The organism is Bradyrhizobium sp. SZCCHNS3016, assembly GCF_032484535.1.
Classification (GTDB): Bacteria; Pseudomonadota; Alphaproteobacteria; order Rhizobiales; family Xanthobacteraceae; genus Bradyrhizobium.
This window is the reverse complement of sequence record NZ_JAUETE010000002.1, coordinates 433417-488888: the sequence shown is the minus strand read 5'-3', so window position 1 is coordinate 488888 and position 55472 is coordinate 433417. Positions and strand designations below refer to the sequence as shown.

General features: G+C 65.2%; 59 protein-coding genes (2 of these 59 only partly in view). 48 read left to right on the top strand and 11 right to left on the bottom strand.

Translation table 11 applies throughout. From position 1 onward, the window contains the following. From rpoC to QW881_RS06510, 3 genes are all read left to right on the top strand, one after another. Positions 1 to 3632: the 3' portion of a DNA-directed RNA polymerase subunit beta' gene (rpoC, locus tag QW881_RS06520; RefSeq protein WP_315737593.1), read on the top strand. The gene continues 568 nt to the left of window position 1, outside the view; the window shows 3632 of its 4200 coding nt (coding positions 569-4200); its start codon lies beyond the left edge, outside the window; its stop codon occupies positions 3630 to 3632. 338 nt (positions 3633 to 3970) lie between these two features. Beyond that, the gene (locus QW881_RS06515) at positions 3971 to 6034 is read left to right on the top strand and encodes an FAD-dependent oxidoreductase (RefSeq protein WP_315754202.1); all 2064 of its coding nucleotides are present in this window, start codon (positions 3971 to 3973) and stop codon (positions 6032 to 6034) included. Between the two features lie 240 nt (positions 6035 to 6274). After that, on the top strand, positions 6275 to 8335 hold the full coding sequence (locus QW881_RS06510; protein WP_315754203.1) for an ABC transporter ATP-binding protein: 2061 nt from the start codon (positions 6275 to 6277) through the stop codon (positions 8333 to 8335). On the opposite strand, the gene QW881_RS06505 is transcribed toward QW881_RS06510, so the two are convergent. After that, positions 8275 to 9495 carry an NAD(P)/FAD-dependent oxidoreductase gene (locus QW881_RS06505; RefSeq protein ID WP_315754205.1) on the bottom strand — a complete coding sequence of 407 codons (1221 nt, stop codon included), beginning with the start codon at positions 9493 to 9495 and terminating at the stop codon, positions 8275 to 8277. The genes QW881_RS06510 and QW881_RS06505 overlap by 61 nt on opposite strands. A gap of 647 nt (positions 9496 to 10142) precedes the next feature. Here QW881_RS06505 and rpsL point away from each other — a divergent pair. The 34 genes from rpsL (at position 10143) to QW881_RS06335 (ending at position 31950) form a co-directional block, all read left to right on the top strand. Then, entirely contained in the window at positions 10143 to 10514 is a 372-nt protein-coding gene (rpsL, locus tag QW881_RS06500; protein WP_006611834.1) for a 30S ribosomal protein S12, read from the top strand. 30 nt (positions 10515 to 10544) lie between these two features. Then, on the top strand, positions 10545 to 11015 hold the full coding sequence (gene rpsG / locus QW881_RS06495; protein WP_006611835.1) for a 30S ribosomal protein S7: 471 nt from the start codon (positions 10545 to 10547) through the stop codon (positions 11013 to 11015). A gap of 33 nt (positions 11016 to 11048) precedes the next feature. After that, positions 11049 to 13121 (top strand): elongation factor G, encoded by a 2073-nt coding sequence (gene fusA / locus QW881_RS06490; protein WP_315737597.1) that lies wholly within the window; start codon positions 11049 to 11051, stop codon positions 13119 to 13121. Between the two features lie 39 nt (positions 13122 to 13160). Beyond that, positions 13161 to 14351 (top strand): elongation factor Tu, encoded by a 1191-nt coding sequence (tuf, locus tag QW881_RS06485; RefSeq protein WP_006611837.1) that lies wholly within the window; start codon positions 13161 to 13163, stop codon positions 14349 to 14351. 91 nt (positions 14352 to 14442) lie between these two features. Then, a complete protein-coding gene (rpsJ, locus tag QW881_RS06480; protein ID WP_002712302.1) occupies positions 14443 to 14751 on the top strand; it encodes a 30S ribosomal protein S10 in 309 nt (102 codons plus the stop codon). 58 nt (positions 14752 to 14809) lie between these two features. Beyond that, positions 14810 to 15529 (top strand): 50S ribosomal protein L3, encoded by a 720-nt coding sequence (gene rplC, locus QW881_RS06475; protein ID WP_006611838.1) that lies wholly within the window; start codon positions 14810 to 14812, stop codon positions 15527 to 15529. Continuing rightward, positions 15530 to 16150, top strand: a complete 621-nt coding sequence (rplD, locus tag QW881_RS06470) for a 50S ribosomal protein L4 (protein ID WP_315737598.1) — start codon at positions 15530 to 15532, stop codon at positions 16148 to 16150. Beyond that, positions 16147 to 16446 carry a 50S ribosomal protein L23 gene (locus tag QW881_RS06465; protein WP_315737599.1) on the top strand — a complete coding sequence of 100 codons (300 nt, stop codon included), beginning with the start codon at positions 16147 to 16149 and terminating at the stop codon, positions 16444 to 16446. The genes rplD and QW881_RS06465 overlap by 4 nt, the downstream gene beginning before the upstream one ends. A gap of 12 nt (positions 16447 to 16458) precedes the next feature. After that, positions 16459 to 17292: a 50S ribosomal protein L2 gene (gene rplB / locus QW881_RS06460; protein WP_008963464.1), complete on the top strand. Its 834-nt coding sequence runs from the start codon at positions 16459 to 16461 to the stop codon at positions 17290 to 17292. 12 nt (positions 17293 to 17304) lie between these two features. After that, on the top strand, positions 17305 to 17583 hold the full coding sequence (gene rpsS / locus QW881_RS06455; RefSeq protein WP_006611842.1) for a 30S ribosomal protein S19: 279 nt from the start codon (positions 17305 to 17307) through the stop codon (positions 17581 to 17583). 10 nt (positions 17584 to 17593) lie between these two features. Next, on the top strand, positions 17594 to 17974 hold the full coding sequence (rplV, locus tag QW881_RS06450) for a 50S ribosomal protein L22 (protein WP_315714562.1): 381 nt from the start codon (positions 17594 to 17596) through the stop codon (positions 17972 to 17974). 21 nt (positions 17975 to 17995) lie between these two features. Continuing rightward, positions 17996 to 18706, top strand: a complete 711-nt coding sequence (gene rpsC / locus QW881_RS06445; protein WP_012045041.1) for a 30S ribosomal protein S3 — start codon at positions 17996 to 17998, stop codon at positions 18704 to 18706. Positions 18707 to 18746: 40 nt separating this feature from the next. Continuing rightward, positions 18747 to 19160 carry a 50S ribosomal protein L16 gene (gene rplP / locus QW881_RS06440; RefSeq protein ID WP_315737600.1) on the top strand — a complete coding sequence of 138 codons (414 nt, stop codon included), beginning with the start codon at positions 18747 to 18749 and terminating at the stop codon, positions 19158 to 19160. A 5-nt stretch (positions 19161 to 19165) separates the two neighbouring features. After that, positions 19166 to 19372: a 50S ribosomal protein L29 gene (rpmC, locus tag QW881_RS06435; protein WP_006611846.1), complete on the top strand. Its 207-nt coding sequence runs from the start codon at positions 19166 to 19168 to the stop codon at positions 19370 to 19372. 10 nt (positions 19373 to 19382) lie between these two features. Beyond that, positions 19383 to 19631, top strand: a complete 249-nt coding sequence (gene rpsQ / locus QW881_RS06430; RefSeq protein ID WP_315754209.1) for a 30S ribosomal protein S17 — start codon at positions 19383 to 19385, stop codon at positions 19629 to 19631. A 99-nt stretch (positions 19632 to 19730) separates the two neighbouring features. Continuing rightward, positions 19731 to 20099 (top strand): 50S ribosomal protein L14, encoded by a 369-nt coding sequence (gene rplN / locus QW881_RS06425; protein ID WP_006611848.1) that lies wholly within the window; start codon positions 19731 to 19733, stop codon positions 20097 to 20099. After that, complete coding sequence (gene rplX, locus QW881_RS06420) at positions 20099 to 20413, top strand: 50S ribosomal protein L24 (RefSeq protein ID WP_315737601.1); 315 nt, start codon at positions 20099 to 20101, stop codon at positions 20411 to 20413. The genes rplN and rplX overlap by 1 nt, the downstream gene beginning before the upstream one ends. Next, a complete protein-coding gene (rplE, locus tag QW881_RS06415; RefSeq protein ID WP_315737602.1) occupies positions 20406 to 20963 on the top strand; it encodes a 50S ribosomal protein L5 in 558 nt (185 codons plus the stop codon). Before rplX ends, rplE begins: the two co-directional genes overlap by 8 nt. A gap of 43 nt (positions 20964 to 21006) precedes the next feature. Beyond that, entirely contained in the window at positions 21007 to 21312 is a 306-nt protein-coding gene (gene rpsN, locus QW881_RS06410; RefSeq protein WP_315737603.1) for a 30S ribosomal protein S14, read from the top strand. Between the two features lie 13 nt (positions 21313 to 21325). Continuing rightward, a complete protein-coding gene (gene rpsH / locus QW881_RS06405) occupies positions 21326 to 21724 on the top strand; it encodes a 30S ribosomal protein S8 (protein ID WP_315714559.1) in 399 nt (132 codons plus the stop codon). Between the two features lie 13 nt (positions 21725 to 21737). Then, a complete protein-coding gene (gene rplF / locus QW881_RS06400; protein ID WP_172108074.1) occupies positions 21738 to 22271 on the top strand; it encodes a 50S ribosomal protein L6 in 534 nt (177 codons plus the stop codon). Positions 22272 to 22282: 11 nt separating this feature from the next. Continuing rightward, the gene (rplR, locus tag QW881_RS06395) at positions 22283 to 22645 is read left to right on the top strand and encodes a 50S ribosomal protein L18 (RefSeq protein ID WP_006611854.1); all 363 of its coding nucleotides are present in this window, start codon (positions 22283 to 22285) and stop codon (positions 22643 to 22645) included. A gap of 48 nt (positions 22646 to 22693) precedes the next feature. Next, positions 22694 to 23266, top strand: a complete 573-nt coding sequence (gene rpsE / locus QW881_RS06390) for a 30S ribosomal protein S5 (RefSeq protein ID WP_006611855.1) — start codon at positions 22694 to 22696, stop codon at positions 23264 to 23266. Between the two features lie 45 nt (positions 23267 to 23311). Then, a complete protein-coding gene (gene rpmD, locus QW881_RS06385; protein WP_006611856.1) occupies positions 23312 to 23503 on the top strand; it encodes a 50S ribosomal protein L30 in 192 nt (63 codons plus the stop codon). 11 nt (positions 23504 to 23514) lie between these two features. Further along, positions 23515 to 24000: a 50S ribosomal protein L15 gene (gene rplO / locus QW881_RS06380; protein ID WP_315737604.1), complete on the top strand. Its 486-nt coding sequence runs from the start codon at positions 23515 to 23517 to the stop codon at positions 23998 to 24000. Positions 24001 to 24156: 156 nt separating this feature from the next. Continuing rightward, entirely contained in the window at positions 24157 to 25491 is a 1335-nt protein-coding gene (secY, locus tag QW881_RS06375) for a preprotein translocase subunit SecY (RefSeq protein WP_315714557.1), read from the top strand. 85 nt (positions 25492 to 25576) lie between these two features. Further along, positions 25577 to 26458 carry an adenylate kinase gene (locus QW881_RS06370; RefSeq protein WP_316158610.1) on the top strand — a complete coding sequence of 294 codons (882 nt, stop codon included), beginning with the start codon at positions 25577 to 25579 and terminating at the stop codon, positions 26456 to 26458. A gap of 196 nt (positions 26459 to 26654) precedes the next feature. Continuing rightward, positions 26655 to 27023, top strand: a complete 369-nt coding sequence (gene rpsM / locus QW881_RS06365; RefSeq protein WP_006611860.1) for a 30S ribosomal protein S13 — start codon at positions 26655 to 26657, stop codon at positions 27021 to 27023. Positions 27024 to 27151: 128 nt separating this feature from the next. Then, entirely contained in the window at positions 27152 to 27541 is a 390-nt protein-coding gene (gene rpsK / locus QW881_RS06360; protein ID WP_012045029.1) for a 30S ribosomal protein S11, read from the top strand. Positions 27542 to 27653: 112 nt separating this feature from the next. After that, entirely contained in the window at positions 27654 to 28685 is a 1032-nt protein-coding gene (locus QW881_RS06355) for a DNA-directed RNA polymerase subunit alpha (RefSeq protein WP_315714554.1), read from the top strand. 133 nt (positions 28686 to 28818) lie between these two features. Then, a complete protein-coding gene (rplQ, locus tag QW881_RS06350; RefSeq protein ID WP_315754213.1) occupies positions 28819 to 29232 on the top strand; it encodes a 50S ribosomal protein L17 in 414 nt (137 codons plus the stop codon). 259 nt (positions 29233 to 29491) lie between these two features. Then, positions 29492 to 30286, top strand: coding sequence for an SDR family oxidoreductase (locus QW881_RS06345; protein WP_315737607.1), 795 nt, complete (start codon positions 29492 to 29494; stop codon positions 30284 to 30286). Between the two features lie 8 nt (positions 30287 to 30294). Further along, positions 30295 to 30591 (top strand): DUF1330 domain-containing protein, encoded by a 297-nt coding sequence (locus tag QW881_RS06340; protein ID WP_316158612.1) that lies wholly within the window; start codon positions 30295 to 30297, stop codon positions 30589 to 30591. A gap of 21 nt (positions 30592 to 30612) precedes the next feature. Beyond that, on the top strand, positions 30613 to 31950 hold the full coding sequence (locus tag QW881_RS06335; RefSeq protein WP_315754219.1) for a chloride channel protein: 1338 nt from the start codon (positions 30613 to 30615) through the stop codon (positions 31948 to 31950). 143 nt (positions 31951 to 32093) lie between these two features. Here the strand turns inward: QW881_RS06335 and QW881_RS06330 are convergent, their stop codons facing one another. Next, positions 32094 to 33557, bottom strand: coding sequence for a hypothetical protein (locus QW881_RS06330; protein ID WP_316158613.1), 1464 nt, complete (start codon positions 33555 to 33557; stop codon positions 32094 to 32096). A gap of 364 nt (positions 33558 to 33921) precedes the next feature. Between QW881_RS06330 and QW881_RS06325 the strand changes: the two genes are divergently transcribed. Further along, positions 33922 to 34218: a hypothetical protein gene (locus tag QW881_RS06325; RefSeq protein WP_315754221.1), complete on the top strand. Its 297-nt coding sequence runs from the start codon at positions 33922 to 33924 to the stop codon at positions 34216 to 34218. 78 nt (positions 34219 to 34296) lie between these two features. Here the strand turns inward: QW881_RS06325 and chrA are convergent, their stop codons facing one another. Together chrA and QW881_RS06315 are read right to left on the bottom strand one after the other, a co-directional pair. Beyond that, positions 34297 to 35526, bottom strand: a complete 1230-nt coding sequence (chrA, locus tag QW881_RS06320) for a chromate efflux transporter (protein WP_410052039.1) — start codon at positions 35524 to 35526, stop codon at positions 34297 to 34299. 217 nt (positions 35527 to 35743) lie between these two features. After that, positions 35744 to 36760, bottom strand: coding sequence for a zinc-binding alcohol dehydrogenase family protein (locus QW881_RS06315; RefSeq protein ID WP_316158614.1), 1017 nt, complete (start codon positions 36758 to 36760; stop codon positions 35744 to 35746). A 116-nt stretch (positions 36761 to 36876) separates the two neighbouring features. Here QW881_RS06315 and QW881_RS06310 point away from each other — a divergent pair, with 116 nt between their 5' ends. The 4 genes from QW881_RS06310 (at position 36877) to QW881_RS06295 (ending at position 41627) form a co-directional block, all read left to right on the top strand. Next, a complete protein-coding gene (locus tag QW881_RS06310; protein WP_316158615.1) occupies positions 36877 to 37254 on the top strand; it encodes a helix-turn-helix domain-containing protein in 378 nt (125 codons plus the stop codon). A gap of 59 nt (positions 37255 to 37313) precedes the next feature. Next, the gene (locus QW881_RS06305; protein ID WP_315754229.1) at positions 37314 to 38708 is read left to right on the top strand and encodes a DegQ family serine endoprotease; all 1395 of its coding nucleotides are present in this window, start codon (positions 37314 to 37316) and stop codon (positions 38706 to 38708) included. Next, positions 38705 to 40039, top strand: a complete 1335-nt coding sequence (locus QW881_RS06300; RefSeq protein WP_315754231.1) for a replication-associated recombination protein A — start codon at positions 38705 to 38707, stop codon at positions 40037 to 40039. Before QW881_RS06305 ends, QW881_RS06300 begins: the two co-directional genes overlap by 4 nt. Before the next feature lie 493 nt (positions 40040 to 40532). Beyond that, positions 40533 to 41627: a hypothetical protein gene (locus tag QW881_RS06295; RefSeq protein WP_315754233.1), complete on the top strand. Its 1095-nt coding sequence runs from the start codon at positions 40533 to 40535 to the stop codon at positions 41625 to 41627. A gap of 133 nt (positions 41628 to 41760) precedes the next feature. Here the strand turns inward: QW881_RS06295 and QW881_RS06290 are convergent, their stop codons facing one another. Beyond that, on the bottom strand, positions 41761 to 42708 hold the full coding sequence (locus tag QW881_RS06290) for an alpha/beta hydrolase (RefSeq protein WP_315754235.1): 948 nt from the start codon (positions 42706 to 42708) through the stop codon (positions 41761 to 41763). Between the two features lie 106 nt (positions 42709 to 42814). Between QW881_RS06290 and QW881_RS06285 the strand changes: the two genes are divergently transcribed. Beyond that, the gene (locus QW881_RS06285) at positions 42815 to 44203 is read left to right on the top strand and encodes an RluA family pseudouridine synthase (RefSeq protein WP_315754237.1); all 1389 of its coding nucleotides are present in this window, start codon (positions 42815 to 42817) and stop codon (positions 44201 to 44203) included. A gap of 102 nt (positions 44204 to 44305) precedes the next feature. On the opposite strand, the gene QW881_RS06280 is transcribed toward QW881_RS06285, so the two are convergent. Then, the gene (locus tag QW881_RS06280) at positions 44306 to 44746 is read right to left on the bottom strand and encodes a hypothetical protein (protein ID WP_315754239.1); all 441 of its coding nucleotides are present in this window, start codon (positions 44744 to 44746) and stop codon (positions 44306 to 44308) included. An 89-nt stretch (positions 44747 to 44835) separates the two neighbouring features. Here QW881_RS06280 and QW881_RS06275 point away from each other — a divergent pair, with 89 nt between their 5' ends. The 4 genes from QW881_RS06275 (at position 44836) to blaOXA (ending at position 48506) form a co-directional block, all read left to right on the top strand. Continuing rightward, on the top strand, positions 44836 to 45618 hold the full coding sequence (locus QW881_RS06275) for an ATP12 family chaperone protein (protein ID WP_315754241.1): 783 nt from the start codon (positions 44836 to 44838) through the stop codon (positions 45616 to 45618). A gap of 62 nt (positions 45619 to 45680) precedes the next feature. Further along, on the top strand, positions 45681 to 47330 hold the full coding sequence (locus tag QW881_RS06270) for a flagellar hook-length control protein FliK (protein ID WP_315754243.1): 1650 nt from the start codon (positions 45681 to 45683) through the stop codon (positions 47328 to 47330). Beyond that, complete coding sequence (locus QW881_RS06265) at positions 47327 to 47608, top strand: EscU/YscU/HrcU family type III secretion system export apparatus switch protein (protein ID WP_315714536.1); 282 nt, start codon at positions 47327 to 47329, stop codon at positions 47606 to 47608. The genes QW881_RS06270 and QW881_RS06265 overlap by 4 nt, the downstream gene beginning before the upstream one ends. Positions 47609 to 47687: 79 nt before the next feature. After that, positions 47688 to 48506, top strand: coding sequence for an OXA-1091 family oxacillin-hydrolyzing class D beta-lactamase (gene blaOXA, locus QW881_RS06260; RefSeq protein WP_315754245.1), 819 nt, complete (start codon positions 47688 to 47690; stop codon positions 48504 to 48506). Between the two features lie 290 nt (positions 48507 to 48796). On the opposite strand, the gene QW881_RS06255 is transcribed toward blaOXA, so the two are convergent. The 5 genes from QW881_RS06255 to QW881_RS06235 all read right to left on the bottom strand — a co-directional run bounded on the left by QW881_RS06255 (position 48797) and on the right by QW881_RS06235 (position 54392). After that, positions 48797 to 49282 carry a hypothetical protein gene (locus QW881_RS06255; protein WP_315754247.1) on the bottom strand — a complete coding sequence of 162 codons (486 nt, stop codon included), beginning with the start codon at positions 49280 to 49282 and terminating at the stop codon, positions 48797 to 48799. 100 nt (positions 49283 to 49382) lie between these two features. Beyond that, positions 49383 to 50405, bottom strand: a complete 1023-nt coding sequence (locus QW881_RS06250; RefSeq protein WP_316158620.1) for a dienelactone hydrolase family protein — start codon at positions 50403 to 50405, stop codon at positions 49383 to 49385. A gap of 211 nt (positions 50406 to 50616) precedes the next feature. Then, a complete protein-coding gene (locus QW881_RS06245; RefSeq protein ID WP_315754251.1) occupies positions 50617 to 51456 on the bottom strand; it encodes a DUF3883 domain-containing protein in 840 nt (279 codons plus the stop codon). Between the two features lie 854 nt (positions 51457 to 52310). After that, a complete protein-coding gene (locus QW881_RS06240) occupies positions 52311 to 53912 on the bottom strand; it encodes an alkaline phosphatase D family protein (RefSeq protein ID WP_315754253.1) in 1602 nt (533 codons plus the stop codon). 42 nt (positions 53913 to 53954) lie between these two features. Next, positions 53955 to 54392 carry a DUF4260 domain-containing protein gene (locus QW881_RS06235; protein ID WP_409998098.1) on the bottom strand — a complete coding sequence of 146 codons (438 nt, stop codon included), beginning with the start codon at positions 54390 to 54392 and terminating at the stop codon, positions 53955 to 53957. A gap of 125 nt (positions 54393 to 54517) precedes the next feature. Between QW881_RS06235 and QW881_RS06230 the strand changes: the two genes are divergently transcribed. Beyond that, positions 54518 to 55472, top strand: partial view of an acyl-CoA carboxylase subunit beta gene (locus tag QW881_RS06230; protein ID WP_315754255.1) — the 5' portion only. It continues 578 nt past the right edge of the window; only the first 955 of its 1533 coding nucleotides appear in the window; the start codon lies at positions 54518 to 54520; its stop codon lies off the right edge, out of view.

Sequence of the window (55472 nt, the reverse complement as noted above, 5' to 3'; positions counted from 1 at the left end):
TGCTGCGCGGCCTCGAGCTGGAGAAGCTCGAGCAGACGCTGCGTGCGGAGATGCAGGAGACCGACTCCGACATCAAGCACAAGAAGCTCGCGAAGCGTCTGAAGATCGTCGAGGCCTTCCGCCACTCCGGCAACAAGCCGGAATGGATGATCATGACCGTGGTGCCGGTGATCCCGCCGGACCTGCGGCCGCTGGTCCCGCTCGACGGCGGCCGCTTCGCGACCTCCGACCTCAACGACCTCTACCGTCGCGTCATCAACCGCAACAACCGTTTGAAGCGGCTGATGGAGCTGCGCGCGCCCGACATCATCATCCGCAACGAGAAGCGCATGCTTCAGGAAGCGGTGGATGCGCTGTTCGACAACGGCCGCCGCGGCCGCGTCATCACCGGCGCCAACAAGCGTCCGTTGAAGTCGCTCGCCGACATGCTCAAGGGCAAGCAGGGCCGCTTCCGTCAGAACCTGCTCGGCAAGCGCGTCGACTATTCCGGTCGCTCGGTCATCGTGGTCGGTCCGGAGCTGCGCCTGCACCAGTGCGGCCTGCCGAAGAAGATGGCGCTCGAGCTGTTCAAGCCGTTCATCTATTCGCGGCTCGATGCCAAGGGCCTGTCGACGACGGTCAAGCAGGCCAAGAAGCTGGTCGAGAAGGAGCGCCCCGAGGTCTGGGACATCCTGGACGAGGTCATCCGCGAGCATCCGGTGCTGTTGAACCGCGCGCCGACGCTGCATCGCCTCGGCATCCAGGCGTTCGAGCCGGTGCTGATCGAGGGCAAGGCGATCCAGCTGCACCCGCTGGTCTGCTCCGCGTTCAACGCCGACTTCGACGGCGACCAGATGGCCGTCCACGTTCCGCTGTCGCTCGAGGCGCAGCTGGAAGCGCGCGTCCTGATGATGTCGACCAACAACATCCTGCATCCGGCCAATGGTCAGCCGATCATCGTGCCGTCGCAGGACATCGTGCTCGGTCTCTACTACGTCTCGATCATGCGCGAAGGCATGCCCGGCCAGGGCATGGCGTTCGGCAACATGGCCGAGCTCGAGCATGCGCTGCACGCCAAGGCCATCCATCTCCACAGCAAGATCAAGTATCGCTGGGAGGGCATGGACGAGACCGGCAAGGTCGCCAAGCGCTGGATCGAAACCACCGCGGGCCGCGTCATGCTCGGCAATCTCTTGCCGAAGCATCCGCGCGTCACGTTCGAGGTCATCAACAAGCTGATGACCAAGCGCGAAATCTCGGGCGTGATCGATCAGGTCTATCGTCACTGCGGCCAGAAGGAGACGGTGATCTTCTGCGACCGCATCATGGCGCTCGGCTTCTACAACGCCTTCAAGGCGGGCATCTCGTTCGGCAAGGACGACATGGTCGTGCCAGCGGGCAAGTGGAAGATCGTCGACACCACCCGTACGCTGGCGAAGGATTTCGAGCAGCAGTACAATGACGGTCTGATCACCCACGGCGAGAAGTACAACAAGGTCGTCGACGCCTGGTCGAAGGCCAGCGAAGAGATCGCCAAGGAGATGATGAAGGAGATCTCCGTCACCAAGAAGACGGCGACGGGGGCGGATGCCGACATCAACTCGATCTACATGATGTCGCATTCCGGCGCGCGTGGTTCGCCGGCCCAGATGCGTCAGCTCGCCGGCATGCGCGGCCTGATGGCCAAGCCGTCGGGTGAGATCATCGAGACGCCGATCATCTCGAACTTCAAGGAAGGTCTGTCGGTTCTCGAGTACTTCAACTCGACCCACGGCGCCCGCAAGGGCCTCGCGGACACCGCGTTGAAGACCGCGAACTCGGGCTACCTGACCCGTCGTCTGGTCGACGTCGCGCAGGACTGCATCATCACGCAGGACGATTGCGGCACCCATCTTGGCATCAAGATGCGCGCCATCGTCGATGCCGGCACGGTCGTGGCTTCGCTCGGCTCGCGCATCCTGGGCCGCGTGCCCTGCGATGACGTGCGTGATCCCGCGACCAACGCCGTGCTGGTCAAGGCCGGCACGCTGATGGAGGAGAGCCACATCGACGCCATCCAGCAGGCTGGCGTGCAGGAGGTGAAGATCCGCTCTGCGCTGACGTGCGAGCTTGTCAACGGCATCTGCAAGATGTGCTACGGCCGCGATCTGGCGCGCGGCACGCCGGTCAATCATGGCGAGGCTGTCGGCGTCATCGCCGCGCAGTCGATCGGTGAGCCCGGCACCCAGCTGACGATGCGCACCTTCCACATCGGTGGCGCGGCGCAGCTGAACGAGCAGTCCTTCGTGGAATCGAACTTCGAAGGCAAGGTGGTCATCAGGAACAAGTCGATCGCTCGCAACAGCGAGGGTCACCTGATCGCGATGGTCCGCAACATGGTCGTGACGATCGTCGACCCCGACGGCACCGAGCGTGCGACGCACCGTATCCAGTATGGCTCGCGCATGCACGTCGACGACGGCGACATGATTAAGCGCGGCCAGCGCATCGCCGAGTGGGATCCTTATACCCGCCCGATCCTCACGGAAGCGGAGGGCACGATCGGGTTCGAGGATCTGACCGAAGGTCTGTCGATCTCGGAAACGCTCGACGAATCCACCGGTATTGCCAAGCGCGTGGTCATCGACTGGCGTGGAACGCGCGGTGGCGCGGATCTGCGTCCGGCGATCGTGATCAAGGGCAAGGACGGCAAGGTGCTCAAGCTCGCCCGCGGCGGCGATGCCCGCTACATGCTGTCGGTCGACGCGATTCTTTCTGTCGACGTCGGTGCGACGGTGAAGCCAGGCGACATCCTGGCGCGTATCTCGACCGAAAGCGCCAAGACGCGCGACATCACCGGCGGTCTGCCGCGGGTGGCGGAGCTGTTCGAAGCGCGCAAGCCGAAGGATGCCGCGATCATCGCTGAGATCGCCGGCACCATCCGGTTCGGTCGCGACTACAAGAACAAGCGTCGCATCTCGATCGAGCCCGTCGACAAGACCGAGGAGCCGCGCGAGTACCTGATTCCGAAGGGCAAGCACATCCATCTGCAGGATGGCGACATCGTCGAGAAGGGCGACTTCATTGTTGAAGGCAACCCCGCGCCGCACGACATCCTGGCGATCAAGGGCATCGAGGAGCTCGCGGCCTATCTGGTCAACGAGATCCAGGAGGTCTACCGGCTGCAGGGCGTGCTCATCAACGACAAGCACATCGAGGTGATTGTCCGTCAGATGCTGCAGAAGGTGGAGATCGCCGACCAGGGCGACACCGACATGATCTCGGGCGAACAGGTCGACAAGATCGAGTTCGACCTGCTCAACGCGAAAGCCGTGGAGGAGGCGAAGAAGCCGGCCACAGGCACTCCGGTTCTGCTCGGCATCACCAAGGCGAGCCTGCAGACCCGGTCGTTCTTCTCGGCGGCCTCATTCCAGGAGACCACCCGCGTCCTCACCGAGGCGGCGGTCAACGGCAAGATCGATCCGCTCGAGGGCCTCAAGGAGAACGTCATCGTCGGTCGTCTGATCCCGGCTGGCACCGGCGCCTCGATGGCCCGCATCCGCGAAGTCGCCTTGAAGCGCGACAAGCTGATTCTCGACGAGCGCGAGAAGCAGGCGGCGATCGTGCCGGCGCAGCCCGAGCCTCAGCCGCTCGCTCTGCCGCCGGCAGAGTAAACGGACGATTGCGGCAGACCCTGACGGTGTTGGGGTCTGCCGTGCGTTCATCACGCGTAGAAAAGGCCGGCGGTTGCCGGCCTTTTTTTGACATTTTCTTCTCCTGTTGCCGCGCTGCTGCCCCGTTGTTCATCTTCCCTTCAGGGACAGAGGCGCTTTTGGAAGCATCAGATCCGCTGAGCTGATTTCCGTCGACTCCCGTGGCGATGCGCCGATTTGCTCCGGCGCAAATCTTTTGCGGGCCGGGTACGCTATGGCCGATCGAGCCCCGAGGGTGGCAGGACCCCTGATATGGACGACCGGCAACGTCGCTGACAGCCGGAGATGGCGGAACTTCGATGCTTGACCTTGCGATTGTTGGTGGCGGTCCGGGTGGACTGATGAGCGCCTGGTACCTGAGGCGCAAACTCGGCGATCTCTGCAAGGTGACGATCTTCGAGGCATCCGACCGGCTCGGCGGCAAGATCGTGACGCGCAAGTTCGATACCGCACCGGCGATGTATGAGGCTGGTGTCGCAGAAATCTACGACTACTCGATGACCGGCCCTGATCCGCTGCGCGAGCTGATCCAGCATTTCGGTCTGCAGACGATTCCGATGGATGCGCTGCAGGTCCAGCTCGACGGCGAGCTGCTCGACGACGTGCCCGGGCTGCGCCGCAAGTACGGCCCGAAGACGGCCGCTGCCGTCGAGGCGTTCCGCAAGCGTTGTACGGAGGTGATGTCGCCGGTCGAATATTACGAAGGCGTCGGCGCCCACGATAACGAGCACCCCTGGGCCTACAAGACCTGCGAAGAGCTGCTCGACGAGGAGGTCGAGGATCCCACGGCCAAGCGCTTCTTCAAGGTGATGTCGCGCTCCGACCTCGCGACCGAGGCCCACAACACCAACGGCCTCAATGCGCTCAAGAACTTCGTGATGGATATCGACGACTATATCGGCCTGTACTCGATCCAGAACGGCAACGAGCAGCTGATCGAGTGCCTTCGCTCGGAGGTCGATGCCGACATCCAGCTCAATCATCGCGTGCTCCGCATCGGCAAGACCGAGCAGGGCCGCTACCGGCTCAACATGATGAACGGCAAGGGGCCGGAGACGCGCGAGTTCGATCTCGTGCTGGTGTGTCTGCCGCATTCCTGGCTGTCGACGGTCGGCTGGGACGGCGAGAAGCTGCGCCAGTCCATGGTCAAGCACATCGCCTATTTCGATCGTCCCGCGCATTATCTGCGCGTCTCGATCCTGTTCGACGAGCCGTTCTGGGGCGAGAAGATCCCTGGCTCCTGGTTCATGTCGGAAGCGTTCGGCGGCTGCTGCATCTACAACGAGGGCTCGCGCCACGACGTCGGCAAGCACGGCGTGCTGAACTGGCTGATCGCGGGCTCGGATGCGCTCGCCTTCGCCAACCTGTCGGACCAGGAGCTGATCGATGCCGCCCTGAAGTCGCTCCCGGCGGCGCTCGGCGATGCGCGCGCGCACTTCATGGAAGGCAAGATCCATCGCTGGCTGTCGTCGGTCAACGCGCTGCCCGGCGGTCTGCCGGTGCGCGACGTCATGACCAATCACCGGCCTGAGCCGAAAGAGCACCCCGGTATCGTCGTGGTCGGAGACTACCTGTTCGACTCGACCTTGAACGGGCTGCTCGATTCCTCGGATGCGGCCACCGACATCATCCTGACCGAGATGATGCGGCTGCGCCGCGCCCGCTCGCAGGCCGAGATGCCGCTATCGGACAAGATCGACCGCGACTATTTCGACAATTATCGCGGGCAGGGGCCGTACAGCGAAGCGTGGTCGCAGTTCACCGATCCGGACTATCTGACCAGCCTTATCAAGATCGTCTGGAACCGGGCCGGCAAGGGCAAGGGCTACAAGCTCCTGGTCGCCGGCTCCGCGAGCGGCGAGTTGGTGGGTGCGCTCCGCGAGCGCGGCATCGATGCCTGGGGCATAGAGAACAACCGCTACATCCACGGCAAGACGCCGAAGGCGCTGAAGAAGTACAACAAGCTCGGCTCGATCACCGACATGCCGTTCAAAACCGGTGAGTTCGATTTCGTGTTCGAGACCAGCCTCTGCCACCTCGGTGACAAGCAGGTTGCGCGCGCGATCCGCGAGCTCAACCGCGTCGTCAAGACCGGCCTCGTGTTCGGCTCGATCACCTCGGACATGGCCCCGGCGCTGGTCGACCGCTACGACCTGCTGCGTGGGGTCAAGAAGCTCGGCACCTGGTGGGAGTGGTCGGAGCTGTTCTTCGGCAACGGGTTTGATCTGGCCATGCACCGCCGCGATTGCACCGACGAGGTGTGGGCTGCGACGCTCGCGGCCAACAAGGGGCCCGGTCAGTGGTACGCCGACGCCGACAGCCTGCGCTATTCGTTCTTCGACAAGGTCGAGGACGAGGACTAGGCTTGCGGCACAGCCGCCGTCATTTCGAGCCAAGGTCGCGGGCGTTGAACCCGGCATCTCGATGCTGTCTTGCGTCCGCGGCGCTTGTGACTGTGCTGGTTGCGTGACAGGGCCGCGTCTTGGTCGCGGCCGCTGCGGCACCGTGTCGCGAGAATGCTGGCGGCCGGCGGACACAGGTGTTAAAGCCGAGCCGCTTTAATCCGTTACGGTCATGCTGGCCGTGCAGGATCGGTTCGTTGAATGGCGCCCAAATCTTCACCGCCGCGAAATCAGACGTCCGCAACGGCAGCTGATCCTGCCGATGATTTGGACAAGCGGGGGCCGGCGGCGGCCGTGCCTGCCGTTCCAAAACCCGGAACAGCGAAGACGTCGGCGACCGAGAAGGCTGATGTCATCGAGGACGATGACGAGGAGGACGGCGAAGAGGCCGGCCTCGACCTCGACGATGATGACGACGACGAGGATCTCGTTGTCTACACGGCCCGCGAGGCCGCCGGTGCGCTTGCGACCATCTACGGCTTCGTCTCGCCGCTGCTCGCCAGATACAAGAAGATGCTGGCTTTCGTGTCGATCGGCGTCCTGATCGAGACGCTGTTCAACGTCATCATGCCGCTCAGCCTCAAGTTCCTGATCGACGATGCGCTCGGCGAGGAGGATTTCGAGGCGCTCTATCGCATCCTCGGCGTCCTGGCCGTTGCGGGCATCTTCACCTCGATCGTTGCCGTGCTCTACGAGCGCTGGGATGCGCGTCTGGCGGCCTGCGTCATCTCGGATGTCCGCACCCGTCTGTTCGACCACGTGCAGAACCTGCCGGCCGCCTATTTCCAGCGCACCAAGCGCGGCGAGATCCTGTCGCGCTTCTCGGTCGACATGTCGGCGTTCGAGAACGTCGTGAAGAGTTTCGCCAACAGCGCTGTGCTGCCGTTCCTCGAGCTGATTGCGGGCATCATTCTGATGCTGTTCCTGAACTGGCAGCTCGCTGCGATCGCGCTGCTGGTGTTTCCGATCACCCTGATCGGCCCGCGCATCCTGACGCCGAAGGCGGTTCAGGCCAATTACGAGCAGAAGCTGAACGAGGCGTCGCTGCTCGGCGTGATCCAGGAGAACATCGCGGCGCAAGCCGTCATCAAGGCCTTCAGCCTGCACCGCAAGGTATTCGGCTGGTTCAGCTTCCGCAACGACGCGGCGCGGCGCAAGATGGCGGATGCGATGTTCCTGTCGACCATGGTCGAGCGCACCGTCACGATCTCCGTGCTGCTGCTGCATCTCGTCGTGCTCGCCCTCGGCGCCTATCTCGCCACCAAGGGCCAGATCACGATCGGCACCTTCGTCACCTTCGAGAGCGCGTTCTGGGAGGTGTCCTACAACATCGCCCATGTCATGCACTTCGTGCCGGTGTCGATCTCCTCGGCGGCCGCAATCCGGCACATGCAGGAGCTGCTGGACGAGCCGACCCGCGGCGCCGACCGGCCGGGCGCGCCGGATCTGCCCCGCATCAGCCACGACATCACCTTCGAGCGCGTGACCTTCCAGTACGAGGGCAGCCAGACGCCGGTGCTCGACAATCTCAGCCTCAAGCTCGACGTCGGCAAGCGGATCGCGATCGTCGGTCCGTCGGGCTCGGGCAAGAGCACGCTGCTCAACCTGATCCTGCGACTCTACGTGCCCAACGAAGGCCGCGTCACCATCGACGGCGTCGACATCCGCAGGGTCACGCGCGATTCGCTGCGCGGCAGCATGGCCGTGGTGTTCCAGGAGAACATGCTGTTCAACATGTCGCTGCGGGAGAACATCCGGCTCGGCAAGGAGGGCGCCACCGACGCCGAGGTGGAGGAGGCGGCCAAGAAGGCCGAGATCCACCGCTACATCATGAGCCTGCCGCAGAAATACGACACGCTCGTCGGCGAGCGCGGCGACACGCTGTCCGGCGGCCAGCGCCAGCGCATCGCAATCGCCCGCGCCATCATCCGCAATCCCTCCGTGCTGCTGCTCGACGAGGCGACCTCGGCGCTCGACCAGACCACGGAAGCCGCAATCAACCGCACCCTGCTCAAGGTCGCCAAGGGCCGCACCATGATCTGGTCTACCCACCGCCTGACCTCGGTGGTCGAGATGGACGAGATCATCGTCATCTCCGGCGGCCGCGCCATCGAGCGCGGCAGCCACGCCGAGCTCTTGGTCAAGAACGGTGTCTATCGCAAGCTGTGGGACGACCAGGGCCACCAGCCGAGCCGGGCCGATCAGGCCGACGACGACAGCGATGAAGACGACGATGAGGATGATGACGACGACGAGGAATAAGCGTTGAGCGGCGCAATGGTCTTCGTCAGCCGCTGCCGCGTGCCGCGGCCGAGCGAGACTGCAAAGCGTGCCCAGCGCTGCGCCAGCCAATAGGGTCCGGTGCCGGTCGAGACCTCGCGGAAGCGCCAGGCCTTCTCGAGCGACCACGCATCGCAGGCCATCTTGACAGGGTCCGCATAGAAGGCCGCGATCTTGGCCTCGCCCATGCCGTAAGTCGCCAGCCAGCGCGGAATGTGGACGTTGCAGAGGCGCTCGACATCGGTGAACACCTTGTCGGAGCCGGTGCCGGTGACGGGGCAAGTGGTGCAGAAGGCGTCGCCGACGAGCACCACGCCCGGCATGCGGTACCCGCTGTTGATGGCGAGATCGGCGGGCCGGACCTTCACCTCGCCGCTCACGGCGTACCCGCCGGTGATCCGCCGCAGGCCGGGCAGGGCGGCCGTCAGCGTTTCGACCGGGGCGCGCCGGATCGCCCGCAGCCAGGGATCATCTACCTCGCGATAGGCGAACAGGTTCGCCCGCATGCGCTCGCCGATCGGGAACAGGGTGATGTAGGGCACCCGGGCGCCGGCCCGCTCCTGGAAGTAGGTCATGGCCGGGAACGGGAAGGCGGCGCGGCCGACCGGCGTCAGGTCGAAGCCGATCGAGACGGAATGGGCAGGGCTGGTGATCTTGCGGGTGATTCCCAGCATGTGCCGCAGCCCAACGTTCAGCCCGTTGGCGAGCACGACGAGGCGGGCCGAGATCGTCTGCCCGTTGGACAGCACGACCGACTGGCGATCCTCGCCTGGCGTGATCGCCACGGCCTTGGCGACGATTCGCGTCACAGGGCCACGGATCTCGTCACGCACGGCCGTCACCAGCGTATCGTACAGGATGCCATATTGCTGGACTGGCGCCCGTTCGAGCACGTAGCCGAATCGGGCGATCCAGTTCTCCGGGGCCAGGGTGGCTTGGGTTAACACCTTGTCGGCGATCCCGGTGCGACGGAACCGGTCGATCTGCCCGGCACCGGAGATCTTCTCGATTCGAAAGTCGGCCGGGTAGATCGCATGGGGATCGACCAGAATCGCCGGGATGCCCGCACGCCCGAGCATGGCGGCCGTGATCGCGCCGGCCAAGCCGCCGCCAATGATCGCAATATCGGTATATTCTGTCACCGGGCGCCTCGTCTTGGCGCCATCCTTGTCGGCCAAAGCCGAAAAAAGCCTTATCTTCAATGTCTCTGGATATGTCCCGGGTCGGAGAGGTGACTGCGCAGGCGCGGGCAGGGCTCTGCGGTCTACAGATACCTTAGGACGCTGGGGCACCGTCGGAGCGGAAACTGCAGCGGCCAGAAGCGCTTCTTTGAGCGTCCTGCGGCGTCGTTTTGCTTGACTTGGATATTTACCGCTTATAAAAGGCCGGCACTCAACGACAGGCGGTGAGCTTCGCCAGCGTCGGTACGGATCACCCAGACCACCCAGAACAGGGTGGGACGGGCACCACCCTCGACGAATGCCGCTCAAACGCTGTCGATCATAGCTAGGCAATGCCAAAACGATATTAGATCTCTCGAGCTCGTTCTCCTGAGACCAATTTCGGATGCATGACCTCGGTAGGCCGCCCGCCAGCGCAAGCTGACTGGTGGTGATCGCGGTCCTCTGTGGCGTCAAGCGCTTTCCGTTCAGCGATGAACGGTTGGCGCGATTTCGTTTTGCGTGGGTTTTGATCGCGCGAACGGCCCGGTGAGGCGGGGAACCTCGAACAGAATTTGCGGAAGCCGGTCGCGGTCTCCGTGCGAACGTTGAGAAGGGTGAAGGCCAAGATGCCGACGATCAACCAGCTGATCGCAAATCCGCGCGAAGTGCAGAAGTCGCGCAAGAAGGTGCCGGCGCTGCAGCAGTCGCCGCAGAAGCGTGGCGTTTGCACGCGCGTCTACACCACGACCCCGAAGAAGCCGAACTCGGCGCTTCGTAAGGTCGCCAAGGTGCGCCTGACCAACGGCTTCGAGGTGATCGGCTACATCCCGGGTGAAGGCCATAACCTGCAGGAGCACTCGGTGGTCATGATCCGCGGCGGTCGCGTCAAGGACTTGCCGGGCGTGCGCTACCACATCCTCCGCGGCGTGCTGGATACCCAGGGCGTCAAGAACCGTAAGCAGCGCCGTTCGAAGTATGGCGCGAAGCGTCCGAAGTAAGACGTTCGAGAGAAGCGGGAACAAGATCACATGTCGCGTCGCCATTCAGCCGAAAAGCGTGAAGTGCTTCCGGATCCGAAGTTCGGGAACATCATTGTCACCAAGTTCATGAACTCGGTGATGTACGCCGGCAAGAAGTCGGTCGCCGAAGGTATCGTCTACGGCGCGTTCGGCATCATCGAGGCCAAGACCAAGCAGAGCCCGCTGACGGTGTTCGAGCAGGCCCTCGAAAACGTCATGCCGACCATCGAGGTCCGCTCCCGCCGCGTCGGCGGCGCGACCTACCAGGTGCCGGTCGAAGTTCGTTCGACCCGCCGGCAGGCGCTGGGCATCCGCTGGCTGATCTCGGCCGCGCGCGACCGCAACGAGAAGACGATGACCGAGCGGCTTTCGGCGGAGCTGCTCGATGCCTCCAATAACCGGGGCAACGCCGTGAAGAAGCGTGAAGACGTGCACCGGATGGCTGAAGCCAACCGCGCCTTCTCGCACTATCGCTGGTAACGGCGAAACCGACGGAAATCAGGGAACACACCCATGCCCCGCCAACACGCCATCGAAGACTATCGCAACTTCGGCATCATGGCGCATATCGACGCCGGTAAGACGACCACGACCGAGCGCATCCTCTATTACACCGGCAAGAGCCATAAGATCGGCGAAGTGCACGAAGGTGCCGCGACGATGGACTGGATGGAGCAGGAGCAGGAGCGTGGCATCACGATCACCTCCGCTGCGACCACCGCGTTCTGGAACGGCAAGCGCCTGAACATCATCGACACCCCCGGTCACGTCGACTTCACCATCGAGGTCGAGCGTAGCTTGCGCGTGCTCGACGGCGCCGTCTGCGTGCTCGACTCCAACCAGGGCGTCGAGCCGCAGACCGAGACCGTCTGGCGTCAGGGCGACAAGTACAAGGTGCCGCGCATCGTCTTCGCGAACAAGATGGACAAGACCGGCGCCGACTTCTTCAAGTGCCTGTCCGACATCGTCGATCGCCTGGGCGCGAAGCCGGTGGCTATTCAGCTGCCGATCGGCGCGGAGAACAATTTCAAGGGCTGCATCGATCTCGTGACGATGAAGGCGATCGTCTGGAACGACGAGGCGCTCGGCGCGAAGTTCGACTACGCCGAGATTCCGGCTGATCTCGCCGATCAGGCCAAGGAATATCGCGAGAAGCTGGTGGAAGCCGCCGTCGAGCTCGACGACGACGCCCTGGCTGCGTTCCTGGACGGCAACGAGCCGGACGAGGCGACCCTGAAGCGCCTGATCCGCAAGGCGGTGCTGACCGGCGCCTTCTATCCGGTGCTGTGCGGCTCGGCCTTCAAGAACAAGGGCGTGCAGCCCTTGCTCGACGCCGTCGTCGACTATCTGCCGTCGCCGCTCGACGTGCCCGCGATCAAGGGCACCGACGACAAGGGCAACGAGGTCGTGCGCAAGGCGGACGACAAGGAGCCGCTGGCGCTGCTGGCGTTCAAGATCATGGACGACCCGTTCGTCGGCACCATCACTTTCTGCCGCATCTATTCGGGCGTCCTGACCTCGGGCACCGGTGTCGTGAACTCGACCCGCGAGAAGAAGGAGCGCATCGGCCGCATGCTGCTGATGCATGCGAACAACCGCGAGGACATCAAGGAAGCCTATGCCGGCGACATCGTCGCTCTTGCAGGCCTCAAGGAAGCCCGCACCGGTGACACGTTGTGCGATCCGTCCAACCAGGTGATCCTGGAAAAGATGGAGTTCCCGGAGCCGGTCATCGAGATCGCGATCGAGCCGAAGTCGAAGGCCGACCAGGAGAAGCTGGGCGTCGCGCTGGCGAAGCTGGCCGCGGAGGATCCGTCCTTCCGCGTGTCGACCGATCACGAGTCGGGCCAGACCATTCTCAAGGGGATGGGCGAGCTTCATCTCGACATCAAGGTCGACATCCTCAAGCGCACCTACAAGGTCGATGCGAACATCGGCGCGCCGCAGGTGGCGTTCCGTGAGCGCATCACCAAGCCGGCCAACGTGGACTACACCCACAAGAAGCAGACCGGTGGTACCGGCCAGTTCGCGGCCGTGAGCCTCGTGGTCGAGCCGAACGAGCCGGGCGGCGGCTACGTGTTCGAGTCCAAGATCGTCGGCGGTGCGGTTCCGAAGGAATACATCCCGGGCGTCGAGAAGGGCATCGAGAGCGTGCTGGGCGCGGGCGTTGTCGCCGGCTTCCCGGTGGTCGACGTCAAGGTGGCGCTGGTCGACGGCAAGTATCACGATGTCGACTCGTCGGCGCTGGCCTTCGAAATCGCCTCTCGTGCGGCTTTCCGCGAGGCGCTGCAGAAGGGCAAGTCGGTTCTGCTCGAGCCGATCATGAAGGTCGAGGTGGTGACCCCGGAAGACTACACCGGCTCGGTCATCGGCGACCTGAACTCGCGTCGTGGCCAGATCCAGGGCCAGGACATGCGCGGCAATGCCAACGTCATCAACGCGATGGTGCCGCTCATGAACATGTTCGGTTACGTGAACAACCTGCGCTCCATGAGCCAGGGGCGCGCGACCTTCACGATGCAGTTCTCGCACTACGCTGAAGCGCCGGCCAACGTGTCGGCCGAAGTCCAGAAGAAGTTTGCCTGATTGTCGCGAGCTCAAGTGAGCGACTGAACGGAGAGTCAAATGGCCAAAGCTAAGTTTGAACGTAACAAGCCCCACTGCAACATCGGCACCATCGGTCACGTCGACCACGGCAAGACCTCGCTGACGGCTGCAATCACCAAGATCCTGGCCGAGACGGGCGGTGCGACGTTCACTGCCTACGACCAGATCGACAAGGCCCCGGAAGAGAAGGCGCGCGGCATCACCATCTCGACCGCGCACGTCGAGTACGAGACCAAGAACCGCCACTACGCGCACGTCGATTGCCCCGGCCACGCCGACTACGTGAAGAACATGATCACCGGCGCTGCCCAGATGGACGGCGCGATCCTGGTCGTGTCGGCCGCTGACGGCCCGATGCCGCAGACCCGCGAGCATATCCTGCTCGCCCGCCAGGTCGGCGTGCCGGCGCTGGTCGTGTTCCTCAACAAGTGCGACATGGTCGACGATCCGGAGCTGCTGGAGCTCGTCGAGCTCGAGGTCCGCGAGCTCCTGTCGAAGTACGAATTCCCGGGCGACAAGATCCCGATCATCAAGGGCTCGGCGCTCGCCGCTCTCGAAGATTCGGACAAGAAGCTCGGCCACGACGCCATCCTCGAGCTGATGCGCAATGTCGACGAGTACATTCCGCAGCCGGAGCGTCCGATCGACCAGCCCTTCCTGATGCCAGTCGAAGACGTGTTCTCGATCTCGGGCCGCGGCACCGTGGTGACCGGCCGTGTCGAGCGCGGCATCATCAAGGTCGGTGAGGAAATCGAGATCGTCGGCATCCGCCCGACCCAGAAGACCACCGTCACCGGCGTCGAAATGTTCCGCAAGCTGCTCGATCAGGGTCAGGCCGGCGACAACATCGGCGCGCTGCTCCGCGGCACCAAGCGCGAGGACGTCGAGCGCGGCCAGGTGCTGTGCAAGCCGGGCTCGGTCAAGCCGCACACCAAGTTCAAGGCTGAGGCCTACATCCTCACCAAGGAAGAGGGCGGCCGTCACACGCCGTTCTTCACCAACTATCGTCCGCAGTTCTACTTCCGCACGACCGACGTGACCGGCGTTGTTCATCTGCCGGAAGGCACCGAGATGGTGATGCCGGGCGACAACATCGCGATGGAAGTGCACCTGATCGTGCCGATCGCGATGGAGGAGAAGCTGCGCTTCGCCATCCGCGAGGGCGGCCGCACCGTCGGCGCCGGCGTCGTCGCCTCGATCATCGAGTAACAACAGCGAATAGGGAATGGCGGGTGGCGAATGGAGATTATCCATTCGCCGTTCGCTACTCGCCACTCACTACTCACAGAAAGATACGGCAATGAACGGCCAAAATATCCGCATCCGTCTCAAGGCGTTTGACCATCGTATCCTCGATACGTCGACGCGCGAGATCGTCAACACGGCGAAACGGACCGGCGCGCAGGTTCGCGGACCCATTCCGCTGCCGACCCGCATCGAGAAGTTCACCGTGAACCGTTCGCCGCACGTCGACAAGAAGAGCCGCGAGCAGTTCGAGATGCGCACCCACAAGCGCCTGCTCGACATCGTCGATCCGACCCCGCAGACCGTCGATGCTTTGATGAAGCTCGATCTGGCCGCCGGCGTCGACGTCGAGATCAAGCTCTAAGTTTTTGGATTCACGTTCGCACCTCACGCGGACATAGAGAAGAACAGGAAGCACGCCGATGCGCTCCGGAGTGATCGCACAAAAGGTCGGGATGACGCGGGTCTTCACGGAGACCGGCGAACATATCCCCGTGACCGTGCTGAAGCTCGGCAATTGCCAGGTGGTCGGTCACCGCACCACCGAGAAGAACGGCTACGTCGCTCTGCAGCTCGGCAGCGGCAGCCGCAAGACGGTCTACATGCCGAAGGCCGAGCGCGGCCAGTTCGCGGTCGCCAAGGTCGAGCCGAAGCGCAAGCTCGCCGAATTCCGTGTCAGCGAGGACTCGCTGATTCCGGTCGGCGCCGAGATCCAGGCCGATCACTTCGTCGTCGGCCAGTTCGTCGACGTCACGGGCACCTCGGTCGGTAAGGGCTTCGCCGGCGGCATGAAACGCTGGAACTTCGGCGGTCTGCGCGCCACGCACGGTGTGTCGATCTCGCACCGTTCGATCGGTTCGACCGGTGGCCGTCAGGACCCCGGCAAGACCTGGAAGAACAAGAAGATGCCCGGTCACATGGGTGTCGATCGCATCACCACGCTGAACCTGCGGGTGGTGCAGACGGATGTCGAGCGTGGCCTGATCCTGGTGGAAGGCGCGGTGCCCGGCTCCAAGGGTGGCTGGATCTCGGTGCGCGACGCCGTGAAGAAGCCGCTGCCGAAGGAAGCGCCGAAGCCCGGCAAGTTCAAGGTCGCGGGTGAGCAGGCTGCCGAAGCGCCGGCCGTGCAGGAGGGCGCATAAATGGAACTGAAAGTCACCACGCTCGAGGGTAAGGAAGCCGGTTCCGTCCAGCTCTCCGACGCCATCTTCGGTCTGGAGCCCCGCGTCGACATCATTCAGCGCTGCGTTCAGTGGCAGCTGAACAAGCGCCAGGCCGGCACCCACAAGGCCAAGGGCCGCGCCGAGATCTGGCGCACCGGCAAGAAGATGTACAAGCAGAAGGGCACCGGCGGTGCTCGTCACGGCTCGGCCCGCGTGCCGCAGTTCCGTGGCGGCGGCCGCGCCTTCGGTCCGGTCGTGCGCTCGCATGCGACCGACCTGCCGAAGAAGGTCCGTGCGCTGGCGCTGAAGCATGCGCTGTCGGCCAAGGCCAAGGACGGTGATCTTGTCGTGCTGGAGAACGCCACCCTCGAGGCGGCGAAGACCAAGGCGCTGATCGGTCACTTCTCCGGTCTCGGCCTGACCAACGCGCTGATCATCGACGGTGCTGAGCTGCACAACGGCTTCGCCGCTGCAGCCCGTAACATCCCGAACCTGGACGTGCTGCCGATCCAGGGCATCAACGTCTACGACATCCTGCGCCGTCAGAAGCTCGTGCTGACCAAGGCGGCGATCGATGCGCTGGAGGCGCGCTTCAAATGAAGACCATTGATCCGCGCCACTACGACATCATCATCGCGCCGGTGGTGACCGAGAAGGCGACGTTCGCCTCCGAGCACAACAAGGTTCTGTTCAAGGTGGCCGCCAAGGCGACCAAGCCTCAGATCAAAGAGGCGATCGAGAAGCTGTTCGACGTCAAGGTCAGGAGCGTCAACACGCTCGTCCGCAAGGGCAAGACCAAGGTGTTCCGCGGCAATTTCGGTTCGCAATCGGACAGCAAGCGCGCGATCGTGACCCTCGAAGAGGGCCACCGTATCGACGTGACCACCGGACTGTAGGGCTGAGCTGCCATGGCACTGAAGACATTCAATCCCACGACGCCGGGCCAGCGCCAGCTGGTGATGGTCGATCGTTCGGCCCTCTACAAGGGCAAGCCGGTCAAGGCGCTGACCGAAGGCAAGCTGTCGAGCGGCGGTCGCAACAACACCGGCCGCATCACGGTTCGCTTCCTCGGTGGCGGCCACAAGCAGTCGTACCGTACGGTCGACTTCAAGCGCGACAAGGTCGACGTTCCGGCCACCGTCGAGCGGCTGGAGTATGATCCGAACCGCACGGCCTTCATCGCCCTGGTCAAGTATCAGGACGGCGAGCTGGCCTACATCCTGGCGCCGCAGCGCCTGGCGGTCGGCGACACCATCGTCGCCGGCAACTATGTGGACGTGAAGCCGGGCAACGTCATGCCGCTCGGCAACATGCCGGTCGGCACGATCGTGCACAACATCGAGGTCAAGATCGGGAAGGGCGGCCAGCTCGCGCGTTCGGCCGGCACGTATGCCCAGATCGTCGGCCGCGACCAGGACTACGTGATCGTCCGCCTGAACTCGGGCGAGCAGCGCCTGGTGCACGGCCGTTGCCGCGGCACCATCGGTGCGGTGTCGAACCCGGACCACATGAACACCTCGATCGGCAAGGCCGGCCGCAAGCGTTGGATGGGTCGTCGCCCGCACAACCGCGGTGTCGCGATGAACCCGATCGACCATCCGCACGGCGGCGGCGAAGGCCGTACCTCGGGCGGTCGTCACCCGGTCACTCCGTGGGGCAAGCCCACCAAGGGCAAGAAGACCCGCACCAACAAGTCGACCGACAAATTCATTCTCTTGAGCCGCCACAAGCGGAAGAAGTAAGGAACGACGGACATGGTTCGTTCAGTCTGGAAAGGCCCGTTCGTCGAGGCGTCGCTGCTCAAGAAGGCAGATGCGGCGCGCGCGTCCGGCCGTCACGACGTCATCAAGATCTGGAGCCGCCGCTCGACCATCCTGCCGCAGTTTGTCGGCCTGACGTTCGGCGTCTACAACGGCCAGAAGCACGTGCCGGTGGCGATCAACGAAGAGATGGTCGGCCACAAGTTCGGCGAGTTCTCGCCGACCCGCACCTTCCACGGCCATTCGGGCGATAAGAAAGCCAAGAAGGCTTGAGGATTAAGCGATGAGCAAACCAAAGCGCGAACGGAGCCTCCCCGAAAACGAGGCCAAGGCTGTGGCCCGGATGCTTCGGGTGAGCCCGCAGAAGCTGAACCTGGTGGCGCAGATGATCCGCGGCCGCAAGGCGTCGGCAGCCCTCGCCGACCTGCAGTTCTCGCGCAAGCGGATTGCGGTCGACGTCAAGAAGTGCCTGGAATCGGCGATCGCCAATGCCGAGAACAATCACGAGCTCGAGGTCGACGATCTCGTCGTCTCGCAGGCTTTCGTCGGCAAGGGAATCGTGATGAAGCGTTTTTCGCCGCGTGGCCGTGGCCGTTCGGGCCGAGTTTTCAAACCGTTTTCGCAGCTGACGATCATTGTGCGTCAGGTCGAGGCGAGCGCTTAAAGCAGGCGCTGGGAGAATACGATGGGTCAAAAGATCAATCCGATCGGTCTGCGTCTCGGCATCAACCGGACCTGGGATTCGCGCTGGTTCGCCGGCAAGGCCGAGTACGGCAAGCTGCTGCATGAAGACGTCAAGATCCGCGAGATCCTGCACAAGGAGCTCAAGCAGGCGGCCGTCGCCCGCATCGTGATCGAGCGTCCGCACAAGAAGTGCCGCGTCACGATTCACTCGGCGCGTCCGGGCGTCGTGATCGGCAAGAAGGGCGCCGACATCGACAAGCTGCGCAAGCGCGTCGCCGACATCACCTCGTCGGACGTCGTCATCAACATCGTCGAGATCCGCAAGCCCGAGCTCGATGCGACCCTGGTCGCCGAGTCGATCGCGCAGCAGCTCGAGCGCCGCGTGGCGTTCCGCCGCGCCATGAAGCGCGCCGTGCAGTCGGCGATGCGTCTCGGCGCCGAGGGCATCCGCATCAACTGCTCGGGTCGTCTGGGCGGTGCGGAAATCGCCCGCATGGAATGGTACCGCGAGGGCCGGGTGCCGCTGCACACGCTGCGCGCCGACATCGACTACGGTGTGGCCACCGCGTTCACCACCTTCGGCACCTGCGGCGTGAAGGTCTGGATCTTCAAGGGCGAGATCCTCGAGCACGATCCGATGGCACAGGACAAGCGGATGAACGAAGGCGGCGGCGAGAGCTCGCAGCCGCGGTCGCGCCGCGACGCGGCCTGATCGATCAGCCGCGACAAGACAGGTTTGAGGGCTCAAAGCCATGATGCAACCAAAGAAGACCAAGTTCCGAAAGGCGCATAAGGGCCGTATCCACGGCGTTGCGTCCTCGGGCGCGACGCTGGCCTTCGGCCAGTTCGGGCTGAAGGCGATGGAGCCGGACCGCGTCACCGCGCGCCAGATCGAGGCCGCCCGTCGTGCCTTGACCCGTCACATGAAGCGCGCCGGCCGCGTCTGGATCCGGGTGTTCCCGGATCTTCCGGTGTCGAAGAAGCCGGCCGAGGTCCGCATGGGCTCTGGCAAGGGCTCGCCGGAATTGTGGGTGGCCCGCGTCAAGCCGGGCCGGGTGATGTTCGAGATCGACGGCGTGAGCACCCAGATCGCGCGCGAGGCGCTGCTGCTGGCGGCCGCCAAGCTGCCGATCAAGACGCGCTTCGTCGAACGCATTGCGGAGTAATGGTCATGGCCGAGATGAAGATTGCCGACATTCGCGCGATGAGCCCCGATCAGATGGACGATGCGATCGTCAACCTGAAGAAGGAGCGTTTCAACCTGCGCTTCCAGCGTGCCACCGGCCAGCTCGAGAACACCGCTCGGCTGCGCGAGGCGCGTCGCGACATCGCCCGTATCAAGACCATCGCCGCGCAGCAGCGCGCCAAGACGAAGTAAGAGGCTCGACATGCCGAAACGGACCCTCCAGGGCGTTGTCGTCAGCGACAAGCAGGCCAAGACGGTGGTCGTGCGCGTCGACCGGCGCTTCACCCACCCGATCTACAAGAAGACCATCCGCCGCTCGAAGAACTACCACGCGCACGACGAGAACAACGAGTTCAAGCCGGGCGACATGGTGTGGATCGAGGAGAGCAAGCCGATCTCGAAGCTCAAGCGCTGGACCGTGGTCCGGGGCGAGCACAAGAAATCCGCCTGAGGCGCGAAGCAGCCCTCGTCGAAGAGGGCCCATTTCGCTTTCGGGATCAAACAAGGCGCAGCTTTCCTGCGCAGCAGATGAAGAGGACGAGGTGCATCAATGATTCAGATGCAGACCAACCTCGACGTGGCCGATAATTCCGGCGCACGCCGTGTCATGTGTATCAAGGTGCTGGGCGGCTCGAAGCGCCGCTATGCCACCGTCGGCGACATCATCGTGGTGTCGATCAAGGAAGCCATTCCGCGTGGCAAGGTGAAGAAGGGCGACGTCATGAAGGCCGTCGTGGTGCGCGTCCGCAAGGACATCCGCCGCGCCGACGGCTCGGTGATCCGCTTCGACCGCAACGCGGCCGTTCTGATCAACAACCAGTCGGAGCCGGTCGGCACCCGCATCTTCGGGCCGGTGCCGCGCGAGCTGCGCGCCAAGAACCACATGAAGATCATTTCGCTCGCGCCGGAGGTGCTGTGATGGCTGCCAAGATCCGCAAGGGCGACAAGGTGATCGTCCTGACCGGCCGCGACAAGGGTCGCACCGGCGAGGTGTTCGAGGTGCGTCCCGACGAGGGCACCGCGCTGGTGCGCGGTATCAACCTGGTGAAGCGTCACCAGAAGCAGACCCAGAACCAGGAAGGCGGCATCATCTCCAAGGAGGCGCCGATCAACCTGTCGAACGTCGCGTATGTCGGCAAGGACGGCAAGCCGACGCGTGTTGGATTCAAGATTCAGGCGGACGGCAAGAAGGTCCGCGTTGCCAAGAGCTCGGGAGTTGAGATCGATGGCTGAGACTGCTTACACCCCGCGCCTCCGCACGGAATATGATCGCCAGATCAAGAGCCAGCTGACTGAGAAGTTCGGCTACGCCAACGTCATGCAGGTGCCGCGGCTCGACAAGGTCGTGCTCAACATGGGCATCGGCGAGGCGGTCAACGACCGCAAGAAGGCGGAGACGGCGGCGGCCGACCTGTCGCTGATCGCCGGCCAGAAGGCGGTCGTGACCTATTCGCGCGTCGCCATCGCGACCTTCAAGCTGCGTGAGAACCAGCCGATCGGCTGCAAGGTCACGTTGCGCAAGACCAAGATGTACGAGTTCATCGACCGTCTGATCAACGTCGCGCTGCCGCGCGTCCGCGACTTCCGCGGTCTGAACCCGAAGAGCTTCGACGGCCGCGGCAACTACTCGCTCGGCATCAAGGAGCACATCATTTTCCCCGAGATCGACTTCGACAAGGCCGGGGAGAGCTGGGGCATGGACATCACGGTGTGCACCACCGCGACGACCGATGATGAGGCCCGTGCCCTTCTGACCGCATTCAATTTCCCGTTCCGGCAGTGAGACGCTGAACAGCTTCTCAAACGCGGATACCCAGGAGCCAAGCATGGCAAAGAAGAGTTCAATCGAGAAGAACAACCGGCGCAAGCGGATGACGAAGAACGCCGCCCCGAAGCGCGCCCGGTTGAAGGCGATCATCGCCGACAAGTCCAAGCCGATGGAGGAGCGCTTTGCCGCGACCCTGAAGCTGGCCGAGATGCCGCGCAATTCGTCGGCGACCCGCATCCGCAACCGGTGCGAGCTGACCGGCCGTCCGCGGTCGAACTATCGCAAGAACAAGCTGAGCCGCATCGCGCTGCGCGAGCTCGGGTCCAAGGGCCTGGTCCCGGGCCTCGTGAAGTCGAGCTGGTAAGGAGGGTCGCACCATGTCAACGCACGATCCCATCAGCGATCTGATCACCCGCATCCGCAACGCGCAGATGCGCTCGAAGTCGAAGGTTTCGACTCCCGGCTCCAAGATGCGCGCCAGCGTGCTCGAGGTGCTGAAGTCCGAAGGCTACATCCGTGGCTATGCCACGCTGGAGCATCCGTCGGGCCGCAGCGAGATCGAGATCGAGCTGAAATATTTCGACGGCGAGCCCGTGATCCGCGAGATCGAGCGCGTCTCCAAGCCCGGCCGCCGCGTCTACACCTCGGTGAAGAACCTGCCGCGCGTGAACAACGGGCTCGGAATTTCTGTTTTGTCGACACCGAAGGGAATCATGGCCGACCATAGCGCGCGTGACGCGAATGTCGGCGGTGAAGTTCTCTTCACGGTGTTCTAAGAAGGATTGAGCCATGTCACGTATTGGCAAGAAGCCTGTGGCGGTGCCGTCCGGTGTGACGGCCTCCGTCGATGGACAGACCGTCAAGATGAAGGGGCCGAAGGGCCAGCTTCAGTTCATCGTCCATGACGACGTGGACGTGAAGTTCGAGAACGGCCAGGTCAAGGTTGCCCCGCGCGCCGAGACCAAGCGCGCCCGTTCGCTGTACGGCACCGCTCGCGCCCAGATCGCGAATCTGGTCGAAGGCGTCACCAAGGGCTTCGAGAAGAAGCTCGAGATCACCGGCGTCGGCTACCGCGCCGCGATGCAGGGCAAGAACCTGCAGCTCGCGCTCGGCTACAGCCACGACGTCGTCTACCAGATCCCGGAAGGCATCACGATCGCGGTGCCGAAGCCCACCGAGATCACGGTCACGGGCATCGACCCGCAGCGCGTCGGCCAGGTGGCCGCCGAAATCCGCGCCTACCGGCCGCCGGAGCCCTACAAGGGCAAGGGCGTGAAGTACGCGGGTGAATTCATCTTCCGCAAGGAAGGCAAGAAGAAGTAACGGAGCCGGACATGTCGAGAGCCAAGGTTACGAATGCCCGGCGCAAGCAGCGTGTGAGGCTGTCGCTGCGCCGCTCCGCCGGCGGCCGTCCGCGTCTGTCGGTGTTCCGCTCGTCGAAGCACATCTACGCTCAGGTCATCGACGACCAGAAGGGCGAGACGCTCGCCTCTGCGTCGTCGATGGAGAAGGAGATGCGCTCGGCCGGCAACACCGGTGCCGACATCGACGCGGCGAAGGCGGTGGGCAAGCTGCTCGCCGAGCGCGCGGTGAAGGCGGGGATCAAGGAAGTCGTGTTCGATCGCGGCGGCTATCTCTATCACGGGCGCGTCAAGGCGCTGGCCGACGCGGCGCGCGAGAGCGGGCTGAGCTTCTAACATCAATGGATATGGGCGTCAGAGCCCCTCAGAAGATTGGATAGCACCATGGCAGGTGAACGGGAACGAGGCGGTCGCGATCGCAAGGAGCGCGAGGAGCGCGACAGCGAGTTCGTCGACAAGCTCGTCCACATCAACCGAGTCGCGAAGGTCGTGAAGGGCGGTAAGCGCTTCGGCTTTGCGGCGCTCGTCGTGATCGGCGATCAGAAGGGCCGGGTCGGGTTCGGCCACGGCAAGGCACGTGAGGTTCCGGAGGCGATCCGCAAGGCGACCGACTCCGCCAAGCGCAACCTGACCCGGGTCGCGCTGCGCGAGGGCCGCACCCTGCACCACGACATCTTCGGTCGTCACGGTGCGGGTCGCGTCTATCTGCGTGCGGCTCCGGCCGGTACCGGCATCATCGCCGGCGGCCCGATGCGCGCCGTGTTCGAGACGCTCGGCATCCAGGACGTGGTGGCGAAGTCGATAGGCTCGTCGAACCCGTACAACATGGTGCGTGCGACCTTCAACGCGCTGAAGCACCAGGATAGCCCGCGCTCAGTTGCCGCGCGCCGCAACATCAAGGTGTCGACTCTGCAGGCCCGCCGCGTCGGTGGCGATGCCGAGGCAGCAGCCGACTAACGAACGCGCGTCGTCCTGCGGATGGCGCAACTCGGAGTGAAGACCATGGCTAGCGCCAAGACGATCAAGATCGAGCAGATCGGCAGCCCGATCCGCCGGCATCACTCGCAGCGCGAGACGCTGATCGGGTTGAAGCTCAACAAGATCGGCCGGGTGACCGAACTGCCGGATACGCCGGCGGTCCGCGGCATGATCACCAAGGTTCATCATCTCGTCCGCATCGTCGACGAGAAGTAAGGAGAAGGGCGATGAAGCTCAGCGATATCGCCGACAACGCCGGCGCGCGCAAGAAGCGCATGCGCGTCGGCCGCGGCATCGGCTCCGGCAAGGGCAAGACCTCCGGCCGTGGCGGCAAGGGCCAGACCGCGCGCTCCGGCGTGCGCATCAAGGGCTTCGAAGGCGGTCAGATGCCGATGCATCGCCGTCTGCCGAAGCGCGGCTTCAACAACATCTTCGCGCTCGATTTCGTCGAGATCAATCTCGACCGGATCCAGCAGGCGATCGACGCCAAGAAACTCGACGCCGGCAGCGTGATCAACGCCGAGGCGCTGGTGAAGTCGGGCGCGCTGCGGCGGCCGAAGGACGGCGTGCGTCTGCTCGGCCGTGGCGAGCTCACCGCGAAGATCAACATCGAGGTGCATGGCGCCTCGAAGTCAGCGATCGCGGCGGTCGAGAAGGCCGGCGGCACCGTCAAGCTCCTGGCGCCAGCCAAGGACGAAGGCGAGGCTGCGTAACATCTGCGTCATTGCCCTGCCTCCGGCGCATGCCGGATAGGGCAGGGCAATGGACAGAACGCGCCCGCGCACCAGATAATATCCGGCGTCTGCCCGGCCCTGCGAGCCCTCGCGGGGCCCAATGCGGTGAAGAAGGGCGGCGGGAGAAAGCTAGACATGGCCTCAGCAGCGGAACAACTGGCGGCAAACCTCAATTTCGGCGCGCTCGCGAAGGCCGATGAGCTGAAGAAGCGCATCTGGTTCACCCTCGGTGCGCTGCTGGTCTACCGCCTCGGCACCTACATTCCGCTGCCAGGCATCGATCCGAACATCTGGGACTCGGTGTTCCGGACCCAGGCCGGCGGCATTCTCGGCATGTTCAACATGTTCGCTGGCGGCGGCATTCACCGCATGGCGATCTTTGCGCTGAACATCATGCCGTACATCTCGGCATCGATCATCATTCAGTTGCTCACCACCGTCTCGCCCCAGCTCGAAGCCCTCAAGAAAGAGGGTGAGGCTGGCCGCAAGATGCTGAATCAGTACACCCGCTATCTGACGGTGATTCTCGCCGCGGTGCAGTCGTACGGCATCGCCGTCGGCCTCGAAGGCGCGGGCAACGTCGTTGCCGATCCCGGCCTGTTCTTCCGCCTCTCCACCGCGATCACGCTGACCGGCGGCACCATGTTCCTGATGTGGCTCGGTGAGCAGATCACCTCGCGCGGCATCGGCAACGGCATCTCGCTGATCATCCTGTCCGGCATCGTGGCCGAGCTGCCCTCGGCGCTTGCCAACATGCTCGAGCTCGGCCGTCAGGGCGCGCTGTCGACCGGCCTGATCCTGATCGTCATCGTGATGGCCGTCGCCGTGATCGCCTTCATCGTGTTCGTGGAGCGCGCCCAGCGCCGGCTCCTGATCCAGTATCCGAAGCGCCAGGTCGGCAACAAGATGTTCGAGGGCCAGTCCTCGCATCTGCCGCTCAAGCTGAACACCTCGGGCGTGATCCCGCCGATCTTCGCCTCGTCGCTGTTGCTGCTGCCGACCACGGTCGCCAATTTCAACGCCGGCAAGGGACCCGAGTGGTTCCAGTGGATCACGACGCAGCTCGGTCATGGCCGGCCGCTGTTCCTGGTGCTGTATCTGGCGCTGATCCTGTTCTTTGCCTTCTTCTACACCGCGATCGTGTTCAACCCGACCGAGACCGCGGACAACCTCAAGAAGCACGGCGGATTCATCCCCGGCATCAGGCCGGGCGAGCGCACCGCGGAATATATCGATTACGTGCTGTCGCGGATCACCGTGCTCGGCGCCATCTATCTGGCGATCGTGTGTCTGATCCCGGAAATTCTGATTTCCTACGCTTCCGTCCCGTTCTACTTTGGTGGCACTTCGCTTCTGATCGTGGTCAGCGTTACGATGGATACCGTGGCGCAGGTTCAGGGTTATCTGCTCGCCCATCAATATGAGGGGCTGATCAGGAAGTCGAAGTTGCGGGGGCGCCGCCGCGGTTAGCGGCGGATCGCGGCCCGGGGAACCACAAAGCCAAGAACAAGGTGTGCGGGAGGGTCGCTCACCGTGTGCCGGGGGGCGAAATTCGATGAGACTCATTCTTCTGGGACCGCCCGGCTCGGGCAAGGGAACGCAGGCGCAGCGCCTCGTGCAGCAGTATGGCATCGTCCAGCTGTCGACCGGTGACATGCTGCGCGCCGCGGTGGCGGCGCAGACGCCGATCGGGCTGAAGGCCAAGGACATCATGGCGGCGGGCGGTCTGGTCCCGGACGAGGTCGTGGTCGGCATCATCGCGGACCGGATCGAGCAGCCCGACGCGGCCAATGGTTTCATCCTCGATGGCTTCCCGCGCACGGTGCCGCAGGCCGAGGCGCTGGATGCGCTGTTGAAGCAGAAGCAGATGAAGCTCGACGCGGTGATCGAACTCCGCGTCAATGAAGGTGTGCTGCTTGAACGCGTCGAGCGCCGGGCCGCCGAGACCCGCGCGCGCGGCGAAGCTGTTCGGGCCGATGACACGCCGGAGGTCCTCACCAAGCGCTTGGCCAGCTACCGCGACCAGACCGCACCCCTGATCCACTATTATTCCGACCATCGGATGCTGGCGACCGTCGACGGCATGATGCCGATCGAGCAGGTGACCGAGGAGATCGGTCGGATCCTGGCCGCCGTTGGCAAGACCGGCGGTAACCGGGCGGCCAAGAAGGCGAGCCCGGCCAAGCGCAGCGCCAAGGCACCGGGCAAGACGGGGCCGGCAAAATCGGCCAAGAAGGCTGCCAAAAAGGCTCCTAAGGCAGCCGCACCGGCGAAAAAGGCAGTCAAGAAGTCCGCCAAGACCGCAAGAAAGGCAGTCAAGACGACGCCGAGGAAGGCCTCCATGGCTTCGAAGAAGGCTGCCAGGCCCGCCGCCAAGGCCACCAAGGGAACCCGGAAAACCTCTGCTAAGGCTGCAAAAAAGCGTGCGGCGAGGTGACCGAATCTCGTAGGGGCGGTTGACGACCGCCGTGTGAATCCATTAATAAGCCCGCATCAAAGTCGGATGGTTTTCCCAGAGATGCCGGGCCCCACGAATCGAGGGGTGGGCGTCTTGTTCGCGTTTGCGGACACCTGCCCGAGATAGCGAGAATGAAGGCCGGTCCGTCCTGGGATCGGTGACAGGAGAGAAGTCCGTGGCCCGTATTGCCGGTGTCAACATCCCGACCAACAAGCGCGTCCTGATCGCGCTCCAGTACATCCATGGCATCGGCCCGAAGATCGCGGGTGAGATCGTGGAGAAGGTGAAGATCGCGGAAGATCGCCGCGTCAACCAGCTGAGCGACCAGGAAGTCCTGCAGATCCGCGAGATCATCGACCGTGACTACGTCGTCGAGGGCGACCTCCGTCGCGAGACCGGCATCAACATCAAGCGGCTGATGGACCTTGGCTGCTATCGCGGCCTGCGTCATCGCCGCGGCCTGCCGGTGCGTGGTCAGCGCACCCACACCAATGCGCGCACGCGCAAGGGGCCGGCCAAGGCGATCGCCGGCAAGAAGAAGTAATTGGCGAATTGCGAATGCGCGGATAGCGGGTAGGGGAAGCCCTTCTCGCTATTCGCTATTTACCATTCGCTCGTTTGGTGTAGCCGCTGGCATTACGGCGGCGTTGAGATCTCAAGAAAGGTACTTATATGGCCAAGGAAGCCACACGTGTCCGCCGTCGCGAGCGCAAGAACATCGCCTCCGGCGTCGCTCATGTGAATTCGTCGTTCAACAACACCACCATCACCATCACCGACGCACAGGGCAACACCATTGCCTGGTCGTCCGCCGGTACGATGGGTTTCAAGGGATCGCGCAAGTCGACCCCGTATGCCGCGCAGGTCGCGGCGGAGGACGTGTCCAAGAAGGCTCAGGAACACGGCATGCGCACCCTCGAGGTCGAGGTTGCCGGCCCGGGCTCCGGCCGTGAATCAGCGCTCCGTGCGCTGCAGGCTGCGGGTTTCACCGTCACCTCGATCCGCGACGTGACGACGATCCCGCACAATGGTTGCCGCCCACGCAAGCGTCGGCGCGTCTAATCTGAAAGAGGCGGACAGCATGTCCGCCTCGTCGTGCTTTTGAGACATTTCGACTGCCGCGATCTGAAGCGCGGTTCTCCAACGCCAGTCAGTCAGATCCCATGACTGGCCCATGGGTGAAACAGTGACGATCCAGAAGAATTGGCAAGAATTGATTCGGCCGAACAAGCTCCAGGTCACGCCGGGCTCCGACGCGACCCGTTTCGCTACCGTGGTTGCCGAGCCGCTGGAGCGCGGTTTCGGCCAGACGCTCGGCAATGCGCTGCGCCGCATCCTGCTGTCGTCGCTGCAGGGCGCCGCCGTGCAGTCGGTGCACATCGACGGCGTGCTGCACGAGTTCTCCTCGATCGCCGGTGTCCGCGAGGACGTCACCGACATCGTGCTGAACATCAAGGACATCGCGATCAAGATGCAGGGCGAAGGCCCGAAGCGGATGGTCGTGAAGAAGCAGGGCCCGGGCGCGGTCACCGCCGGTGACATCCAGACCGTCGGCGACATCGTCGTTCTGAACCCCGACCTGCAGCTCTGCACCCTGGACGAGGGTGCCGAGATTCGCATGGAGTTCACGGTCGCGACCGGCAAGGGCTATGTCGCCGCCGATCGCAACCGCCCCGAGGATGCGCCGATCGGCCTGATCCCGGTCGACAGCCTGTTCTCTCCGGTCCGCAAGGTCTCCTACAAGGTCGAGAACACCCGCGAGGGCCAGATCCTCGACTACGACAAGCTGACCATGACGATCGAGACCAACGGCGCGATCACGCCGGAGGACGCGGTGGCTTATGCCGCCCGCATCCTGCAGGACCAGCTCAACGTCTTCGTCAACTTCGAGGAGCCGCGCAAGGAAGTCGCCCAGGAGATCATCCCGGACCTCGCCTTCAACCCGGCCTTCCTCAAGAAGGTGGACGAGCTCGAGCTGTCGGTGCGTTCGGCGAACTGCCTGAAGAACGACAACATCGTCTACATCGGCGACCTCGTGCAGAAGTCGGAGGCAGAGATGCTGCGCACCCCGAACTTCGGCCGCAAGTCGCTGAACGAGATCAAGGAAGTGCTGGCCCAGATGGGTCTGCATCTCGGCATGGAAGTGCCGGGCTGGCCGCCGGAGAACATCGACGAGCTGGCCAAGCGCTTCGAGGATCACTACTGAGCATTCGTTATTCCGGTTTCGATGCTGCGCATCGCCCCGGAATGACGTCCACCACTCGGGCGAACGCAGGCAGCCCACCTGAGCAACATGTCCGACGAACCGTCGCGGCAGATAGAAATGAAGGACTAAGACAATGCGTCACGGCAAGGTTCATCGGAAGCTCAACCGCACCGCCGAGCATCGCAAGGCGATGTTCGCCAACATGTGCGCCGCGCTGATCAAGCACGAGCAGATCGTCACCACGCTGCCGAAGGCCAAGGAGCTCAGGCCGATCGTCGAGAAGCTCGTCACGCTCGGCAAGAAGGGCGGCTTGGCGCTGCGCCGCCAGGCGATCGCGGAGATGCGCGATGTCGACCAGGTCAAGAAGCTGTTCGACGTCCTGGCGCCGCGCTACAAGGACCGCAACGGCGGCTACACCCGCATCATCAAGGCCGGCTTCCGCTACGGCGACAACGCCGCGATGGCCGTGATCGAGTTCGTCGATCGCGACGTCGATGCCAAGGGCCTGGACTCCGGTCCGGTGCAGGAGACCTCGGAAGCCGCGTAAGCGTAGCTCCGATCCGACTTTCAAAACGGCGCCTTCGGGCGCCGTTTTTATTTTGAGGATCCGTAGCCCGGCTGGGCAAAGCGACATCCGGGTTCGCCGGCACAACTCGTGTGACCCCGGATATCGCTTCGCTCATCCGGGCTGCGGGTCTGCGCCGCGCCCCTGGGCCTGGGGCGAAAGGATCAGCGCTGCATGCCGCGCGTTGCGTTGGCGCGACGACGCCCCACATCCGTTCCTTCGGCACAACGGAGAGCTGCTCATGCACATCGACCTCTCGGGAAAGACCGCCCTCGTCACCGGCTCCACTGCCGGGATCGGCTTTGCCATCGCCAAGGGGCTTGCCGCGTCCGGCGCGGAGGTCGTCATCAACGGTCGCAGCCAAGCCCGTGTCGATGAGGCGGTCGCCAAGCTCAAGCAGCTGGTCCCAGCAGCCAAGCTGCGCGGCGTCGCCGGCGATGTCGCTCAGATCCAAGGCTGCAACGCCATCGTCACGGCGCTTCCCGAGGTCGATATCCTCGTCAACAATGCCGGCATCTTCGAGCCCAAGGACTTCTTCGACATTCCCGACGAGGACTGGAGCCGCTTCTTCGAGGTCAACGTCATGTCCGGCGTGCGCTTGGCGCGCGCCTACATGCAGGGCATGCTGAAGCGCAACTGGGGTCGCATCATCTTCATCTCCTCGGAGTCGGCGGTGAACATCCCGACCGAGATGATCCATTACGGCATGACCAAGACCGCGCAGCTCGCGGTCTCCCGCGGCCTCGCCAAACTGACCCGCGGCACCGGCGTGACCGTCAATGCGGTGCTGCCGGGACCGACGATGTCGGAAGGCGTCGAGACCTTCGTCAAGGATCTCGCCCGCCAGAACGGGCAGTCGGAGGAGGAGGCGGCCTCGTCCTTCGTCAAACAGCACCGGCCGGCCTCGCTGCTGCAGCGCTTCGCCGGCGTCGACGAGATCGCCAACATGGTCGTCTACGCCGCTTCGCCGCAGGCCTCCGCCACCAACGGCGCCGCGCTGCGCGCCGAGGGCGGTATCCTCGACACCATCGCCTGAGGCCGGCCATGGCGGCCTACGTCATCTCCGAAGTCGAGGTGCGCGACATCGAGGCGATGGAGCGCTATCGCACCCGCGCGGCGGGCTCGATCGCGCAATACGGCGGGCGCTATCTGGTCCGGGGCGGGGCCGCCGAGACGGTCGAAGGCGGCCCGCCCGCCAATACCCTCATCATCGTGGAGTTTCTGTCGATGGCGCGGTTGCGCGAATGGTATGCGTCGGCCGAATACGCCAAAGCCCTGGGCGAGCGCTGGAAGGCGCTGGACCGTCGGCTGATTTTCGTCGAGGGTGCTGCACCTGCGTAGAGAACGGACTCCGTTGCGCCCATGCTGACCATCACCCCCCGCCGCAAGCGTTGGCTCAAGCTGACCTCGGCGCGGTGGCAGCGGCGGGTGCTGTTCGTGGCCGGCGGCCTGGTGGTGGGCGCCGCGGCGGTGGCGCTGGCGGAGCTCGCCGACCTGGCCCAGCTCGCCTTCAACTGGCTGCTGTCGAAATCGCGCTATGCGTCCCTGGTGGTGACGCCCGCCGGCTTCGCGCTGTCGGTCTATCTGACCCAGCGCTACTTCCCCAATGCGCAAGGCAGCGGCATTCCGCAGGCGATCGCCGCACGCCACCTGACGGACACGAGCGCGCGTAGCCCGCTGGTGTCGATCCGCATCGCCATCGGCAAGGTACTTTTGACCTTGCTCGGACTGCTCTGTGGCGGCTCGGTCGGTCGCGAGGGCCCGACGGTGCAGGTCGGCGCCTCCATCATGTTCGCGCTGGGCCGGCTGTCGCCGCGCCGCCAGCCCGGCCTGATCCTGGCTGGCGCCGCCGCCGGGGTCGCGGCCGCCTTCAACACGCCGCTCGCCGGCATCGTGTTCGGCATCGAGGAGATGAGCCGCGCCTTCGAGACGCGGACCTCGAGTCTCGTCATCGCCACCGTGATCGCCGCGGGCCTGACCTCGCTGGCCTTGATGGGCAACTACGCCTATTTCGGCACGACGCCGATCGCGCTCGGCAAGGGCATCGACTGGCTGGCCGTGCCCCTCTGCGGCGTCGTCGGCGGTGCCGCGGGCGGCCTGTTCAGCCGTATCCTGATCACGATGGCGCGCGGGCTGCCCGGAGCGGGCGGCCGGCTCATCAAGCGCCATCCGCTGCCATTCGCGCTCGCCTGCGGCTTTGCCGTCGCGCTGTGCGGTCTGGCCTCGGGCGATACGATCTACGGCACCGGCTATGCCCAGGTGAAGGGCGCGCTGGAGACCGGCACGCCGCTGCCGGGCGATTTCGGCGTGCTGAAGTTCCTGGCCACCACCTTCGCCGCGATCAGCGGCATTCCCGGCGGCATCTTCGCCCCGTCGCTGGCGGTCGGGGCGGGCATCGGCGCCAACGTCGCCGGCCTGTTCCAGCAGTCGCCGCTGGCGCCGATCATGCTGCTTGGCATGGTCGCCTATTTCGCCGGCGTCGTGCAGGCACCAATCACCGCCTTCGTCATCGTCACCGAGATGACCGACAACCACGCCATGGTGGTGCCGCTGATGATGGCCTCGCTGATCGCCTACGGCACCTCGCGTCTGATCTGCGAGGAGGGGCTCTACCACGCCCTCGCCAAGGGCTTCGTCGCCAGAGCTGAGACAAAGGCTGAGGCAGCGCAAGGACCGAAGCGGTTTGCCGCGCCGTCCTGACCTCGCGCTCATCCACAGTGTTCGGAGCGCGCCGATAACCGGCGTCGGTTCAATCGCTTGATGGCAGATCCTGGGATCTGCCATCAGTTCGAAATGACCGTCGGCGGCCCCGTTGCCGGCGCCGTCGCGCAAGGTTCGTCGCTCTACTTCCTGAACGGATCTGGCCGCATCAGGAGCCGGCCGGAGATCGAGTTCGGCACCTCGTAGGGTGAGCCGATCGACAGCACGTGGCTCAGCGCGATCAGCCGGTTCGGCAGCTTGGCCGGCGGCGGCGTCTGGAACGAATAGGACGTCGGGTTATGGCACAGGAAGCAATTCAGCACGTTCTTGATCGGCGTGTTGTCGGCGTTCTGCACGAAGGTCTCGGCGGTGGCGTTGGCGAGATTGACCGAGCCGACCGCGCTGGTCTGGTTGCTGTTCAGATTATACGAGTTGGGGAGCATCCAGACCGTGCCGTCGAGGGCGTAGTTCGCGAACGTCGATTGCGGGCCTTTCAGGCCGGAGAGAAAGCCCTGGGCTTGCGCCGTGATCGCGAAGATGTTGCCGACGCCATTGGGCTGGTTCTCGCCGCCGGTCTGGTTCTCGAGCACGACGTTGCTCACCGGTGTGAGCTTCTGGGTCGCCGGATCGAGCCGCAGTTGCGGCCGGTTGGCGCCGGGCAGAGCCGGGATGTTGACCTGTGAGAACGGCGTGCGGCCCTTGTAGAGCGTGTAGCTCTTCGGATCCGAGCGGCTCGCCGATGGCGCAAAGGTGTTGTCCGGCGTCTGCGGCGAGTTGTTCTTCAGCTCGAACGTGCCCCACAGGAATTCGGGGTGGTTCTCGGTGTAGCCGACCACGTGCAGGCCGATCAGCGCCACGGTCACGGTGACGAATTTGCCGGGCACCGGGCGGATCGTGATCAGGCCGGGGGTAATGTTGTTCTCCAGCACCGGCACCTGCGCCTGGTTCGTATAGGCGCCCGCAGGCGGTGCCTGCCCGGGGTCGAGCCGCAGCCACGTCGCCTTGAACACCGCATCGCCAACGGCGAAGGAGGAATCCGCCGGCTGGCTCTGGTAGCCACCGGTCGCGATCAGGTTCTTGCGCGCCGTGCTGAAATAGCTCTGGTTCATGTGAACCGAGGCGTAGACGGGATAGCCGTTCTGCGCGACCAGCATGTTGCCGTCGGCTTCGACGATGGCACCGGCGCCTTCAGTGAAGCCGGCCGTGCCGTGGAAGACCTGGGCACGGGCCGCCAGCGTCAGCGGGCGCGGCCGTGGTGCGCCGGCATTCTCGGCGTTGCCGAGCAACTCGTCGGGCGTCGCCAAGGTCATGAACCGCGGGACGGCGGCGCCGGAGCCCGAATCCTTCACCAGCGCCGTCGCCCAGACGAACGCCTCCCACGACCATTGATGGAAATTGCAGTCCGGCGTCGGGATGGTCTTGGTGTCGGAGGTGGGGAAGGCGGCGTCCGGCTTGAGATAATTACCCAGTCCCTCCGACCAGCCGAAGGCCGGGCAGTTCTTCGCCGGCGGTGGAGGGGCGGCGCTGGCCGGGCTGAAGGCGCCGGCAAGGCCGCTTGCGGTGATGGTCGTCGCGAAAGTGAGCATGAGCCACTGAATCGTCTTCATGGCCAGTCTCCATTGATGTGCGCGCTGGGATGGGCCGATGGTCTCGCCGCCATGCGTCGCAAATGATTGTTGAAAATGATTCATTCAAAAGTAGTGCGCGGCGAACATGCACCCAAAGGTGAGATTTGCAAGACCGGTAGCTCACGCAACCCGCGTTTTTTTTCGGAGGCGCCTCGCGGCGTGAAATGCGGTTCTGCCGGACGGTCGATCGCGGCAGCATTCGTCTTCATCGGCCGACAGGGGCTGCAGTGTGAGCGCGGGCACGGTCGACACCGCTGATCGTGCGCATCCTGGCGGCCGTTCGCTGGAGAAGTGCGGACAATGAGGTCTTCACGCCAGTGGACGACAACCACAGGAGAGTGAAATGAAGTCCATCATGACCGCTGCGTTGCTGCTCGTGCTGACATCGGGCGCAAGCCTTGCGGGCACGCCGCTGATTGATGCGCGTCAGCACAACCAGTCACATCGCATCTACAACGGCATCGCGGGCGGACGGCTGACCTATCTGGAGGCGCAGCAGCTCGTCCGCGGTCAGATCCACGTCCAGAAGCTGGAAAACAAGGCCAAGGTGGACGGCGTGGTGACGCCGTTCGAGCGTGCCCGCATCAACGTCGCGCAATCCGTGCAGGGCGCGCGCATATTCTGGAAGAAGCACAATTAGCCGCGCACGGCGGTTCGCTGGTGGCAAGGCGCCGCCGTGGCGGCGCTTTGCCATCATGTGATGCGACGGCGGCGCCGCTCACACCAGCGCGACCGTGACGCCGGCAGCGGCGCTGAACGCGACCACGACGAGCGGCGGCGCGCGCCAGGCGACCAAGAGGACAAAACCGACCAGCGCGATGCCAAAATCCGCGGTGTTGTGGATGGTGGTTGTCCAGACCGGGTCGTACAGGGCCGCTCCCAGCACACCGACCACGGCAGCGTTGATCCCCCGCATCATGGCCTGGGCGCCGGCGCGTTTGCGGAACGTGTCCCAGAACGGCAGCGCGGCGAGCAGGACGAGCATGCCAGGCAGGAAGATGCCCAGGAGACCAAGCGCAGCCCCGATGATCCCGTGCGGCTCGGGAGCCACCACGGTGCCGAGATAGGCCGCGAAGGTGAAGAGCGGGCCCGGTACGGCCTGCGCGGCGCCGTAGCCGGCGAGAAAGGCGTCGTCGCTCAGCCAGCCAGGTCCGACGAAGGCCTCGCGCAGCAGCGGCAGCACGACATGTCCACCGCCGAACACGAGCGCGCCCGAGCGATAGAAGGCATCGAACAAGGCGACGCCGGTCGATCCCGTCACGCCGCGCAGCAGCGGAAGTCCCGCCAACAGGATGGCGAACATGGCGAGCGCAACCAGCCCCACGGTCCGCGACACCGGGATCGCGACGTGTCCGGACGGCGCCGCCTCGCCGCGGCAGAGCCACAGACCGGCGAGGCCGCCGAGAACGATCGCTCCGATCTGGGCGAGCGAGGCGGTGCTGAATAGGATGACGAGGGTTGCGGCGACCGCGATCGAGGCGCGCGTCCGGTCGGGACAGAGCGTGCGCGCCATGCCCCAGACCGCCTGCGCGACGATGGCGACCGCGGTCAGCTTCAGTCCATGCAGCAGGCCGTCGCCGACCGGACCACTCAATTGGCCGGCACCATAGGCGAACAGGACGAGAATCGCGGCCGATGGCAGGGTGAAGCCGGTCCAGGCGGCGAGCGCGCCGAGATAGCCGGCCCGCATCAGCCCGATGGAGAATCCGACCTGGCTGCTGGCGGGGCCGGGCAGGAACTGGCACAGCCCGACCAGATCGGCATAGGCATGCTCGTCGATCCACTTCCGCCTGACGACGAACTCGTCGCGGAAGTAGCCGATGTGGGCGATCGGACCGCCGAAGCAGGTCAGGCCGAGCGTGAGGAAGATCCGCAGGACCTCGAGCGCAGATCCGGAGCGATGCCCATGATCGGCGGACGCATTGGTCTCTGAATTCAGGCTGCTCACGGCCGCTTGTTCCAGTTGCAAGGAGGCTCTTCTCGGCTTTCGTTAAGGGGAAACGGGACGGTCGGCCAGTCTCAATCGCTCACGGCCGCTGATCGGACCGCGCGTCGGTTGCCGGCCATCTTATGCTTTCGATCGGCGGGATGGTGGGCACGGTGCCACCGCGATCTCGCGCGTGGAGAGACCGCGTGTGCGCCTTTGCCTACTGTTGGCCTGTTAGTTAGCTCCACCCCTCCAGCACGATCTTGCCGCGTGATTTGTTGCTCTCGATCAACGCATGCGCGCGCTTGAGGTTGGCGGCGTTGATGGCGCCGTAATTGTCGCCGAGGGTGGTGCGGATCACGCCCTTGTCGATCAGGTCGGACACGTCGTTGAGCAGATTGTGCTGGGCGATCATGTCCGGGGTCGTGAACGAGGAGCGCGTGAACATCGATTCCCAATGGATCGAGATCGCCTTGCCCTTGAAGGCGGCGATCGAGAACTCGGCGGGATCGTCGATCAGGCCGAACTTGCCCTGCGGCGCCATGAAGTCGGCGATCGCCTTGTAGTGCTGGTCGCTGTGGGTGAGGCTCGCCGCGAGGCCGACCGGCGGCAGCTTGAGCGCCTCGATCTGCTCCTTCATGGGCTTGCCGTGATCGATCACGGCATGGGCGCCGAGCGCAAGGCACCAGTCGCGGGATTCCGGGCGGGTGGCGGTCGCGAGCACGGTCAGGCCGGTGAGGCGGCGCGCGAGCTGGATCAGGATCGAGCCGACGCCGCCGGCCGCACCGGTGATCAGCAGCGTGCGGTCGTCGAGGCTCTTGCCCGGGGTGGCGCCGAGCCGGTCGAACAACAGCTCCCACGCGGTGATCGAAGTGAGGGGCAGGGCGGCGGCCTCGGCAAATGAGAGGCTCTTGGGCTTGCGGCCGACGATGCGCTCGTCGACGAGGTGGAATTCGGCATTGGTGCCCTGACGCAGGATCGAGCCGGCGTAGAACACCTCGTCGCCCGGCTTGAACAGGCTCACGTCCGGGCCGACGGCGTCCACAACGCCCACGGCGTCATAGCCGAGGATCTTGGTCTCGCCGGCCGGCGGCGCGGCGCGCTTGCGCACCTTGGTGTCGACTGGATTGACCGACACCGCCTTCACCGCGACGCGGATGTCGCGCCCCTTGGGCTCGGGCTTTGCGGTCTCGAAATCGAACAGTGCGCGCTCCTCGGTGATGGGTAGCGACTGCTGGTAACCGACGGCCTTCATGACAACCTCCTGGCTGGCCTCTCCATTGGGTCTACTTGTCCTGCTGGCGCCGTCCTCGCAAGTACTGTAAAAACAGGGAACTAGTCCCCGTTTGGATACTATTGGGCCAAAAGCCGATGAAACGGAAGAATTTCGCCCGCCGTCCGGGCTGCGCGGTGGAAGCCACGCTCGACCTGATCGACGGCAAGTGGAAGGGCGTCATCCTCTACCACCTGCAGGGCGGCAGCCAGCGCTTCGGCGAGCTGCGCCGGCTGATGCCGAGCGTGACGCAGCGCATGCTGACCAAGCAGCTTCGCGCGCTGGAGGAGGATGGGCTGATCGTCCGCAAGGTCTATGCCGAGGTGCCGCCGCGCGTCGAATACAGCCTGTCCGAGGTCGGCGAGAGCCTGCGGCCGGTGATCGAGGTCCTCAGAAGCTGGGGCGAGCGGCACCAGGAACGGCTGTCCTGCGCACCCGTTGCGGAGACCATCAAAGCGCCGCATCAGACCGCCTGAGCTTGGCCGCACCCGCCGTTCCGCCTATATCGAAGTCCTCATTGTCCGGGATTCTTTGCATGACGTTGATTCGCACTTCCGTGGTCCTGCTGCTGTCCCTGCTGGCCGCCTCTCCGCTCGCGGCCCAGGACCGGCGCGTGCCGCAGTCCCAGGCCGAGCTCCGGCTGTCCTATGCGCCGATCGTGCAGCGGGTGCAGCCGGCAGTCGTCAACGTTTACGCCGCCAAGGTGGTGCAGAACCGCAATCCCTTCCTCGACGATCCCATCTTCCGCCGCTTCTTCGGCCTGCAGGGCGGACCGCAGGAGCAGATGCAGCGCTCGCTCGGCTCGGGCGTGATGATCGATCAGTCGGGTCTCGTTGTCACCAACGTGCACGTGATCGAGGGCGCCGATGAGGTGAAGGTGTCGCTGTCCGACAAGCGCGAGTTCGAGGCCGAGATCGTGCTGAAGGACAGCCGCACCGACCTTGCTGTGCTCAAGCTGAAGGGAACGCGCGAGTCGTTCGTCACGCTCGACCTCGCCAATTCCGACGATCTGCTGGTCGGCGACATCGTGCTGGCGATCGGCAATCCCTTCGGCGTCGGCCAGACCGTCACCCACGGCATCGTCTCGGCACTGGCGCGCACGCAGGTCGGCATCACCGACTATCAGTTCTTCATCCAGACCGACGCGGCCATCAACCCCGGCAATTCGGGCGGTGCGCTGGTCGATATCAACGGCCGTCTGGTCGGCATCAACACCGCGATCTATTCCAAGTCCGGCGGCTCGCAGGGCATCGGCTTCGCGATTCCCGCCAACATGGTGCGGGTCGTCGTGGCGTCTGCCAAGAGCGGCGGCAAGGCGGTCAAGCGTCCGTGGCTCGGCGCGCGGCTGCAGGCGGTGACGCCTGAGATCGCCGAGAGCCTCGGCTTGCGCTCGCCGACCGGCGCGCTGGTCGCCTCCGTGGTCGCGAACAGCCCGGCGGCGAAGGCGGGCATCAAGTCGTCGGACCTGATCGTGTCGATCGATGGCCAGACCGTCGATGATCCCAACGCCTTCGACTACCGCTTCGCCACGCGGCCGCTCGGCGGCTCCGCGCAGATCGAGGTGCAGCGCGGCGGCAAGCCGGTGAAGGTCGCGGTCGCGCTGGAGACGGCGCCGGACACTGGGCGCAACGAGATGGTCATCAACGGCCGCTCGCCGTTCCAGGGTGCCAAGGTCGCCAACATCTCGCCCGCGGTGGCCGACGAGCTGCATCTCGATGCCGACACCGAGGGCGTCGTCATTCTCGAGCCGGGCGACGGCACCACGGCGGCCAATGTCGGCTTCCAGAAGGGCGACGTGATTATGGCGGTCAACAACCAGAAGATCGCCAAGACCGCTGATCTCGACAAGGCCGCGCGCGAGACCGCCCGCGTCTGGCGCATCACCGTGCTGCGCGGCGGCCAGCAGATCAACGTCACGCTCGGCGGATGAGTCCGAAGCGCCCCCAGCAGGGAGGCCCGAGCCTCTTCGCCGCGGCGGGGATGGAGCACGATGCGCCGCGGCCGCTGCCGGAGCGGCTGCGCCCCCACAAGCTCTCCGACGTCGTCGGACAGGATCACATCCTCGGCCCCGACGGCGCGCTGACGCGCATGCTGGAGACGCGGACGCTGGGCTCGCTGATCTTCTGGGGCCCGCCCGGCACCGGCAAGACCACGGTGGCGCGGCTGTTGGCCGATGCCACCGAGCTGCATTTCGAGCAGATCTCCGCGGTGTTCTCCGGCGTCGCCGACCTGAAGAAGGTGTTCGACGCCGCGCGCGCCCGCCGCGAGACCGGGCAGGGCACGCTTCTCTTCGTCGACGAGGTGCACAGGTTCAATCGCGCCCAGCAGGATTCCTTCCTGCCGGTGATGGAGGACGGCACCGTCGTGCTGGTCGGCGCCACCACGGAGAACCCGTCCTTCGAGCTCAACGCCGCTCTGTTGTCGCGTTCGCGCGTGCTGGTGTTCCACTCGCTCGACGCCGCTGCGATCGAGCGGCTCTACAGCAACGCCGAAGCGGTCGAGGGCCGCAAGCTGCCGCTCGACGACGAGGCGCGCGCCGTGCTGATCCGCATGGCCGACGGCGACGGCCGCGCCGCGCTGACGCTCGCCGAGGAAGTCTGGCGCTCGGCGCGCAAGGACGAGATATTCAACGCGGTGCAACTGCAGGAGATCCTGCAGCGCCGCGCGCCGATCTACGACAAGTCGGCCGACGGCCACTACAACCTGATCTCGGCGCTGCATAAGGCGGTGCGCGGCTCCGATCCCGACGCGGCGCTGTACTATTTCGCACGCATGCTCGACGCCGGCGAAGACCCGCTGTTCCTGGCGCGCCGCATCGTGCGCATGGCGGTGGAGGACATCGGCCTTGCCGATCCGCAGGCGCTGGTCATCGCCAACGCCGCCAAGGACGCCTATGATTTCCTGGGCTCGCCCGAGGGCGAGCTCGCGATCGCGCAGGCCGTGATCTATGTCGCGACCGCGCCGAAATCCAACGCCGCCTACAAGGCCTTCGGCGCCGCCAAGCGGGTGGCGAAGGAGGGCGGCTCGCTGCTGCCGCCGAAGCACATCCTCAACGCGCCGACCAAGCTGATGCAGGGCGAAGGCTACGGCGCCGGCTACCAGTACGACCACGACGCCCCCGATGCCTTCTCCGGGCAGGACTACTTCCCCGAAGCCCTCGGCCGCCAGCAGTTCTACGACCCGCCCGAGCGCGGCTTCGAGCGCGAGATCAGGAAGCGGCTGGACTATTGGGCGAAGCTGAGGAAGGAGCGGGGCGGTTGAATAGCGCCTCGTTCCAGAGGCGTTGATCGTTGCTCCGCCGGACTACGTTGATTTTACCGTCCAGCAAGAAAATCAGACTGGTACCGCGGCCCTTCTTCTAGCTTCCGCCATCTTGCGCAGTGCAGCAAGCCTGCCGTTGGGTGCAGCGGTCGCGATGCGGCCTTCGGTTAAGCAGTCGGGATCGATCTTGGACTTCGCTTGACACCTTCATCGACTCTGGCGACTACTTTTGAAATCCCGAGACCGATTTTTGCGTCGCGCGTCCGGCTCATCTTTCTCGTTGGCCCAACGATCGTGACATGCGTCAAACTTCGACAAGTGCGTTGTCGGTGAGTGTTGTGAAGGCGGGACTGCAGTTCGACAGCAGCCCTAGTTGTTTTGAGACCCTGTCCGGTCGCAACTCATTTTCGGAGCTGGACAAGGCGATTCTTTAAGGGCAGCTTCCTCTCATTAGGAAAGCTTTTTTTACAATTCATACCCGCAGGAGCGAGCCATGATATTCAAGCTGGGAGCGGTCGCATCCACTGTAAGCCTTGTGATTTTCGGCGCTGGAAGTGCAGCGGCTGCGTCCTTGTCGGAGTGCAACGCAGCACTGATCGTCTCTACCTACAACAAAATAGATGCTTCCAAGTCCGATTGGCGAATGGCTACGTTCGTAGACAAGGAGGCTTATAACAAGATCAAGGAATCGGCCGGTGCATCTGCTGTCATATACGGAGTGCCGGTGGGCGCAAATTACGACCAGTTCCGTGAGAGTATCGACCGCTACAAGACAAGCACGACGGAGAGTTTTTCGCAGGAGCAATTCCACAACATCTCTTGGACAGGCCTCGGGGCCGAGGCGGCGGATGCTTACAAGGAATGTATCAGGCAGAAGAGTCGAGGCTTGTACATTGTTCCCGACAAGGCAACCGATTCCGACCTGTCGTTCCGTGTAGTTTACGGCGTGGTTGGCGGCAGTCCCAACCCGCTTCCTGTGAAATGGATGGGTGCCGCGGCGAAGGACGCCTCCCTGCCGGGAACGGTGAGTGCCGGTGAAAAAATTATCGTCATCGACAGACCGGCCAAGTCCTCCATGCTGGCGCTCAACGACGATGCAAACGCCGGTTTTTCCGATTCGCTGATTCTGACGCCTTTGCCGCCTCCGATTCCTCCGGAGCAAAAATTCGCCAACCGGTGTGTTATTACACAGACCGATGACCCCGGACCCGTGACTAGAGGCAATTCGTTCTCATGGACTTGCGACAGGTTGAGGGCTGGCACCTACGCAGTTTCGTTGAGCGTTGTGCCCAGTGCGGCACGGCCGGTCCGCTTAAACTGGCATTCGCAGATCAAATTCATTGGAGACAAGGAGACCGAGGTCTTCGATCTTGCCAAGTCTTCTGGCGGCACCATCGATACTGTGAATGCCGGCATCGGAACAAGCTTCCAGAGCAACGGTAACAACATCACCGTTAAACAGTCGGGAGCGCTTCCTGTAATCAGCGTCTTCATAGATAATACCTGGTGGCACATGGACTTTGCCAACCAGTCCAGCGACCCAATCAACATTCCAAAGAATGTCAGCATATCGGTGATCGGAAAATAGACGCAAGCGCTGCAGCGGAAATGCAGTCTCTCCAATTGCGCGCGCAGCGCTAGGGCCGGAGGACGCGCCCGACGACCCGGCGCGTCCTAGGTTGAGAGAGCTGCCGTCGTTGCGGTGACAGCAGATCGTTAGTTTACTTCCCGCTCTGCACGAACTCCACGATCTCCCGCGTCAGCCGGTCGTCCTCGGTGTTGATGGAGTAGACCTCCGACATGTGACTATGCTGCGGCAGCATCACCGCGCGCGCACAGCCCGCAGGCCGCTTGCAGGCGGCCTGCTTCAAGAGGTCGAACTGCTCGACGAAGCGCGGCGGGTCGAGCTCGGCGGAGGCGATCATCAGCGGCAGGCTCGAGGCCTGCAGGCCTGATAGCGACGAGCGCTCCTTGAAGCGCGAGGGATCGGTGCCGAAATAGGCCATCTCCTGGTCGCCGAGCGGCGTCGCGGTGAGGTCGTAGACGCCCGAGGCCATGATCGCGCCCGCAAGGCCGCCACCGGCGACCTTGTGGAATTCGGGATGCGCTACATAGGTCGCGACGTGCACCGCGCCGGCCGAATGGCCCATCAGATAGATGCGCGCGGGATCGCCGCCGTTCTCGGCGGCGTGGGCGGCCACCCATTGCACCGCGCTGGCGACGTCCTCGACGCCGGCGGGCCAGGGGAATTTCGGCGCCAGGCGGTAGGTGATGTTGATGCCGACGAAGCCGTGCTTGGTGGCCCATAGCATGATGTTGTCGTAGAACGGGCCATCCGGCGTGGTGCGCTTGTTGCCGCCGATGAAGGCGCCGCCATGCACGAAGATCAGGATCGGGCGGGGCGCGGCGGCGCTGTCCGGCGTGAAGACATCGAGCAGATTGCGCTCGGCCGTGCCGTATCTCACATCGCGCTGAACCTTGACGCCGATGTAGGGTTCCCTGGCCTGCAGCGGCGCGTAGATCGCGGCGGTCTTCGGCGGGTCGATGGCCCGGCCGATCTCGATCAGCTTCCAGGCAATGTCGTCGGGCATCGGGCTTTGTTGAGCTTGCGCGGCACCCAGCGTCAGCGCGGTCGCTACGATCGTCAGGGCCACTTTCGCCAGCGTCATTCAATTCGCTCCGATCACGTCCGATTTCGCGGGGCAAGGCCTCGCCGGGCCGATTTATCCCGATTTCGCCGTGACTGGCAGTGGCTTTTGAGATACGCAACCTGCCATGAGCCGCCGCATCAAGCGAACCCAGAGCAAATCCGACCGTCCCGCCGACCGCCGCAAGGGCGAGCGGCCGAAGGCCGAGGCTGCGCGCAGCGCAGGCGCGCCAGCCAAGCGCGAGCCATCCAAGCGTCCGGATGGCGAGCGGTCGCGGCGCGACCGTTTTGCCGGCGAGCGCGAGGCGGCGCCGCGTAGCGAGTTTGGTCGGGGCAAGGGCGATCGCGTCCGCGCCCCGCGCGCCGAGCGCGAGGATCGTCGCGACGCGTTCGAGTCGCGCGAGCGGCCGCCGGCCAAGCGCGCCAGTGCCGGCAAGCCCGTGCGCTTTGGCGCCGAGCGGGCCGAGCGCAAGCCGGTCGCCGCACCGCCGCCGAAGAAGCCCGAGCCCGAGACGCCGCTGCTGCCGACCAAGGTGCAGACCGTCGTCGTCACCGCCGACGAGAACGGCATGCGCGTCGACCGCTTCCTCGAGGCGCGCTTCCCCGGCCTGTCGTTCTCCCACATCCAGCGCATCGTCCGCAAAGGCGAGCTGCGGGTGAACGGCAAGCGCGCCGATTCCAAGGATCGCCTGGAAGAGGGCCAGAGCGTGCGCATTCCGCCGCTCAAGCTCGATGCGCCCAGGGAGCGCGCCGGCCTCACCGAGGGCGAGCGCAAGACGCTCGAAAGCCTGAAGGCGATGACGCTGTACGAGGACGACGACGTGCTCGTCCTCAACAAGCCGGCCGGGCTCGCGGTGCAGGGCGGCTCCGGCATGACCCGCCACATCGACCAGATGCTGGAGGTGATGCGCGACGCCAAGGGCCAGAAGCCGCGGCTCGTGCACCGAATCGACCGCGAGACCTCGGGCTGTCTGCTGATCGCCAAGACCCGCTTTGCGGCGACCCATCTGACCGGCGCGTTTCGCCATCGCTCGGCCCGCAAGGTCTATTGGGCGCTGGTGGCCGGCGTGCCCAAGCCGAAGCAGGGCCGCATCTCGACCTATCTTGCCAAGGAGGAGAGCGAGGAGGACACCATCATGCGCGTCGCCGCGCATGGCGACGAGGGCGCCAGCCACGCGGTGACCTACTACGCCGTGGTCGAGGCCTCGGCCAACAAGCTCGCCTGGGTGTCCTTGAAGCCGGTCACGGGGCGCACCCATCAGTTGCGCGCGCACATGGCCCATATCGGCCACCCCATCGTCGGCGATCCCAAATATTTCAACATCGAGAACTGGGCGCTGCCCGGCGGCCTGCAGAACCGGCTGCATCTGCTGGCGCGCCGCATCGTCATCCCGCATCCGCGCGGCGGCGTGATCGATGCGACCGCACCGCTGCCGCCGCACATGCTGCAGTCGTGGAATCTGCTCGGGCTCGAGCACGACCGCTTCGACCCGATCGAGAACGCGCCGGAGGAGTGAGCGCGGGCTTCGTAGCCCGCATGATCGAAGTGACATGCGGGTTCACCGGTACAGCTCGTGAGACCCCGGATATTGCTGCGCTCATCCGGGCTACGCAGCCGCTCAGTTCCGGAACTGCTCCAGGAACAGCCGCAGTGAATCGTGCGGCGTCTCGACGTCCAGGATGACCCAGCCGTCCGGTCCCTTGACCACGATGAAGTTCATCGTCACGCGGTGGCCCTGATTGTCGAAGCTGGCGGCGACATAGGTCTTGTCGAACTGCTTGCGCAGGATCGAGATCGCGACCGGGCCGAGCTTCCAGCGCGGGCTCTGCACCAGGAAGTCGTAGGGCTCGCGCCGCGGGGCGGTCCAGGCTTTCGCCAGGCTCGGATCGAAGAACTGCCGGGCGACCTCGGCCGTCCGCGGCAGCCCGGCGGAGAGTTCCGGCACGCCTTGGCCGTAATGGGCATAGACGTTGCGGACCAGCGATTCCGGGGTGCGGAAGCCGGCCGCGGCCGGGGCGGCGCTGCCGATCAGGACGAGGGCGGACAGCAGGGCACGCATCGGCAGCTCGCATTTCGGGCGGACAGGGCTTATCTAGCGCGAAAACGACGGATCCCTTGTGATCATCCCGCGAGAGGGCTGGAATTCTGATGCGTGAACTGTTTGACGACGTCGTCGGCCGGTCGCCGCTCGATCCGCAGGAATCGGCGCGCCAGGCGATGCGGACGCCGCTGCGCAAGCGCTTCTACAAGGACGCGGCCACCACCGCAGCCGAGGGCGGCTTCCACGTCACTCTCGACGGCCGGCCGATCCGCACGCCGTCGGGGCGCGTCGTCATCGTTCCCGCCGGGGAGCTGGCGGAGGCAGTGGCCGCCGAGTGGCAGGCCCAGGGTGAGAACATCGATCCCGCCACGATGCCGCTGACGCGGTTCGCCAACAGCGTCGTGCAGTCGGTGGTCGACCGCACCGACGACGTGCGCGAGGACATCGCCAAATATCTCCAGTCCGACCTGTTGTTCTACCGCGCCGGCCACCCCGAGGGGCTGGTCGCGCGCGAGGCCGAGCATTGGGACCCGGTGCTGGACTGGGCGCGCGACGGCCTAGGCGCGCATTTCATCCTGTCCGAGGGCATCGTGCACGTGACCCAGCCGGAGGCCGCAGTGCAGGCGGCGCGGGGCGCGCTGCCGACCGGCCTGTGGACGGTGGCGGCGACGCATGTCGTCACCACGCTGACCGGCTCGGCGCTGCTGGCGCTGGCGCTGGCGCATGGGGTGCGCGACCCCGGCCAGGTCTGGGCGGCGGCCCATGTCGACGAGGACTGGAACGTCGCGCAATGGGGGGCCGACGAGGAGGCGATGAGCCGCCGGGCCGCCAAGCAGATCGACTACGAGGCCGCCGTCCGCATCCTCCGGGCGGTCGACGCCGCGCTCTGAGGCCCGGTTAACGCCGGGTTTAGGGGCACCCGTTAGGCTCTGCGCGTAACCCGAGTACGCGCATGGTCCAGAGTGTCACCCCGTCGCCTTCCGTGAGCGCCGTCCGCGGCGTCGGCAGCTCGCCGGCCGGAACCGCGCCGCAGGCCGCGACCACGCTACAGGCCGGTGCGCTGCTCAGCGCCAGGGTGCAGCAGGTGCTCGCCGAGAACCTGGTCCAGGTCGCGATCGGAAACCTGTCGATGGAGCTTGCCAGCGAGCTGCCGCTGCAGGCCGGCCAGACCGTGCAGGTGGCGGTGTCGCAGACGGCGCAGGGGTTGCAGCTCGCCATCGTCGGGCAGGGCGGCAGCGCTGCCACTGGAACCAGTGGCACCCCGACGCCGGCCGCCACCGTCGTCGACGTCACCGGCCGGCTGGCACCGGCGCTGCCTCCGCCGCCGGATCCGCTGACCGGGCTGGAGCGGCTCGCATTGTCGATCGCCAGCGAGGAGGCGGCGACCCGCCAGGGCAGCCAGGGCCAATTGTTCGCCGATCTCCAGGCCGTCGCCGACGCGCCCAATCTTCCGCCGGCGTTGCGCGCGGCCGTGGCCCAGGTGCTGGCGCAGCAGACCCAGCTATCGCCGGCGCTGACCGCGGAGGATGTGCAGAGCGCGGTGCGGCTTTCCGGCCTGTTTCTGGAATCCTCGCTCGCCAATGGCACCGCCGGCGCCGGCACGCCCGACCTGAAGGCGGCGCTGATCGTGCTGCGCCAGACGCTGGCGACGGTGCTGCAGACTGTCGATCCCGGCATGGCGGCCTCGACGTCGGCGTCGCCGGGAGGCTCCTATGCCTCGGTGCTGTCCGAGGCCGGCCGCGCCGCCGCCGCGCAACAACAGAGCGCTGCACCCTCGCTGGTGCCCGACATCGAGATCGAGCTGCCGCCCCAGCCCTGGGCAACGGCAATGGGGCGGCCCGACACCGTGTCTGCCGGCTTCACCGGCTCGGCGCTGATCGAGACCCTGACGGGCGCCAAGGCGCAGTCGCTCACGCCCGGCACGGTGCTGGCCGTGCTGCAGGAAGCGCAGCAGCAGATTCCGCGTGCCGCCGGCCTCGTTCCCGGACGCAACGCCAATGGCCGCGCCGAAATGGTCGTGCGCACCAACACGCCGCCGCCGCCGTTCCGCGGGGCTGCGCCGATGCCGCAGGCCGTGGCGACGGCGACGCTCGGCCCGGACACGCCGCTGCCGGCGATCGCGCACCGCCTGCTCGACGAGACCGACCAGGCGCTGTCGCGCCAGACCCTGCTGCAGGTCGCCTCGCTGCCGGATCGCCCGGACGCCTCGACCGCGCGCACCGATCCGGCGCTGCCGCGCTGGAATTTCGAGATTCCCTTCGCCACCCCGCAAGGGACCGCGATGGCACAGTTCGAGATCTCGCGTGACGGCGGCACGCAGTCGCCGGACGCGGCCAAGCGCGTCTGGCGGGCGCGCTTCTCGCTCGACGTCGAGCCGGCCGGCCCGGTGCATGCCATGATCAGCTTCAGCGCCGAGCGCACCTCCGTGCGGATGTGGGCCGAGCGTCCGGTCACCGCCGCGCGGTTGCGCGCCGGTCTCTCCGAACTCAGCCAAGCCCTCAGCCGCGCGGAGCTGTCGCCGGGCGATCTCGTGGTGCAGGACGGCGCGCCGCCGGCCGTGATGCCGCCCAAGGCCGGCCATTTCCTGGATCGCGCGCTATGAGCATCGAGGTGAAGGCCGCCAACAAGACCCAGCTCGCCGTCGCCTTGCACTATGACAAGGGCCAGGGCGCGCCGCGCGTCGTCGCCAAGGGCAAGGGCACGATCGGCGCCAAGATCATCGAGGTCGCCAAGGCGCACGACATACCGATCGAGGAGAACGAGGTGCTCGCCGGCGCGCTCTCCAATGTCGAGCTCGGCGACGAGATCCCGGAGGAGCTCTACAAGGCCGTCGCCGAGGTGCTGGTGTTCGTGCTCAATCTGTCGCGTCCGATGCGCTAGCGCCGCATTTGTGATCTCCGTCATGCGTCGGTCGTCACCGCCGTGTGGTAGGGAGGGCGAACGACGACGGAGACTTGCGATGTCCATGATGAGCCGCCGCCATGCGCTTGCCCTGATGGCCGGCGCCAGCCTGTTGCCCGCGCGCTCGCTCGCGCATGTCGCCCCGCCGCGCAACGAGGTCCGTGGCGATCTCGTCAAGCGCTTCACCGACGAGGGCACCAAGGGCACGTTCCTGGCCTACAAGGTCGAGGAGTATCTCATCATCGCCAGCGACACCGATCGCTCCGGCGAGGCGAAGCTGCCGGCCTCGACCTTCAAGATCGCCAATTCGCTGATCGCGCTGGAGACCGGCGTTGTCGAGGATCCCGACAAGGACGTGTTCAAATGGGATGGCGTCACGAGGTCGATCGAGGCCTGGAACAAGGATCACACCTTGCGCAGCGCGATCGCGGTCTCCGCCGTCCCGGTCTATCAGGAGATCGCGCGCCGGATCGGTCCTGAGCGCATGCAGAAATATCTCGAGGAGCTCGACTACGGCAATCACGACATCGGCGGCGGCATCGACCAGTTCTGGCTGACAGGCGCGCTTCGCATCGATCCCGTCGAGCAGGTCGATTTCATCGATCGCCTCAGGCGCGGCGCGCTGCCGGTGTCGAAGCGCAGCCAGGATCTGACCCGCGACATCATACCGACCACCAAGGTCGGCGAGGCCGTGATCCATTTCAAGTCGGGGCTGCTGGCCAAGGAGCAGGGCTCGCTTGGCTGGATGGTCGGCTGGGTCGACAAGGGTGACCAGCCCACGGTGTTCGCGCTCAACATGGATTGCCCCGAGGAGCGCCATGTTGCGGACCGCATGACGCTGGCGCAAGCCTGCCTGAAGGACATCGGAGCGCTGTGATGCCGTCGTGTCGTAGGGTGGGCAAAGGCGCGTGAGTCGCTGTTAGTTGTCGAGGGCAGTATCACGCGCCGTGCCCACCATCGGTCTCGGCGCGCAAGCCGCGGTGGGCATGCGCCGCCTCACGGCGGCACTTGCCCACCCTACGGTTCATCACGCGACATCGTCGAACATCAACCCTCATCGCCGCGTCGTCATGGCCAGGACCGAAGCGACGAAGCAATCCAGGCTCGTGCCAAGTCCGGCGACTGGATGGCTTCGCTTCGCTCGCAATGACGTGGTGGTGTCAGTGCCTATCGCCGCGACAGCTCCAAATTGACGCCGGTGATCTCCGTGCCCGCCGGCCGGATCGACACCGTCTGCCGGCGTCCCTGCGTCGTCAGCGACAGCCCGGCCGAAAACGTCTGGCCGCGCGCCTGCGCCTCGATGCGGTTGCCGACCGCGCGGCCCTCGATCGTGCCGGAGGCATTGTGGCTTGCCTCGCTCCATTGCCCCGAAATCTCGCCGCCGCGATAGGCGACGTCGCTGGAGAGATCGATGTTGTAGCTGTCGCTGGCGCAGCGGATGTTGAGCCGCAGTTGCTCGCCGGCGCCGCCGACGTCATAGGCCGCGCGGCAGCGCAACCGCTCCTGATTGCCGTCGGACATGCTCAGCACGCCGCCGCCGGTCCAGGAGCCTTCCAGCCCGCGGAACGGAGAGGCCGGCGCGGCATGGGCAACGCCGGCCAGAGCAAGGGCAGTCAGCAACGTGGGGATCGCAAGGCGAGAGGCGCGCATCATCGGGCTCCGTTTCATCGTCGAAAAGTGAGCGACAACGCAGGAACACCCGATGCGTTCGATCTGTCACCTCAAGAATTGATCCAAATCGTTCTATTTTTGCTCACGACAGTTTGAACAGCGTGCGCAGGAAGTCCGTTACCGCCTGGCGCGCGGCCTCCGCGGTGGCGGGATTGCCGCCGACATGCGGATCGAGCTCGACGCAGGCGTCCTGATAGGTGAAGGGCTGCTGCGTCTCGGCATTGATCAGCATCCCGCCGTCGCTCTCCTTGATGCGGCAGTTGCGCACGGTCTGCGCCTTCGGCGCGACGGCGAGCATGTTGGCGCCGAGCAGGCCGAGGTCGAAGCCGTGTGGCGAGTCCGGATATTCGGTCAGCGCAACGTCGCGGCCCGCTGCCTTCAGCCGCTCGACATAGGCCTTGCAGGTCCGCACCGGATTGTAGTCGTCCGGTCCGCCGTGAAAGATCCGGATCGGCCGCGCCACCACATCGGTCTCACCGACATAGGTCGTCGAGCAGTCCGGATAGAACGGGATGTAGGCGGCAAATTGCAGCCCGGAATTGTTCCAGCGCTTGTGGAAACGCTCCAGGCTCGCATACAGCGCCGCCTGACCGCCGCGCGAAAATCCCATCAGCACGATGCGCTCGGGATCGACGCGCGGATGCTTCGCCAGCACGTCGAGCGAGCGATAGATGTCCATGATCAAATTGAGCCGGCCGAGTTGCGCCTGGTTGGTGCTGGTGGCGGTGATGCCGCGTCCGGTGAAGCCGTCGATCGCGAAGGTCGATATCCCCATCGCATTGAAGGTGCGGCTCCACGCCGCGATGTTGCCGCCGACGCCGCCCGATCCATGCATCAGCACCACGACCGGCAGCCGGCCGCTGCCTTGCGCGACGCGCAGCTCGCCCACGACCGTGACCGGCTTGCCATTGTCGTCGCCGGACAGGAACTGCCGGTCGGACAATGTGAGCGAGGGGATCGGATACATCTCGATCCGGGCAGGCGTGTCCTTGGGGATGCCTTGGGCATGGGCGCGGCTGCAGAGGCTGAGACCGGCCGCGGTCAGCAGGATCGTGACGACGGTCGCTGCCGTCAGCCGCAGCGATCGTCGAGCGGCTCGAGGCAATGCGTCTGTAAGTCTGAAACGAGCGGGCGCATCAAGCGCCGACGGCGCGGCACTATTATGTCGCTCCATGACCGTCCTCCTGGCTCGCCGCTTGTTGCGGCTTGGCAACCAAGTAGAACGAGGGATCACGGAGCTGTCAAACGGCGTCACGACCTGCGAAGAGCGAGACTGGTGGACAACGCAGCGTGTGGTGCGCTGCGGGATTTGATCGCTACAGAAAGCTAGCCTGATAGCTCGTCGCCATCAACGAGACATGCGCTTCGAGGGGAGGTCGCAACTCGAAGGCTCGCGGATCTCGGGCGAAATTCCATAGTCGCACCAGGAGCCAGTCGTCGCGATACGCTTCGGCAATCGCGAGCTCATTTCGAGTGATGTGAAATGGCGTGCGTTCCCAGCCGTTCGTCGTCTTAACCTCGATGAGCCGTTCTCGACCGTCGGGTTCGAAGCTCCTGATGTCATAGCCCGCGCCGTCGCCATCGACGTCGGAAACCCATCGAATTTGGCGCGCGAGATCGGTCCGGCCTGCGGCCAGCAGAGTTGAGCGCTCATGGGCCAGAACGCGTTCTTCACCGGCGCGGCCGAGCGCGCGATTGCGCGCGTCCCGTGCCCCCACATCATATTTTCTGGCAATCACCACCATCTGTTCGAGCTCTTCAGGGGGAGGCGCGTTGCTGTGTGTTGGAGGCGGTCCGATCCACAGTGGCGGAGGCTCCCCATAGCCTGATCCTAATGAGATCGCTGTCGCCCGCGTCGTTCGTGCGAGCCATTCCGGGTTGCGGTCCAGCCAGCGAGCTACGGCAACTTCGAGTGAGGACTGAAAATTGAAGGCGGGCCTGTAGCCAGCGATCCATTCTTCGCCGAGCCCCTTGAGTACGGCACTGATATTTCGATTCTTGTACTCGATCGAACCGCGTGTTCGGCCGGTCGATGCCTGCACGGCACGGTTACGTTCGGCTTTGTTGTACGGTCTCCCCGCGACATCATCCGCGAGCATCGCGAAATAATCGGCGACAATGGCGTCGTTCTGCTCATCGGTCCAGGCGCCAGCCATAGATGCCCTTCGGCAGGATGTGAGGAGCCGCCTGCCTTACACGCAACCATAGCTTAAGGTGCCCGAGCTGGCCAGCAGGCTCAGCTTTGCTGGCGAATTCGACTATGGCGTGGAGAGGCCGTCGTCATAGTTGTCCAGAAAGCGATGGACAGAGAGGAGGCCTCTGCCCGACGGGCAATCCTCGCATATCATCCATGCCCGAACTGCCCGTCGTGCCAGTTTGTCGCGGACTGATCACTTGCACCGTCGGGCAAATCAGCTCCACATTTCCGCGCATCCCGGCCCGCCAAGAGGGACGTTTCGCGATCGTCACGAACGTCGGGCCGGGGATGCGGTGGGCGTGTCGGTCTGCAGCCTGGTCTCACGATCGGGCCGACGAACGGAGCGATGCGACGGCGAAATCGTGTGGTCCTGGCCTCCCGGTGCTGAGGCCAAGTCGGTGGGGATGATCCGCTGGCGACGGGGGCAATCAAGCCGGTCCCCGGGGAGATCACGTATAACCCGTTCAAACCATCGCGCAGGGAGGGCCGGGAAGTCCCAGCCGAACCTGTGGTTCCTGCCCCGTGCATTTTCTCTGCACGGGGGCCATGGGGGCGGCAGGCTCCCGGCCTTCCTTGCGCCTCTTCTTCCACGGAAGGGGACGAACTCAAGCAAAACCCGGGCGCACTCCGCCGCGGGGATCGCGACGTCATGCCTCGAAGCGGCGACTTCAAGCGAAATCTCTCCGGGTGCGATCACGCCAAGCACGGTGCGCCCCAGTCATGACCTCGACCCTACGCGGCAGGACGACCGGCTGCTGTCAGCGAGCCGATCGCCACACGACGCGGCGGCGGCCTTGCCGCGCGCGCGTCGCCTCAGGCGTCGACCAGCCCCGGCTTGCCGGCCAGGGTGACGAAGGATTTCGCGGTCGACACGGTGCCATCAGCTACGCTGATGCGGTCGACGACGCGGTAGTCGGCCTGCCAGCGGGCCGGCGTCACGACATGTCTGATGTAGCCGCGCTGGTTGCTGAAGAACTTCAGATGCGGATTGTTGGCGAACAATGTCGGCTCGTTATCGTAGCGCGCAAAGCCGTCCCCGTCCGACGAGATCGAGGTCGCCAGGAATTCGACGCCGACGCATTGCGAGGCCGGATCGCGCCAATCCTGCTTCAGCTCGAGCGCGACGCCCTTGTGCAGGTCGCCGGTCAGCACGACGGTGTTGGTGATGCCGGCCTCGCGCAGCATCTGCATGACGCGGTCGCGCGCGGCGCTGGCGCCGTCCCATTTGTCGAGGCTGCGCAGCGGCACGTCCGACGACGGCAGCCACGGAAACGAGCGCCAGTCGAGCGGGGCGAACATCACCTGCTGTGCCAGCACCTGCCAGGTTGCGCGGCTGCCGCGCAGACCCTCGGCGAACCACCGCTCCTGCTGCGCGCCCATCATGGTGCGGCTCGGCTGGTCGGCCTCGGGGCAGGCCTTGATGCCGTCGCCGCAGGGCTGCTTCGAGCGGTATTGCCTGGTGTCGAGCACGGCGATGTCGGCGAGCCTGCCGAAGGCGAGGCGGCGAAAAGCGAGCATGTCGGGCCCGCGCGGCAACTGCGCGCAGCGCACCGGCATGTGCTCGTACCAGGCCTGGAAGGCGGCGGCGCGCCGGAACAGGAACGCCTCCGGCGGCGTGTCGCGCTTGTCGCGATCGCCGGCCCAATTGTCCATCACCTCGTGATCGTCGAAGCTCGGCAGGAACGGGCAGGCGGCGTGCGCGGCCTGCAGGTCGGGATCGGTCTTGTAAAGCGCATAGCGCTGCCGGTACTCCGGCAGCGTGTAGCAGGTGGCGAAATGCTTCGGCATGGTGCGCGGCAGCGCCACGCCCTTGGACTCGGCGGCGTACGCATTCTCGTAGATGTAGTCGCCATAGTGGAAGACGAAGTCGAGATGGTCCTGCGCGATCGCACGCCACGCCGTGTAGAAGCCGCGGTCCCATTCCTGGCAGCCGGCGGAAGCGAACCGCATCTGCGCGACGTCGGCGCCGGCGGCGGGAAAGGTCCTCGCACGCCCGATCGGGCTCTCCGCCTCCGGCAGGCGGAAGCGATAGAAATAGTCGCGGGCCGGAGCGAGGCCCTCGATCTCGACATGGACGGAGTGCGCCAGCTCGATGCGGGCGACCGCAATGCCGGATTGCACGATGGTCGTCATCGCCGGATCGGTCGCGACCTCCCAGCTCACCTCGCGCGGCAGCGCGATCATGCCGCCACGCGGCTGCAGCGGCTCGGGCGCGAGCCGGGTCCAGATCACGAAGCCATCGGGGCTGGGATCGCCGGAGGCGACGCCGAGCGTGAACGGGTTGGATTTCAGCGGCGGAGCCTGGGCGAGCGCCGTGCGCGCCAGCGGCGTGCCGAGCGTCACCAGCCCGGCCTGCAGTGCGCCGCGCAGCAGGCTGCGCCGGTCCAGGCCGGCCATGTCTCGGAATCGGATCATGCCGGCATCCTACCGGTCGCGGCAGGTCCCTGCATCCGGCGTTCAGCCTCGCGGCGCGGCGGGCCCGATCCGGCCGAGATGGGTGAAGCCGAAGCCGTCGGTGTATTTCAGGCCGTAGCCGACCAGCCGGTCGACGCCGATATGGGCGAGCCAGATGGTGGCGAGCTGGGTCGCCAGCGGCACGCCGAGCGCCAGTCCGACCGCGAGCAGGGCGGCCGGCAGCAGCGTGGCATGCGCGGCGTTGTACACGGCCGCTCCGATCCGGGGGCCGCCGAGATAGCCGGCAAAGCTGAGGTCGGGCCCCAGGAAGAGGGCCGCAAACAGCCACCACGAGTCCCCTCGATGGGCGTAGAAGGCGATTGCCGCGGCCGCCAGCACCAGCCCTTCGAGCCGCAACAGCAGGCGGACGCCGCCCCGCACGGCGCCCCGGGCTGCGTCGTCAGCCGGATCGGCAAGGCTTGGTCGAACGGCCATATCCATGATTCTGCTTCCAATTCCGAACTGTGGGAGGAGGGGCGGCCCGTCCGAAAGCCGCTTTTCGCCTCCGAAATAGCCGTGTTAGAAGGCCGCCAACACTCACGAGATCGGGAACGGGCGGGACGCGCATGAAGGACATCCTGGACACCTTGGAGACGCGGCGCGCCGGCGCACGGCTCGGCGGCGGCGAGAGGCGCATCGAGGCGCAGCATGCCCGCGGCAAGCTGACGGCCCGCGAGCGGATCGAGCTGCTGCTCGACAAGGGCAGCTTCGAGGAGTTCGACATGTTCGTCGAGCACCGCTCGACCGAGTTCGGGATGGAGAAGACCAAGGTCCCGGGCGACGGCGTCGTCACCGGCTGGGGCACTGTCAACGGCCGCAAGACCTTCGTGTTCGCCAAGGACTTCACCGTGTTCGGCGGCTCGCTGTCCGAGACCCACGCGCTGAAGATCACCAAGCTGCAGGACATGGCGATGAAGGCGCGTGCGCCCATCATCGGCCTCTATGACGCCGGCGGCGCCCGCATCCAGGAGGGCGTCGCGGCGCTCGCGGGCTATTCCTATGTGTTCCGCCGCAACGTGCTGGCCTCCGGCGTGATCCCGCAGATCTCCGTCATCATGGGCCCGTGCGCCGGCGGCGACGTCTATTCGCCGGCCATGACCGACTTCATCTTCATGGTGAAGAACACGAGCTACATGTTCGTGACCGGCCCAGATGTCGTGAAGACCGTCACCAACGAGGTCGTGACCGCGGAAGAGCTCGGCGGCGCCTCGGTGCACGCGACGCGCTCCTCGATCGCCGACGGCGCGTTCGACAACGACGTCGAGACCTTGCTGCAGATGCGCCGCCTGATCGACTTCCTGCCCTCGAACAACAGCGACGGCGTGCCGGAATGGCCGAGCTTCGACGACATCGAGCGGGTCGACATGTCGCTCGACACGCTGATCCCGGACAATCCGAACAAGCCCTACGACATGAAGGAGCTGATCCTGAAGGTCGTCGACGAGGGAGACTTCTTCGAGATCGCGGAAGGCTTCGCCAAGAACATCGTCACCGGCTTCGGCCGCATCGCCGGCCGCACCG

Bases quoted from the DNA above. Each gene is read 5' to 3' on its own strand.
- rplR (WP_006611854.1), top strand. From the start codon at position 22,283: ATGTCGAGAGCCAAGGTTACGAATGCCCGGCGCAAGCAGCGTGTGAGG.
- QW881_RS06345 (WP_315737607.1), top strand. From the start codon at position 29,492: ATGCACATCGACCTCTCGGGAAAGACCGCCCTCGTCACCGGCTCCACT.
- QW881_RS06265 (WP_315714536.1), top strand. From the start codon at position 47,327: ATGAGCATCGAGGTGAAGGCCGCCAACAAGACCCAGCTCGCCGTCGCC.
- QW881_RS06325 (WP_315754221.1), top strand. From the start codon at position 33,922: ATGAAGTCCATCATGACCGCTGCGTTGCTGCTCGTGCTGACATCGGGC.
- QW881_RS06335 (WP_315754219.1), top strand. From the start codon at position 30,613: ATGCTGACCATCACCCCCCGCCGCAAGCGTTGGCTCAAGCTGACCTCG.
- QW881_RS06240 (WP_315754253.1), bottom strand. From the start codon at position 53,912: ATGATCCGATTCCGAGACATGGCCGGCCTGGACCGGCGCAGCCTGCTG.
- blaOXA (WP_315754245.1), top strand. From the start codon at position 47,688: ATGTCCATGATGAGCCGCCGCCATGCGCTTGCCCTGATGGCCGGCGCC.
- QW881_RS06290 (WP_315754235.1), bottom strand. From the start codon at position 42,708: ATGACGCTGGCGAAAGTGGCCCTGACGATCGTAGCGACCGCGCTGACG.
- rpsJ (WP_002712302.1), top strand. From the start codon at position 14,443: ATGAACGGCCAAAATATCCGCATCCGTCTCAAGGCGTTTGACCATCGT.
- QW881_RS06515 (WP_315754202.1), top strand. From the start codon at position 3,971: ATGCTTGACCTTGCGATTGTTGGTGGCGGTCCGGGTGGACTGATGAGC.
- rplO (WP_315737604.1), top strand. From the start codon at position 23,515: ATGAAGCTCAGCGATATCGCCGACAACGCCGGCGCGCGCAAGAAGCGC.
- rpsK (WP_012045029.1), top strand. From the start codon at position 27,152: ATGGCCAAGGAAGCCACACGTGTCCGCCGTCGCGAGCGCAAGAACATC.
- rpsG (WP_006611835.1), top strand. From the start codon at position 10,545: ATGTCGCGTCGCCATTCAGCCGAAAAGCGTGAAGTGCTTCCGGATCCG.
- QW881_RS06285 (WP_315754237.1), top strand. From the start codon at position 42,815: ATGAGCCGCCGCATCAAGCGAACCCAGAGCAAATCCGACCGTCCCGCC.
- QW881_RS06275 (WP_315754241.1), top strand. From the start codon at position 44,836: ATGCGTGAACTGTTTGACGACGTCGTCGGCCGGTCGCCGCTCGATCCG.
- rplF (WP_172108074.1), top strand. From the start codon at position 21,738: ATGTCACGTATTGGCAAGAAGCCTGTGGCGGTGCCGTCCGGTGTGACG.
- rplV (WP_315714562.1), top strand. From the start codon at position 17,594: ATGAGCAAACCAAAGCGCGAACGGAGCCTCCCCGAAAACGAGGCCAAG.
- rpsQ (WP_315754209.1), top strand. From the start codon at position 19,383: ATGCCGAAACGGACCCTCCAGGGCGTTGTCGTCAGCGACAAGCAGGCC.
- QW881_RS06465 (WP_315737599.1), top strand. From the start codon at position 16,147: ATGAAGACCATTGATCCGCGCCACTACGACATCATCATCGCGCCGGTG.
- QW881_RS06295 (WP_315754233.1), top strand. From the start codon at position 40,533: ATGATATTCAAGCTGGGAGCGGTCGCATCCACTGTAAGCCTTGTGATT.
- QW881_RS06245 (WP_315754251.1), bottom strand. From the start codon at position 51,456: ATGGCTGGCGCCTGGACCGATGAGCAGAACGACGCCATTGTCGCCGAT.
- rplD (WP_315737598.1), top strand. From the start codon at position 15,530: ATGGAACTGAAAGTCACCACGCTCGAGGGTAAGGAAGCCGGTTCCGTC.
- QW881_RS06255 (WP_315754247.1), bottom strand. From the start codon at position 49,282: ATGATGCGCGCCTCTCGCCTTGCGATCCCCACGTTGCTGACTGCCCTT.
- rplP (WP_315737600.1), top strand. From the start codon at position 18,747: ATGATGCAACCAAAGAAGACCAAGTTCCGAAAGGCGCATAAGGGCCGT.
- rplC (WP_006611838.1), top strand. From the start codon at position 14,810: ATGCGCTCCGGAGTGATCGCACAAAAGGTCGGGATGACGCGGGTCTTC.
- rpsN (WP_315737603.1), top strand. From the start codon at position 21,007: ATGGCAAAGAAGAGTTCAATCGAGAAGAACAACCGGCGCAAGCGGATG.
- QW881_RS06355 (WP_315714554.1), top strand. From the start codon at position 27,654: ATGGGTGAAACAGTGACGATCCAGAAGAATTGGCAAGAATTGATTCGG.
- rpmD (WP_006611856.1), top strand. From the start codon at position 23,312: ATGGCTAGCGCCAAGACGATCAAGATCGAGCAGATCGGCAGCCCGATC.
- QW881_RS06280 (WP_315754239.1), bottom strand. From the start codon at position 44,746: ATGCGTGCCCTGCTGTCCGCCCTCGTCCTGATCGGCAGCGCCGCCCCG.
- rpsL (WP_006611834.1), top strand. From the start codon at position 10,143: ATGCCGACGATCAACCAGCTGATCGCAAATCCGCGCGAAGTGCAGAAG.
- rpsE (WP_006611855.1), top strand. From the start codon at position 22,694: ATGGCAGGTGAACGGGAACGAGGCGGTCGCGATCGCAAGGAGCGCGAG.
- QW881_RS06370 (WP_316158610.1), top strand. From the start codon at position 25,577: ATGAGACTCATTCTTCTGGGACCGCCCGGCTCGGGCAAGGGAACGCAG.
- rpmC (WP_006611846.1), top strand. From the start codon at position 19,166: ATGGCCGAGATGAAGATTGCCGACATTCGCGCGATGAGCCCCGATCAG.
- secY (WP_315714557.1), top strand. From the start codon at position 24,157: ATGGCCTCAGCAGCGGAACAACTGGCGGCAAACCTCAATTTCGGCGCG.
- rpsC (WP_012045041.1), top strand. From the start codon at position 17,996: ATGGGTCAAAAGATCAATCCGATCGGTCTGCGTCTCGGCATCAACCGG.
- QW881_RS06315 (WP_316158614.1), bottom strand. From the start codon at position 36,760: ATGAAGGCCGTCGGTTACCAGCAGTCGCTACCCATCACCGAGGAGCGC.
- QW881_RS06270 (WP_315754243.1), top strand. From the start codon at position 45,681: ATGGTCCAGAGTGTCACCCCGTCGCCTTCCGTGAGCGCCGTCCGCGGC.
- rpsH (WP_315714559.1), top strand. From the start codon at position 21,326: ATGTCAACGCACGATCCCATCAGCGATCTGATCACCCGCATCCGCAAC.
- QW881_RS06510 (WP_315754203.1), top strand. From the start codon at position 6,275: ATGGCGCCCAAATCTTCACCGCCGCGAAATCAGACGTCCGCAACGGCA.
- QW881_RS06310 (WP_316158615.1), top strand. From the start codon at position 36,877: ATGAAACGGAAGAATTTCGCCCGCCGTCCGGGCTGCGCGGTGGAAGCC.
- rpsS (WP_006611842.1), top strand. From the start codon at position 17,305: ATGGTTCGTTCAGTCTGGAAAGGCCCGTTCGTCGAGGCGTCGCTGCTC.
- rplQ (WP_315754213.1), top strand. From the start codon at position 28,819: ATGCGTCACGGCAAGGTTCATCGGAAGCTCAACCGCACCGCCGAGCAT.
- rplE (WP_315737602.1), top strand. From the start codon at position 20,406: ATGGCTGAGACTGCTTACACCCCGCGCCTCCGCACGGAATATGATCGC.
- rplN (WP_006611848.1), top strand. From the start codon at position 19,731: ATGATTCAGATGCAGACCAACCTCGACGTGGCCGATAATTCCGGCGCA.
- rplB (WP_008963464.1), top strand. From the start codon at position 16,459: ATGGCACTGAAGACATTCAATCCCACGACGCCGGGCCAGCGCCAGCTG.
- fusA (WP_315737597.1), top strand. From the start codon at position 11,049: ATGCCCCGCCAACACGCCATCGAAGACTATCGCAACTTCGGCATCATG.
- QW881_RS06330 (WP_316158613.1), bottom strand. From the start codon at position 33,557: ATGAAGACGATTCAGTGGCTCATGCTCACTTTCGCGACGACCATCACC.
- QW881_RS06340 (WP_316158612.1), top strand. From the start codon at position 30,295: ATGGCGGCCTACGTCATCTCCGAAGTCGAGGTGCGCGACATCGAGGCG.
- rplX (WP_315737601.1), top strand. From the start codon at position 20,099: ATGGCTGCCAAGATCCGCAAGGGCGACAAGGTGATCGTCCTGACCGGC.
- QW881_RS06305 (WP_315754229.1), top strand. From the start codon at position 37,314: ATGACGTTGATTCGCACTTCCGTGGTCCTGCTGCTGTCCCTGCTGGCC.
- QW881_RS06235 (WP_409998098.1), bottom strand. From the start codon at position 54,392: ATGGATATGGCCGTTCGACCAAGCCTTGCCGATCCGGCTGACGACGCA.
- tuf (WP_006611837.1), top strand. From the start codon at position 13,161: ATGGCCAAAGCTAAGTTTGAACGTAACAAGCCCCACTGCAACATCGGC.
- QW881_RS06300 (WP_315754231.1), top strand. From the start codon at position 38,705: ATGAGTCCGAAGCGCCCCCAGCAGGGAGGCCCGAGCCTCTTCGCCGCG.